Source organism: Vibrio sp. dhg, from assembly GCF_003443775.1.
In the GTDB taxonomy this organism is placed as follows: domain Bacteria; phylum Pseudomonadota; class Gammaproteobacteria; order Enterobacterales; family Vibrionaceae; genus Vibrio; species Vibrio natriegens.
On sequence record NZ_CP028943.1, the window covers coordinates 1,441,534 to 1,499,204 of the forward strand.

51 protein-coding genes (2 of these 51 only partly in view) are annotated in these 57,671 nt (G+C 44.7%); 16 read left to right on the forward strand and 35 right to left on the reverse strand.

What is annotated here, in order from left to right:
* Positions 1-304, reverse strand: partial view of a LysR family transcriptional regulator gene (locus DBX26_RS06690; RefSeq protein ID WP_118118385.1) — the 5' end (the start) only. It extends 674 nt beyond the left edge of the window; the window shows 304 of its 978 coding nt (coding positions 1-304); it begins with the start codon at positions 302-304; its stop codon lies off the left edge, out of view.
* A gap of 84 nt (positions 305-388) precedes the next feature.
* Between DBX26_RS06690 and DBX26_RS06695 the strand changes: the two genes are divergently transcribed.
* Positions 389-1,312 carry a carbon-nitrogen hydrolase family protein gene (locus tag DBX26_RS06695; RefSeq protein WP_118118387.1) on the forward strand — a complete coding sequence of 308 codons (924 nt, stop codon included), beginning with the start codon at positions 389-391 and terminating at the stop codon, positions 1,310-1,312.
* A gap of 107 nt (positions 1,313-1,419) precedes the next feature.
* Here DBX26_RS06695 and panF read toward each other — a convergent pair whose 3' ends face one another.
* Both panF and DBX26_RS06705 read right to left on the reverse strand, forming a co-directional pair.
* Positions 1,420-2,883, reverse strand: coding sequence for a sodium/pantothenate symporter (gene panF / locus DBX26_RS06700; RefSeq protein WP_118118389.1), 1,464 nt, complete (start codon positions 2,881-2,883; stop codon positions 1,420-1,422).
* On the reverse strand, positions 2,876-3,157 hold the full coding sequence (locus DBX26_RS06705; RefSeq protein ID WP_014231677.1) for a YhdT family protein: 282 nt from the start codon (positions 3,155-3,157) through the stop codon (positions 2,876-2,878). Before DBX26_RS06705 ends, panF begins: the two co-directional genes overlap by 8 nt.
* Positions 3,158-3,442: 285 nt before the next feature.
* Between DBX26_RS06705 and DBX26_RS06710 the strand changes: the two genes are divergently transcribed.
* On the forward strand, positions 3,443-3,826 hold the full coding sequence (locus DBX26_RS06710) for an energy transducer TonB (protein ID WP_065299587.1): 384 nt from the start codon (positions 3,443-3,445) through the stop codon (positions 3,824-3,826).
* Positions 3,827-4,016: 190 nt separating this feature from the next.
* On the opposite strand, the gene DBX26_RS06715 is transcribed toward DBX26_RS06710, so the two are convergent.
* On the reverse strand, positions 4,017-4,994 hold the full coding sequence (locus DBX26_RS06715; protein WP_118118391.1) for a GlxA family transcriptional regulator: 978 nt from the start codon (positions 4,992-4,994) through the stop codon (positions 4,017-4,019).
* A 114-nt stretch (positions 4,995-5,108) separates the two neighbouring features.
* Between DBX26_RS06715 and DBX26_RS06720 the strand changes: the two genes are divergently transcribed.
* Positions 5,109-5,726 (forward strand): LysE family translocator, encoded by a 618-nt coding sequence (locus DBX26_RS06720; RefSeq protein WP_065296755.1) that lies wholly within the window; start codon positions 5,109-5,111, stop codon positions 5,724-5,726.
* A gap of 86 nt (positions 5,727-5,812) precedes the next feature.
* Here the strand turns inward: DBX26_RS06720 and DBX26_RS06725 are convergent, their stop codons facing one another.
* From DBX26_RS06725 to DBX26_RS06740, 4 genes are all read right to left on the reverse strand, one after another.
* Positions 5,813-6,238: a septal ring lytic transglycosylase RlpA family protein gene (locus DBX26_RS06725; protein WP_049794662.1), complete on the reverse strand. Its 426-nt coding sequence runs from the start codon at positions 6,236-6,238 to the stop codon at positions 5,813-5,815.
* A gap of 367 nt (positions 6,239-6,605) precedes the next feature.
* Positions 6,606-8,405, reverse strand: coding sequence for an amidohydrolase (locus DBX26_RS06730; RefSeq protein ID WP_118118393.1), 1,800 nt, complete (start codon positions 8,403-8,405; stop codon positions 6,606-6,608).
* A 274-nt stretch (positions 8,406-8,679) separates the two neighbouring features.
* Positions 8,680-9,450, reverse strand: coding sequence for a DeoR/GlpR family DNA-binding transcription regulator (locus tag DBX26_RS06735; RefSeq protein WP_118118395.1), 771 nt, complete (start codon positions 9,448-9,450; stop codon positions 8,680-8,682).
* 123 nt (positions 9,451-9,573) lie between these two features.
* On the reverse strand, positions 9,574-10,380 hold the full coding sequence (locus DBX26_RS06740) for an HAD family hydrolase (RefSeq protein ID WP_118118397.1): 807 nt from the start codon (positions 10,378-10,380) through the stop codon (positions 9,574-9,576).
* Positions 10,381-10,755: 375 nt separating this feature from the next.
* Here DBX26_RS06740 and nlpI point away from each other — a divergent pair, with 375 nt between their 5' ends.
* Entirely contained in the window at positions 10,756-11,697 is a 942-nt protein-coding gene (gene nlpI / locus DBX26_RS06745) for a lipoprotein NlpI (protein WP_065296758.1), read from the forward strand.
* Between the two features lie 85 nt (positions 11,698-11,782).
* Here the strand turns inward: nlpI and DBX26_RS06750 are convergent, their stop codons facing one another.
* The 8 genes from DBX26_RS06750 to hcaE form a co-directional block, all read right to left on the reverse strand.
* Positions 11,783-12,124 carry a DUF3316 domain-containing protein gene (locus DBX26_RS06750; RefSeq protein WP_014231685.1) on the reverse strand — a complete coding sequence of 114 codons (342 nt, stop codon included), beginning with the start codon at positions 12,122-12,124 and terminating at the stop codon, positions 11,783-11,785.
* 508 nt (positions 12,125-12,632) lie between these two features.
* Entirely contained in the window at positions 12,633-14,234 is a 1,602-nt protein-coding gene (gene mqo / locus DBX26_RS06755; protein ID WP_118118399.1) for a malate dehydrogenase (quinone), read from the reverse strand.
* A gap of 460 nt (positions 14,235-14,694) precedes the next feature.
* Positions 14,695-15,651, reverse strand: a complete 957-nt coding sequence (locus DBX26_RS06760; protein ID WP_118118401.1) for a homocysteine S-methyltransferase family protein — start codon at positions 15,649-15,651, stop codon at positions 14,695-14,697.
* A 193-nt stretch (positions 15,652-15,844) separates the two neighbouring features.
* Positions 15,845-17,050 (reverse strand): 3-phenylpropionate/cinnamic acid dioxygenase ferredoxin--NAD(+) reductase subunit, encoded by a 1,206-nt coding sequence (hcaD, locus tag DBX26_RS06765; RefSeq protein ID WP_118118403.1) that lies wholly within the window; start codon positions 17,048-17,050, stop codon positions 15,845-15,847.
* Positions 17,051-17,059: 9 nt separating this feature from the next.
* Positions 17,060-17,872: a 3-phenylpropionate-dihydrodiol/cinnamic acid-dihydrodiol dehydrogenase gene (hcaB, locus tag DBX26_RS06770; RefSeq protein ID WP_065299597.1), complete on the reverse strand. Its 813-nt coding sequence runs from the start codon at positions 17,870-17,872 to the stop codon at positions 17,060-17,062.
* Complete coding sequence (gene hcaC / locus DBX26_RS06775) at positions 17,869-18,186, reverse strand: 3-phenylpropionate/cinnamic acid dioxygenase ferredoxin subunit (protein ID WP_020333182.1); 318 nt, start codon at positions 18,184-18,186, stop codon at positions 17,869-17,871. Before hcaC ends, hcaB begins: the two co-directional genes overlap by 4 nt.
* Complete coding sequence (gene hcaF / locus DBX26_RS06780) at positions 18,186-18,704, reverse strand: 3-phenylpropionate/cinnamic acid dioxygenase subunit beta (protein ID WP_020333183.1); 519 nt, start codon at positions 18,702-18,704, stop codon at positions 18,186-18,188. Before hcaF ends, hcaC begins: the two co-directional genes overlap by 1 nt.
* On the reverse strand, positions 18,701-20,059 hold the full coding sequence (gene hcaE, locus DBX26_RS06785) for a 3-phenylpropionate/cinnamic acid dioxygenase subunit alpha (protein ID WP_118118405.1): 1,359 nt from the start codon (positions 20,057-20,059) through the stop codon (positions 18,701-18,703). The genes hcaF and hcaE overlap by 4 nt, the downstream gene beginning before the upstream one ends.
* A 136-nt stretch (positions 20,060-20,195) precedes the next feature.
* Between hcaE and hcaR the strand changes: the two genes are divergently transcribed.
* The 4 genes from hcaR (at position 20,196) to DBX26_RS06805 (ending at position 23,951) form a co-directional block, all read left to right on the forward strand.
* The gene (hcaR, locus tag DBX26_RS06790) at positions 20,196-21,089 is read left to right on the forward strand and encodes a DNA-binding transcriptional regulator HcaR (protein WP_118118407.1); all 894 of its coding nucleotides are present in this window, start codon (positions 20,196-20,198) and stop codon (positions 21,087-21,089) included.
* Between the two features lie 276 nt (positions 21,090-21,365).
* Complete coding sequence (locus DBX26_RS06795) at positions 21,366-22,748, forward strand: ATP-binding protein (protein ID WP_014231694.1); 1,383 nt, start codon at positions 21,366-21,368, stop codon at positions 22,746-22,748.
* An 82-nt stretch (positions 22,749-22,830) separates the two neighbouring features.
* Entirely contained in the window at positions 22,831-23,268 is a 438-nt protein-coding gene (locus tag DBX26_RS06800; protein WP_065296761.1) for a DUF4157 domain-containing protein, read from the forward strand.
* A gap of 170 nt (positions 23,269-23,438) precedes the next feature.
* A complete protein-coding gene (locus DBX26_RS06805; protein WP_118118409.1) occupies positions 23,439-23,951 on the forward strand; it encodes a hypothetical protein in 513 nt (170 codons plus the stop codon).
* A 205-nt stretch (positions 23,952-24,156) separates the two neighbouring features.
* On the opposite strand, the gene DBX26_RS06810 is transcribed toward DBX26_RS06805, so the two are convergent.
* The 16 genes from DBX26_RS06810 to DBX26_RS06885 all read right to left on the reverse strand — a co-directional run bounded on the left by DBX26_RS06810 (position 24,157) and on the right by DBX26_RS06885 (position 46,161).
* Positions 24,157-26,916 (reverse strand): hypothetical protein, encoded by a 2,760-nt coding sequence (locus tag DBX26_RS06810; RefSeq protein ID WP_118118411.1) that lies wholly within the window; start codon positions 26,914-26,916, stop codon positions 24,157-24,159.
* 12 nt (positions 26,917-26,928) lie between these two features.
* Entirely contained in the window at positions 26,929-30,732 is a 3,804-nt protein-coding gene (locus DBX26_RS06815; RefSeq protein WP_118118413.1) for a contractile injection system tape measure protein, read from the reverse strand.
* A complete protein-coding gene (locus tag DBX26_RS06820) occupies positions 30,729-33,098 on the reverse strand; it encodes a hypothetical protein (RefSeq protein WP_118118415.1) in 2,370 nt (789 codons plus the stop codon). Before DBX26_RS06820 ends, DBX26_RS06815 begins: the two co-directional genes overlap by 4 nt.
* A 2-nt stretch (positions 33,099-33,100) precedes the next feature.
* Positions 33,101-33,928, reverse strand: a complete 828-nt coding sequence (locus DBX26_RS06825; RefSeq protein WP_118118417.1) for a hypothetical protein — start codon at positions 33,926-33,928, stop codon at positions 33,101-33,103.
* Between the two features lie 2 nt (positions 33,929-33,930).
* Entirely contained in the window at positions 33,931-37,965 is a 4,035-nt protein-coding gene (locus DBX26_RS06830) for a hypothetical protein (protein WP_118118419.1), read from the reverse strand.
* Positions 37,962-38,411 (reverse strand): GPW/gp25 family protein, encoded by a 450-nt coding sequence (locus DBX26_RS06835; protein ID WP_020333193.1) that lies wholly within the window; start codon positions 38,409-38,411, stop codon positions 37,962-37,964. The genes DBX26_RS06830 and DBX26_RS06835 overlap by 4 nt, the downstream gene beginning before the upstream one ends.
* 24 nt (positions 38,412-38,435) lie before the next feature.
* Positions 38,436-38,735, reverse strand: a complete 300-nt coding sequence (locus tag DBX26_RS06840) for a PAAR domain-containing protein (RefSeq protein ID WP_014231703.1) — start codon at positions 38,733-38,735, stop codon at positions 38,436-38,438.
* Between the two features lie 25 nt (positions 38,736-38,760).
* Positions 38,761-40,554 carry a type VI secretion system tip protein VgrG gene (vgrG, locus tag DBX26_RS06845; RefSeq protein WP_118118420.1) on the reverse strand — a complete coding sequence of 598 codons (1,794 nt, stop codon included), beginning with the start codon at positions 40,552-40,554 and terminating at the stop codon, positions 38,761-38,763.
* A 12-nt stretch (positions 40,555-40,566) separates the two neighbouring features.
* Positions 40,567-41,232 carry a peptidoglycan-binding protein gene (locus tag DBX26_RS06850; protein WP_065296770.1) on the reverse strand — a complete coding sequence of 222 codons (666 nt, stop codon included), beginning with the start codon at positions 41,230-41,232 and terminating at the stop codon, positions 40,567-40,569.
* A 2-nt stretch (positions 41,233-41,234) separates the two neighbouring features.
* The gene (locus DBX26_RS06855; protein WP_065296771.1) at positions 41,235-41,441 is read right to left on the reverse strand and encodes a hypothetical protein; all 207 of its coding nucleotides are present in this window, start codon (positions 41,439-41,441) and stop codon (positions 41,235-41,237) included.
* Positions 41,442-41,463: 22 nt separating this feature from the next.
* Positions 41,464-41,907 carry a phage tail protein gene (locus DBX26_RS06860; protein WP_014231706.1) on the reverse strand — a complete coding sequence of 148 codons (444 nt, stop codon included), beginning with the start codon at positions 41,905-41,907 and terminating at the stop codon, positions 41,464-41,466.
* 85 nt (positions 41,908-41,992) lie between these two features.
* Positions 41,993-42,472: a phage tail protein gene (locus DBX26_RS06865; RefSeq protein ID WP_118118422.1), complete on the reverse strand. Its 480-nt coding sequence runs from the start codon at positions 42,470-42,472 to the stop codon at positions 41,993-41,995.
* An 82-nt stretch (positions 42,473-42,554) separates the two neighbouring features.
* Entirely contained in the window at positions 42,555-44,108 is a 1,554-nt protein-coding gene (locus tag DBX26_RS06870; protein ID WP_014231708.1) for a phage tail sheath C-terminal domain-containing protein, read from the reverse strand.
* Between the two features lie 226 nt (positions 44,109-44,334).
* Entirely contained in the window at positions 44,335-45,141 is an 807-nt protein-coding gene (locus DBX26_RS06875; RefSeq protein ID WP_118118424.1) for a hypothetical protein, read from the reverse strand.
* The gene (locus DBX26_RS06880; protein WP_118118426.1) at positions 45,141-45,725 is read right to left on the reverse strand and encodes a DUF4255 domain-containing protein; all 585 of its coding nucleotides are present in this window, start codon (positions 45,723-45,725) and stop codon (positions 45,141-45,143) included. The genes DBX26_RS06875 and DBX26_RS06880 overlap by 1 nt, the downstream gene beginning before the upstream one ends.
* Before the next feature lie 205 nt (positions 45,726-45,930).
* Positions 45,931-46,161 carry a PAS factor family protein gene (locus DBX26_RS06885; protein WP_020333201.1) on the reverse strand — a complete coding sequence of 77 codons (231 nt, stop codon included), beginning with the start codon at positions 46,159-46,161 and terminating at the stop codon, positions 45,931-45,933.
* Between the two features lie 277 nt (positions 46,162-46,438).
* Between DBX26_RS06885 and DBX26_RS06890 the strand changes: the two genes are divergently transcribed.
* A complete protein-coding gene (locus tag DBX26_RS06890; RefSeq protein WP_118118428.1) occupies positions 46,439-46,798 on the forward strand; it encodes a hypothetical protein in 360 nt (119 codons plus the stop codon).
* A gap of 135 nt (positions 46,799-46,933) precedes the next feature.
* On the opposite strand, the gene puuE is transcribed toward DBX26_RS06890, so the two are convergent.
* The 3 genes from puuE to DBX26_RS06905 are packed head-to-tail and all read right to left on the reverse strand — an operon-like array spanning position 46,934 to position 49,330.
* A complete protein-coding gene (gene puuE / locus DBX26_RS06895; RefSeq protein ID WP_118118430.1) occupies positions 46,934-47,863 on the reverse strand; it encodes an allantoinase PuuE in 930 nt (309 codons plus the stop codon).
* A gap of 57 nt (positions 47,864-47,920) precedes the next feature.
* On the reverse strand, positions 47,921-48,652 hold the full coding sequence (locus DBX26_RS06900; RefSeq protein ID WP_014231714.1) for an aspartate/glutamate racemase family protein: 732 nt from the start codon (positions 48,650-48,652) through the stop codon (positions 47,921-47,923).
* A gap of 6 nt (positions 48,653-48,658) precedes the next feature.
* Positions 48,659-49,330 carry a GntR family transcriptional regulator gene (locus DBX26_RS06905; RefSeq protein WP_014231715.1) on the reverse strand — a complete coding sequence of 224 codons (672 nt, stop codon included), beginning with the start codon at positions 49,328-49,330 and terminating at the stop codon, positions 48,659-48,661.
* 338 nt (positions 49,331-49,668) lie between these two features.
* On the opposite strand from DBX26_RS06905, the gene DBX26_RS06910 reads away from it, so the two are divergent.
* From DBX26_RS06910 to DBX26_RS06940, 7 genes are all read left to right on the forward strand, one after another.
* Positions 49,669-51,108, forward strand: a complete 1,440-nt coding sequence (locus DBX26_RS06910; RefSeq protein WP_020333204.1) for an NCS1 family nucleobase:cation symporter-1 — start codon at positions 49,669-49,671, stop codon at positions 51,106-51,108.
* A gap of 110 nt (positions 51,109-51,218) precedes the next feature.
* Entirely contained in the window at positions 51,219-52,400 is a 1,182-nt protein-coding gene (locus tag DBX26_RS06915; protein WP_118118432.1) for an amidase, read from the forward strand.
* Positions 52,401-52,402: 2 nt separating this feature from the next.
* Positions 52,403-53,968, forward strand: coding sequence for a gamma-glutamyltransferase family protein (locus tag DBX26_RS06920; RefSeq protein ID WP_174234196.1), 1,566 nt, complete (start codon positions 52,403-52,405; stop codon positions 53,966-53,968).
* A complete protein-coding gene (locus DBX26_RS06925; protein WP_118118436.1) occupies positions 53,968-55,197 on the forward strand; it encodes an alanine--glyoxylate aminotransferase family protein in 1,230 nt (409 codons plus the stop codon). The genes DBX26_RS06920 and DBX26_RS06925 overlap by 1 nt, the downstream gene beginning before the upstream one ends.
* Positions 55,198-55,221: 24 nt before the next feature.
* Positions 55,222-56,475: an allantoate amidohydrolase gene (locus DBX26_RS06930; RefSeq protein WP_118118438.1), complete on the forward strand. Its 1,254-nt coding sequence runs from the start codon at positions 55,222-55,224 to the stop codon at positions 56,473-56,475.
* Positions 56,465-57,334, forward strand: coding sequence for a DUF5718 family protein (locus tag DBX26_RS06935; RefSeq protein ID WP_118118440.1), 870 nt, complete (start codon positions 56,465-56,467; stop codon positions 57,332-57,334). Before DBX26_RS06930 ends, DBX26_RS06935 begins: the two co-directional genes overlap by 11 nt.
* Before the next feature lie 21 nt (positions 57,335-57,355).
* On the forward strand, positions 57,356-57,671 hold the 5' portion of the coding sequence (locus DBX26_RS06940; RefSeq protein ID WP_118118442.1) for a chromate transporter. 269 nt of this gene lie beyond the right edge of the window; the window shows 316 of its 585 coding nt (coding positions 1-316); the start codon lies at positions 57,356-57,358; its stop codon lies beyond the right edge, outside the window.

Genomic DNA, 57,671 nt, shown 5'->3' on the forward strand with positions numbered 1-57,671 from the left:
TCGACTGGTTCGCATAATTTAGCTCACTTTCGGAGAGATGGTTTAGCGTCGAAAGAAAGTTATCTAATGAGTCAGCGATAATCGGTTTAATCGCATGTGCTTTGCTGGTTGGTAGCAGTCCCTGACTATTCCGGATAAATAATTGGTCATCATAAATTAATCTCAGTCTCTTCAGCGCAGCACTCACCGCTGATTGAGTGACGGAGAGTCTTACCGCAGCTCGACTGGCACTGCCTTCGTCGTATAAGGCAAGAAAAACTCTAAGCAGATTTAGGTCGAACAGACCATTATTATTTTTATTCATACACGATAGAAATCAGTTGTTATTCCCTAACCAGCATGTATCGCTGAGACTAATAAGTAGATGTCAACTATCTGGAGAGCCATCATGACCAAACATATTGTTTCAGCACTGCAAATTGGATCAAAGGAGTCTGGTAAGAAAGACACTTTGCAGTCAATCCTATCTTACGAAAATGAAATTATCCAATCTAAAACAGAGCTCGTAGTCATGCCGGAAGCTTTGTTGGGTGGATATCCTAAGGGAGAAACGTTTGGAACGTATTTAGGATATCGTCTTGATTCCGGACGCGAGGCTTATGAGCGTTATTACGACAATGCGATTACTGTTCCGGGAGAGGAAACTGATGAGTTAGTAGCTCTCTCAAAAAGAACGCAATCTTCAATTGTTATTGGGGTTATTGAGCGAGATGGGTCTACATTATATTGCACTTCCCTTTATATCACACCCGAAAGTGGGCTAGTTGCCAAACATCGAAAACTCATGCCTACAGGTACGGAACGCCTAATCTGGGGGCAAGGAGATGGCTCAACTCTGGCTACGGCGGATACTGGGTTTGCTAAGATTGGTGGCGCAATCTGTTGGGAAAACCATATGCCGTTACTTCGTATGGCTATGTACGCTCAAGGAATAGATATCTGGTGTGCACCGACTGTTGATGAGCGTGAAATTTGGCAATGTAGTATGCGTCATATCGCTCACGAAGGGCGTTGTTTTGTTGTTAGTGCTGTACAGGTGCAAGGTTCGCCAGAGCAAACAGGTAGAACTGCGGAAGGATGGGATTCAAATCGCCCCTTTATTAAAGGTGGCAGTATTATTGTTGATCCACTAGGTAACATATTAGCAGGCCCGATGTATGGAGAAGAGGGATTACTGACGGCGGAGATCGATATGTCACAAATAACCAAATCTCGCTATGATTTTGATGTGGTAGGGCATTATGCGCGACCTGATGTCTTCTCTTTACAAGTGGATGTAAGTGAAAAAAAGAGTGTAACAACTAAATCATAATCGACCTTTACGTAGTTCAGTTTTGGTCTTGAGTGTAAAAAAGAGAGAGCGATATATGTCGCTTATATCAACTATCGCTCTTTCTGTGTGAAATATGTTTAGCTCTTTTAATTGACTGATACTAACTGTTCGTTATTAGCTGCATTCGGTTTCAATAAGCTGCCGATAACAAAAGCAAGCATGCCAGTAATCATCGTCGGAACGATGGGGTGGACACCAGCCATATCGGGTTTGAGCCAAACTAAGCTGATGTATACACCGAGCCCAATGACCATGGAGCTAAACGCGCCGGTAGCCGAGGCTTTTGACCAGTACAAACCAAATACCAGCGGCCATAAAAATACCGCCTGAAGACCACCCAATGCCACAAGGTTCAGCCAGATGATCATATCCGGGGGATTCGTCGCAGCAACAAAAACCAGACTGGCGAAGATAGCTGTCGTCCACAGTGAAATGCGGTTCAGTTTACTGTCTGCACGCTTGTCTTCAACGATCTGGGGATTGATATAGTTTATATAAAGGTCTTTCAGCAGCGTTGATGATGCTTGAATCAGCTGTGAATCGATAGTCGACATAATGGCCGCCATTGGCCCTGCGAGAAAAATTCCGGCAAACATCGGAGGCAGAACCGTCATCATCAGTGTTGGCATGATTTGATCCGGGCTGGCAACCTCTGGCACGAGTGCTCTGCCTAAGGCTCCGGTCAGGTGAGTTCCAAACATCAGTAATGCAATCATAATTGTACTGATCACCATACCTTTATGCAGAGAAGGGCTGTCTTTGTATGACATGCATCGTACAGCAGCCTGAGGTAACCCGATCACGCCAAAACAGACCAGAACCCAAAAGCTCAGGATGAACGGCTGACTCAGGAAATGATCCGGACCATATGGTGTCACCAGATCGGGGTCAATGGAGTGAAGTTTGGTGACCAGGTTTTCCAGACTCCCACCAGCATGAATAACACCAGCCAGCAGAACGATGGTGCCGATGACCATCATCACTCCCTGAACGGTGTCGGTCAAAACGACGGCCCGGAAACCACCAATTGTCGTGTATATTCCGACTGTACAGGCGAATAACAGTAGCCCATTCTGATAGCTGATACCAAGCACTGTCTGCAACAGGCGGGCTCCCCCAACAAATTGCACTACCATTGTTCCGAAAAAGGCCAGAAGCAGAGCAAGTGAAGAGAAGATCACGACTTTTCGGCTCTTAAAACGGGTATATAACATATCGTTGATCGTCACCGCGTTATGGCGTCTTGCTTCTATCGCAAATTTTTTCCCCAGAACGCCCAGAGTCAGCCAGGTAGCCGGAAGCTGGATCATTGCCAGTAACACCCAGCCCAGTCCCATTTTGTAAGCCGCTCCCGGTCCGCCGATAAAGCTACTGGCACTCGCATAGGTTGCGGCAAGTGTCATGGCGAGGACAAATCCTCCCATACTGCGGCTTCCCACGAAGTATTCGGTAAGAAAGTTCCCCGGCTTGTGATAACGGCGAGTCAGGAATGCCAGAGCGAAAACCGCAAAAAGGTAAATACATAAAGGAATAATAAGCTGGCTATTCATAATGTTCGTCGTCGTATTTGTCGAGAGGGATATCCTTATAAAGGTATTTAACCATTAGCGCGCATAGCACGGTAAAAAGGATGGGACCAAGTACACATGACAATACAAACCACAGTGGCATGCCCCAGTATAATTGAGGGAGTTGCAGTTCGTCTTTTGGCGCAGAGAAAACATAGGCACCACAGTACCACCAGGCAAAGTAGCCCAGAGCAAGAAGTATCGCCCAACATGCTTCGCGATTGGCCTGATGGATAAGATCAGAGTTTTTTTGCATAAATTCACTGTTTAGTTAAATCGACTACCGTAGGAGGCATACTCTAAAACAATTGGACTAGAACATTAACAGGTGAGGCCTAATTTTCCATTTTTCAGTGGCTTTAGCTAGCAATACTCATCGTCAGCCTTCAATCAGGTCAACCTAGAGCGAATGCTCGATTTTGTGAACCAACCTTCTTTTATCCATTCAACCTGTTGATTATAAATTATAAGGTGGCTTAATAAGCTTCAGCATTATGCTACTCACCCCATAACGAGGTGTTATATTTTACAAGGAGAGTAAATGAGAATTTTGAGTTTATTATCGATAAGTCTTTTAGCTTTAAGTGGTTGTGCATCAAAGCAGGAAGTTTATCTGACACAATCACCAATTAAAGTTGAGCTACAGGACTTACAAGATTATTGGGTTCAGACATCTGAAGATTTTAGGTTCAGTTTAAAACCTCATATTGATGTGCCAAAAATAGGTGGTTATGTACAAATCAACTATTTAATAGACTCGAATGGAGAGATATTTAACCCTACAATTATAGAGTCATCTCCCGAGGGGGAGTGGGATCTCATCGCGTTAAAGGCTTTAAGTAAACTAGAATATGTTCCGTCTGAATCTAATACATTAAAAATACCTGTTTACGTGACAAGTGAAATCAGTTTTCAAAGTAGATAAACTTGCCTAAAACTTATAAGCCTTCTTTCATTAGATAATAGTATCGTTTTGGCTGTGTCAGCAGCCAATTTATCTCGAACAACAAAGTTATCTACTTCACTTATTCATTCTGATCATTAAGCAATGCCGAGACAGACAGATTCAAAAATAAATTAGCCTCGAAAAGAGTTTAAATAAAAACAGCTCATAGTTAAATTATTGGATCGCGACGGCATTGCCCTGGTGTGATGCCAAATCTTTTTTTGAAAATCTTGCATAGATAGCTGATATCTCTAACACCAACTTCATCTGCAAGTTGCACAAGGTCATGGCTAGAATGCGTCAATCGCCAGTACACATGTTGTAAACGCAACTCTTGCCAATAGTGACGCGCGGAAACGCCAAGCTTTTGCTGAAATAAACGGTCCAATTGTCGTCGACTGATGCCAATGAGCGTAGCAACCTGGTCAACGGTTATTGTCTGCTCTAAGTTTTCTTGCATTAAAGAAACCGCTCTATCCATATGACGATTCTGGTACAGTCCCTGATGTGACGACTTTAGGCGGTGCTGCATACTGCGGTTTTCATCAACTAGCATATCCGCTAAGCCTTTTTCTGCTTTTATCTGGCCAACATGTTTTTGCAAAATTGCCACTGCAAGATCGATAGCGGCACTTCCCCCGGTACAACTGATCAGCTTGTGATCAAAATGATAAAGCTGTTCATCTCGTACGACGACTTTAGGGTAGGTCGCTTTGAATTCACTATGATGTCGCCAATGAACCACGATTTGGTGACGGTTCAGTAACCCTAGCTCAGCAAGGGTAAAACAAGCGTTATCGATGCTTACTATTGATATTCCATTTGCGATAACAGTTCGAATAAAAGAGCGGTAATAAGCTGATTGTTGCTGTGATTCAATCGCAGTACGGCTACCAAACAGAACCACATAGTCAAAATCCGCAAGCTGAACTTCGCTAGGGTCGAGATCAACTTTAATTGGGATCCCGCTACTGGAGACAACTAATCCTTTGGTGTGAGATAAAATTTTCCATGAACAATACCGTTGTTGACTGTTATCGGCTTCATCTGCTGAAAAACGGAGTTTATCCAAGAAGCCGCCAAACGGAAGCATGTTAAAATTATTCAGAGGTATCAATAGAAACCGGACACCATTTTCTGCGTTCATTTGTCTTGCGCCCTTTGTCTAAATAGTCATGTTTTACATCCAGAATATACCATAAACAATTTTGGAACTGAGAGATACTAAACCCAATTCAGTTTCTCAATTAATCGGTTATTTATGACGTTTGAAATTTGGTGTGTCTTTGCTTTGTCTGCTCTAGGTCTTGCTTGTGTGCCGGGCCCAAACTCACTTTTGGCACTAAGTCATGGTGCTCGATATGGTTATAAAAAGACAATTTGGACGATATGTGGGGGGATTAGTGGCTTTTTCATATTGATCACGGTAGCAATGCTAGGATTGGGCACGCTACTAGAAGCAAAACCTGAGTTGATGATTGGTCTTCAATGGTTGGGCGCATTATATCTTGCATGGTTAGGATTCAAGCTATTCTTCGTATCAGCTGTGAGCATAGAACAAACAAAAAATGTGGTTTCTGTGTTGCCTAAGGAGCTGTTTAAGCAAGGGTATTTTGCTGCACTGTCCAACCCGAAAGTATTGTTATTTTTTACGGCTTTTTTAGCTCAGTTTATCAACCCAGAAGAAGCATTTATTCCACAGTTCCTGGTGATAACATTCAGCTTTCTTTGCATCGAGTTCGCTGTAGAGTTTAGCGTGGCAAGACTCGCTGATAAGGTTAAAACGCTACTTTTAGCCAATGGGCGAATCTTCAATCAGTGTTGCGGTGCGATTTTCTTGCTGTTAGCAGCAGTGGCTGTTGTTAAAAGCCTATCATAAGGGAATGGCAAAGCTGTTATTTCACGGCTATCACGAAAGGTTTTAGTCGAGCCTTGTTTACTATCAAGCTGAACTCGAGCAGGGGTTTAGTTTTTATACCTAAAGGTATTACTATCATCAATAATCTCAATTTTGATCGGCACGACGCCTTTTTTGATGCTGCCTATTTGCTCAAATGCTTCTTGTGAAAGATCAATGACTCTGCCTTTTACAAAAGGACCTCGATCATTGATTTTGACATCTACCTTTTTGGCGTTTGCTGTATTGGTGACTCTCACGATTGTTCCAAAAGGTAAGCTTTTATGAGCCGCTGTGTAAGCTCCTTTGTTATATCGCTCACCACTTGCTGTACGTTTTCCGTGAAACTTTTGACTATACCATGAAGCTTTACCTGTAAGCTGATGTGATCTGGAATAACTTGTTGTTTTATCTTGGCTTATGGCCGAAGCGGAGGAACACCCAACTAACAAGTTAAGGATCAAAGCGACAAAAATGAGATTAAGTTTTTTCATGCGTTTTAGCTTGTTATACAACATGGTCAGGCTTGCCACTATTACATTAAGTCAGTAGAAAATTGAATGAGACAAGCGCTATCATTCAATACGATTGCTGATTGTTTCATAGACTGCATTTAGTTTGGTCATGGGTAAGAAAATTTTTGGATCTGAAATTACTAACGTTAGGCCCTTTTTGACGATTGAACGAGATGATTAATGTCCTCTAATAGTCTGTAAGAACAAACTGTATGCCAGTGAATCGCGGCGATTCATTGTTGTTTTTCAAATATATCCATATTTTAGAGATAGAGTTGGTTAAACAAATAGGAAGCACAACTGGCTTCCTAATTGTTTGTTAAAAGTAAGAGACTGAAAAAAGAGATCAGTGGGAGTGATGCAATAGCCCGGCAGAAATCATCGTGGCAGTTGCGATTTCCTGACATCGCTTAGTGTTTATGCAACTACCTGCGGCGACTTGTTGAGCACTTGAATATACCGTTAGCCCTTCTTTTATCGTTTCTAATACTTTGATATCGGCCAGTGTTTCAGGTTTTGCCGTGAGCGGGTTATCAGACAAGATAACCAAGTCAGCGAGTTTTCCTACTTCCAGAGAACCTTTGCTTTTCTCTTCTTTGTATTGAGTAGCCGCCCATAATGTTTGCGATTTTAATCCGTCCAGCGCCGACACGCGTTGTTTAGGCCCCAAAACATGACCAGTACGACTTACGCGGTTAACTGTCGCGGAATAAACACGCATTGAGTTAGGCAGAGCCACAGGAGAATCATGGTGAGAGGTATAAATGATGCCTAAATCTCGAGCCCAGCCGGTTGGCGAGATATTCTCTGCTCGATCTTTGCCTAAAACGGAATTCATGTGCCAATCACCCCAATAGAAAGTGTGCATTGGGAAAAACGACGGAAAAACGCCCAAGCGCTTAAATCGCTCTACTTGATCTTTACGAGCGGTCTGCGCATGTATTGCGATAAAACCTCGGTCAGGTACACCGTGTTTTTTCTCACTCGCTTCAATACCATTAAGCAATTGATCAATTGCAGCATCACCGTTGACATGGGTTAACAATTGCCACCCATTACGGTGTGCTAACTCTATAAGCTCAGCGGCTTGTTCATCACTCATACTCGGGTAACCTTTGTAGCCTTTCTCTTGACCAACAGGTGGAACAAGATAAGGTTCCGTTAGCCAAGCGGTTTTGCCTTGAGGAGAACCATCCAGATTAAGCTTAGCTCCCGCGACGCGAAATCCATTAGAATACTCGCTTGAGTAATACGGAGGAGAGATAACCTCTTGAGCCACTTGAATATCAGGATACGCGGCCACATCGATAGGGAGTTTTCCCGATTGAGCTAAGTCGTACATAGTTTTCACCGCCGACGTTGAAGCGCGGCCTTCCTGAGCGGTGGTATAACCAAAACTTGCGTAAAGCTCCATACCCGCTTTAAAAATGACTTCATTCTCTTTGGCGTTGAGTTTGGCAAATAGCGGTAGCAAGGTCCCAAAGAAAGCAGTTTCTTCCAGCACACCATTAGGTGTTTTTCCATCACTCTCACGACGAATCTTACCGCCATCAGGATCGGTGCTCTCAGCCGTCAAACCTGCCAACTCCAATGCTTTAGTGTTCAACGTTGCTAAGTGACCTGACTGATGAATAATAAGTACCGGAAGGTCTTTAGATACTTCATCCAATTCTTGGCGAGTAGGATGCCTTTGCTCTTTTAACTGTGAGTCATCATAACCAAACCCCAGGATGATTCCATGCTTGCCGTTTTCTGGCTTCGCCACCCAAGATCTTAGTTCTTCTTGCAGCGACGCAATACTATTTACATTACCATCAGGATCGGCAAGTAAGTTCGCAGATAACGCTTGAATGCCCGTGTTAAAAACATGTCCATGACCATCGATAAAGCCTGGGATCATCGTTTTACCATCTAAATCGACAATTTTCGTATGATCATCTCGTAACTTCATCAATTCTGATTCTTTACCGACCGCTAAAATGCGACCATTTTTAATCGCTAAAGCTTCAGTGGTAAGGTCGGAGTCATTAACCGGAATAATCTCGCCGCCAACATATATCGTATCTGCAAAAGGTTTTGCTGGACTTGCTGCCAAAGTGGTCCAACTGACAGAAAATAAAGCGAATACCAAAGGTGAAATTCTCATGATGTTTCCCTCAAAGAAACGTCGAAAAATGACTTGGTAGGAAGTAGAAAGTGTAGATTAATCAGGTAGATTTTTCCCAACTTATATCAAAAAGGTTTCATTTAAGGAGAAGAGTTTAGTCGAACGCTAAAATGGTAGGCGGTATTAAAAATACGTAAACAGACGATTGACGAATGAGGCTTACCAACTTTGTGTTAGGTAGAGTTGATAGGCCTAATTCAAGTTGTCTGAACGGTAGTCGGCATATCAACTTTAGAAGCCTTAGAATTTTTCGTTAAAGAGGATTAGTGGTAATCACAGTGCAATCTAATTGGCTGAAATAATCTTTTGCTACCGTATTGCTTGGAGAACAGATTAGGTAATCAACGTCCTTAGATTCCATAAATGGGTAGGGGCCTAATGCTTCAATTTTGTCCTCAGTACATAACGCAACAATTGCGCCAGCTTTTGATGCTGCATGGCGTTTGAACTCACCATCCTGATAGTGAATCGCGCTGAATCCTGCTTCAGACGACCATCCACAAATCCCCATAAAACAAAGATCAAATCGAAATTTGCTTAGTGCTTCTACGGCTGTAATGTCGATGGCTCCACCAACGGCATAATTCAATTCACCACCAATAAGAATGGTTCTGATATGCTGTCTTTCCAGTAGTCGGGTGGCGATAGCTGGGCTGTTAGTCACGACCGTTAAACCGATATCATTAGGTAACAGGCTTGCGAGCAACATATGGGTACTGCTGGCATCTAGGAAAATAACTTGTTCTGCTTTGATAATGGTTAGTGCCGCAAGTGCTAAAGCCTGTTTTTCGCTATTTCTGTTCTCCAGGCGTTGCTCTTGCGTTCCTGTCGGTGGCACGAGAGACAGCGCACCGCCATGAATTCGTTTACATAATCCTTCATTGGCAAGAAAACGTAAGTCTCGACGAATCGTGGCTTCGGTGGTCCCAAGTTGTACGGCTAGGTCAGTTGCCATCACTTTACTATGAGATTTCAGTAAATTCAGGATTAACTGATGGCGTTCTTCTGGTGAAAATTTTTCCATTATCATTTTCTATTCATGAACTAGTGCAACCATTATAAACAAACACGCTTTGTGTTCATATCTGTTCGTTTATGCTTGTCGAGTTTCCATCTTTAAAGTGGCCAGCCCAACTTAAGGAACAGGTTATGATTTTGTTTGCAGGGCTAGAAACTGTAAAATCGTGTGCATTACACCATCCTCATCATTCGAACGGGTAATATAGTTTGCAGCCGCCTTCGTCTCTTCAAAAGCATTACGCATGGCAAAGCTAAAGTGAGCACGTTCCATTAGCTCGATATCATTGAGTCCGTCTCCAAATACCATGGTTTCAGCTTCTGTCGCTCCGACGATGGATTGCAGTTTTTCAACGGTGGTTCCTTTGTGAACGCCAGCATTCGCAATATCGATCCATGCAGCTTCTGATACAACGATATAGGCTTGTTCGTCAAAATGAGAGAGTTGAGGACGAATTAGTGGACACTGTTTGTTCTCATCATAAACAGTGATCTTCACGAAATCAGAATCAATATCTGGATATGAATCGACCAATTTTACCTCAGCATAAGAACGTCTCACTAAGGTGCGTAAATGCTCGGGTGTATCTCGTTTGATAGCTGCAAATTCGGGGGTACACGCAATGACGATATGCGAACCTTCGATAGACTCTAATTGCTGAATGATGTTAAGACCTAACGCATTATTGAGAAGAGATTGATAAATAATCTGTCCCTGATGTTTGATACGAGTAGCGCTGTCTCCGAGTATCCAGAAATCTTTGCTTTGTTCACCGAATAGTTCTTCAACCCGTTCAACTTGCTTGCCAGTACAAGGGGCGAACTTCACACCATGCTCTTGCATGCTGGTGACTACCTGCTGGAATAATTCGCGGTTGTAATCCCCATGACGGTTTAGAAACGTCCCATCCATATCCGTGATAATCAGTTTAATCATTATTGCATTCCTCATTTTTTAATCGGTCACTGAAATAATAAGAACACAAGTGGACACAATGATCAACAAATGAACATCATTTTGATTGTCTTTGTTCATTGGTGTTTGTTTTTGTTTATGCTCCCTTGCGAGTAGCACTTGATGGCTTGACGAAATAATGATTAGCCAATTTGTGTGGAGAGCTATGCATTTCGATAACACGCAAATAGACAGCAAGGAAAAGACATTTAAGTAAAGTGATCACTAACTAGATCAGTAACAATGAGATCCTTATTGAGTATTTGGTTAATAGTTGGCAATTTGATTATTTTTTGTGCTATAAAGGTGCTCGAATGACTCCCAAGCTGATTCAGGGAGTAGAATTGGAGTAAAGATATGGTTAAATGGTATAAGTTTTATAGTTTAGGTGCGCTGATTGTTTTGACAGGATGTAACCTTGTTGAGCAAGACATTTCACAAGAGAGCTCAACCCGAAATGAAAAACAATTAGTTTATCCAGCTATGGCTGTACCGTTGCAACCGAATGCAATGGCAGAGGCTAATATTGCAAAACTAAATCATCTTCTGACAGATAAAGAACTCGACGATGAGACTCGTGCAGAAATCTATTTAAAACGAGGTCTCTATTATGATGAGATTGGGTTAAGAGATTTGGCGAGTACAGACTATGCCAAGTCGCTGGAGATCAACCCTCAACAACCTGATATCTACAATCTGCTTGGGATGTACTACACCCAACTGAGTCAGTTTGATGCTGCCTATGACGCATTTTATTCATCTCTTGAATTGGATCCGAGTAATAAGCAGGCTATCTACAACCGTGCAATTGCACTTTATTATGGTGGAAGACCAGAACTTGCACTGGAAGATATGAAAACTTTCCATGAGGACAACCCGAATGATCCTTTCCGTGCTATCTGGTTATACATTATAGAATCGGACGTTGATAAAACTGCAGCAACGGCAAAGTTACAAGAGAGTTATAAAAACCGCACCGATGAGTGGGGTTGGGTGTTAGCGGGTATACTGCTAAACGAAATAACTGAAGAAAATGCTGTTAAACTGGTTACTAATAGCACAACAGATAATAAAGTGATGGCACAGCGACTTACCGAAGCTTATTTTTATTTAGGTAAGTATTATATGGAACATGGAGATATGAGCCGAGCGCTATCAGTGTACAAGTTAGCCATATCTTTGAACGTATGCAGTTATAATGAGCATAGCTATGCATATTTAGAGTTAGAACGTATTTCCAAAGATTTTAAAGCTGCGAAAGAAGCGGGTAATACAGAAAAATTTGTTAGTTTAAACTAAATACCATCTGCATATACCTAAATAGAAAAGGCGAACAACTCAATGAGTCGTTCGCCTTTTATTAATTCATTTCAAAACCTGTCGTTTAGCGACCGTCTTCATTAACTCTGTAGTTGAAATCAACGTCAACAATGGCACGATACTCAACAGTACCTCTAGATACTGGGACTTCCTCAACCCTCACTTGAGCACTTTCTACATTCATACTATGTCCGACAACGCTTTGACCAGTAGGATTCAGTTTCCAACGTAACTGGTTGTCATTTGCGCTCGCTAGTGAATCGTACATATTGAAACCAGCATTGATCGCTTCTTCTTTACTAGCAAATGTATCTGAGTATAGCTTTTTGTTGTTTTGAACCATCCGTTCACCAGCGGTAGCGGTAAACGCAAAAAACATACATAAGATTGTAATTAACGCTTTCATAACAGTACCTTATAATGAACAGGATATTAGGCACACACAAAGACTAAGTTCCAATTCATTTGTTCTTGATATCATCCCGATAGTCATCTTTGTCACAATCTTGCAAGCTTTCTGCTATCTGAAAATGAAAAAATGCCTATCTGAAAATGAAAAATCAGCTTCGACTTGTATGGGTGTACTCTCAAAAACAGAGAACCCATACATAAAAAGTAGCACTAATTTGACCTCGATCAAGTTTTGAAAGTTATTAGTTGAGTGTATTGTCATTAATAAATATGGCGACAGGTGGCCATATTTATTCTTATGTTCTTAGTGATTGCTTTTTAGGCGTTCAATGAGCCCACAAGAGCATTTGGGTTTAGACTGAGAAGTGCAGGAGTTTATGTCAGGCTCAGGTTTTTCCTTACATTTCATATATTTGAAGAAAAAATGCCGCCCTTGACGGGCGGTATTTTAGTTATGGAAGTTGAGTAGAATAGGGGAATAAAACGTTGAAAACCGCAGGAGATTAAGCCCTGCAGGCATAAACTGGTTCGTTTTGCTCCACTATACTTTCTTTACTCGAGCGAACCTCAAGTAAGTCCTGCTCTAAGTGCAGTATTTCGCTCGTTGTACGTAAAATTTCCTGATTCAATTGAGGGTGTTCGATTAATGGCAACCCATATGATGGAATCATTTCTTTAATTTTATGCTTCCACTTATCTGAAGCCATCTCGTTACTGAAACAACGTTCAAGTAATTGAAGCATTATCGAAGTCGAAACAGATGCACCGGGTGATGCGCCTAATAAGGCGGTGAGGCTACCATCTTCAGCGTGAACAAGTTCGGATCCGAGGTGTAATTCACCACCTTTACCTGGCACATGCTTTATGATTTGGACGCGCTGACCTGCTTGTACCAAAGACCAATCCTTGATGTCTGCCGACGGGAAGAATTCGCGCAGTGCATTCATTCGGTCTTCATTGCTCTGTGTTAGCTGGCCGATAAGGTATTTGAGAAGATCAAAGCTCTTCATCCCTACTTGTGTCATTGGCAGTAAGTTTGATGGGCGTACGGAATTAAACAAGTCTAATAGAGAACCATTTTTCAGGAACTTACTTGAGAAGGTTGCAAATGGGCCGAATAGAACCACTTCTTTTCCATCTATGACTCGGGTATCCATATGTGGCACCGACATGGGTGGGGCACCGACGGGGGCTTTGCCATATACTTTGGCTTTGTGGGCTTTAATGATGTCAGGTTTTTCGGTCACTAGGAACTGACCACCAACAGGAAAACCACCATAGCTTTTGGCTGCTTTTATTGCTGATTTTTGCAGGAGCGTAAGGGATGCTCCTCCTGCGCCTATAAATACATATTTGGTATGAACAGTACGCGTTTTGTTGCTACTAAAATCCTTCACTTTTAATTTCCAGGTACCATCAGGCTGGTGTTTCAGTGAACGGACTTCGTGTTGCAAGTTGAGTTTGAAGTTGTGATTTGTTCCCAGGGCGTCAACCATGTGATGTGTCAAAGCGCCAAAGTTCACATCAGTACCAAAACGAGAACGGGTGGCCGCAACAGGCTGGCTTGGATCGCGGTTTTCCATCAGTAATGGAGCCCAAGAGCGGATCTGTTGTTCATCTTCTGAATAAACCATGCCATCAAAAAGAGGAATAGTTCGAAGCAATTTGAAGCGTTTACGCAGAAACTCGACATTGTTTTCGCCAGTGACGAAGCTCATATGAGGAGCACTTTTGATAAAGCTACCTGGGTTACTAATTGTGCCTTCCTTTACCAGATAGGACCAAAACTGACGAGACAATTGAAATTGTTCATAAATATCAACAGCTTTACCTATCGTGACCTGGCCATTCGGCATCTCTGGCGTATAATTAGATTCCGCAAGAGAGGCATGCCCCGTTCCGGCATTATTCCATGCGTTGGAACTTTCTTGAGCGACATCATCAAGGCGCTCAAACATTTCTATTGTCCAGTTGGGCTCTAGTTGTTGGATGAATGTACCGAGCGTCCCGCTCATGATACCTCCTCCGATTAAGACAATATCAACCATTTTTTCTCTGTCAGAACTGAGCTGGTTTAATTCATTTATACCAGTTGCGTTGTTCATTGGGGTGTAATCTCTCTCTAAAATAACAAGTAGTCGAAAGCGAGGGATACGTTATTGTCTTCAAAAGTATTATTTTTTATTTTTTATTTTTTATTTTTTATTTTTTATAGTTATTTACGATTGTTAAAATCGCTTGGGTCGATCAGTTTGTTAAGTGCCTCCTGATTGAGCTCTCTTTATACGTTTACGGATAAATACAGCCCATAGATAAGTGATCGAGAATAATAGGGGCACCGACTGTACCACGTCGGGTGATGAGATCGCCACCGTTGTGATGCTTGGGAAATGAAAAATTTTGTGAACTAGCGGCAATGTTACGGGGGCGCTATCTATAGGCTTGATTGATCACTTCTGGAGTCACGTGGTTGTCTTTGGTTAGCATTATCGCTTTTCTCTTAGTAAACAAAAACAAAGCCCATTTGTTAGAGAGCTTTGTTGTAAGTTCAAACCGAAAAGTAAGCTAATCTTCTTTGGTTTTAGCCGCGATGACCTGTTTGGCTATCTCGTCCAAGTGGTTATCCCAGGTTCCGCAACAGCCACCCCAAATGTCCATGTGCGGGTATCGTTTAGCCAGGTCGCCACATTGCTCGCCCAGTTCTACGGGATCGCCATCCTCGAGATGTCCAAGCTTACACAGCGCGAGTTTTTCCATCTTGGATGCGTTTGGTCGAACGCCTCTGATTCGATGTATCCAGTCACTATTCTCAATCGCAGGTTCATATTCCACTGGGTGAGAGCAGTTGATCAAATAAAATTCGACTGCGTTGTCTGTTTCTCTATCAATCGTTTTTATTGCCTCGGCTAAGCTGGGGCCTGAATTGAGTTTCGAACTACTATCTAATGTCAGTGAAATGGCGAGAGGCACACCGATTTTCTGAGCTGCTCGGACAACACCGATTGATTCAGGGATGTTATTGAAGGTGATGGCCAACGCTAAATCGACATCCGCTTTTTTCAAGGTCTCTAACTGAACAGAGTGATAGTCTTCGGCTTCATTCTCCGTGATCTTGTGATTGGTGGAATAGGCGTCGCCTCGTGGTCCGATTAAACCTTGGAACAGAACTTCCGGAATATCTGTGGCGTACTCTTTCGCGACCTCGCGCAGAAACTCAATACATTGAATATTGGCGTCAGCGAGACTTTGTGCAGAGTAGCCCAATAGCGCTCCCCAGTCAGGACTGGCGCGGTAGTCGAGCCCACCCATAAGTGCACAGACCTTATGTTTCGCCGCGACGTCCAGATAACTTCGGAACATTTCTCTCATCTTTTCAACCGCAGCGGGGTTATCGAGTAGGGGGTACATGGCAAACTGGGGTAAATCAAAACCGTACTTATACATCAGTTCCGTTTCAGTCCCTCCCTCGGTTAGATAAAGTCGTCCATCTTGTTGACTAGGAAAAGATTTTTGCAAGGCCATGATAAACCTCCATCTTGTTTAGATGAGAAATGTTCTTTGAAGTTTAGAAACAGTTCGTCATTAATGGCAATTATAATGATGGAATTGTTAATAGGTTTCTTAATGAGGTGTTGTCAGTGGTCTGACTCGTTTGGTTAGGAACACAAAAAGTAGCCGAGAGTGGCTCGGCTACTTTGTCTTGGCAGAGGAGAGGTCATTTTAACAGGCTTTTTAGTGCCACAGTCTCATCAGTTATGGACGGTATCTCGACAACTGTACCTGAATCGATCAACTTTCTTAGTACACGGATTTCGCGACCTTGATTTAAAGTGATGGCGCCTTTTACCTGATTGTCTACTACGTTAAACCAGATTGCTTTGTGAGTTGATACATCACCACGGATTATCCAGTGCTCACCGTGAATATCACCCACAAACTGCAGATTAAGATCGTATTGATCGGTCCAGAACCAGACCGCACCAGGTTGACTAAAAGGTTGCTCCAGCATTGCCGAGGTTGCGATATCGGCTTGTTGGTTGGCATTTTCCCAAGTTTCTTTGCGTACCAGTTGACCTTGCGCATTTTTACACAGGGTGACGTCTCCAGCGGCAAAGATATTTGGGTTGGATGTCTGACATTGGTTATTCACGATAATGCCGTTGTGTGTTTCCAGACCAGCCTGTTGAGCGAGCTGATCGTTTGGTTCAATACCTATGCCGTATACTACTCGATCGCCTTTGATTTGCTGGCCGTCCTGCAGCGTAAGGGTGACGTCACTAGCGGATTCGACTAACTCAATTTGGGCATTGAAGTAAAACTTTACGCCACGATTTTGGTGATAATCTAGCAGAAATTCTTGTACCGGCTTAGGTGTGTTGCGTCCCATCAATACCGGAGCGGCTTCAATTACGGTCACTTCACATCCGCTTTGGCGCGCGCTGGCGGCAACTTCCAGACCAATAGTTCCGGCACCGACAACGATGATACGCTCCTGTTTTTGCAGATGAGGCCTCAAGGCTTGAGCATTTAGACGATGACGTAAAGTCAACGCTCTCTCTCCGAGTTCATCTAATAACGGAAAACGGCGTGCACGAGCTCCGGTAGTGATTAGCAACTTATCAAAGTCTATAAACGTACCATTCTCTAGGCACAGTCGTTGCTGTTGCGGTTCAATGGCTTTTACCGTGTATTGCTGCGTTATGTTGACTTTATTTTGCTGCCACCAGTCGCTTGGCAGGATAAATTGCAACTGGGGATCGTCATCTAATAGTGCCGCTTTTGACAAAGGTGGACGCTCATAGGGCATAACGGTTTCATCACAAATTAGTGTGAGACGTCCATCAAAGCCTTTTTGGCGTAAATAGGCGGCAGCCATCGCTCCCGCCTGACCGCCACCTATGATTACAAAGTGTTTTTCCATGGATTCTCCTTACAGATCGAGACCTGCTGCAACGTGACGGATACCACGAATACCAAGACCGGCATCGGCATTGATCATCACACCTGTCAGCGTTCGGTTATTGCGTCGCGACGCTAGCATCACGTATGGTCCGGTAAAATCTTGGGTTTCTGGCATAGACTGCAGCGGCAGAATTGCTGCTACTTTTTCGGGGGTTAGTGAATCCATAATCGCGCAGTCTTGCTGATTGAGTGATTTAGGACCACGAAGATCCGTCGCCATACCACAAGGTCCAACGCCGTTAACACGCACTTTTGGTGCTAGCTCGTAAGCCAGTTGACGGATTAGACCGACCGCAGCATGTTTACTGGCCGTGTAAAGTGGACCTCCACCACCCGGATACCAGGCGGCGTTGGACAGGGTAAAAATCATGCTGCCCTGGCTTTCAATCAAAGCTGGTGCGGCGGCCTTGGCTCCAAGAATGTAGCCAAGCACGTTCACACCGAGCAATTCGCTGAACCCTTGCTTTAAATTCTCAGCCGGAGTTTTAACCAGCGATGCATTGTGATCCCAGATACCAGCATTACCAATAAAGCAGTCCAATTTACCAAACTTAGTTAGGGCTGCGTCTACAACACGCTGGTTATCTTCCACTGATGTTACGTCACCCTGAACGGCGACAATTCGGTCGCCAAACTGGTGCTTAAGAGAGGCTATTTTGTCTGCAGAGATGTCGAGCGTGGCAATGTTTGCACCTTCTTCAATAAAGCGCTCTATTAGTGCCAGCCCAAGCCCGGATCCACCTCCGGTAATTAAGACGACATTGTCTTGTAAATCACTCATGACGCCTCCGGTAAATCAATGTAGACGGTGCCGTCCTCAACACTGACCGGGTAGGTGGCAATGGCATCGGTGGCGGGAAGGCAAAGTGCTTTCCCCGTTTTTAGACAAAAACTGGCGGCATGTAGCGGGCATTCCACTGTCGCATCATCTTCCAAGTAGCCTTCAGACATAGAGGCGTTACCATGACTGCAACGATCATTCATCGCATAAAATTCGTCGCCAACATGAAACAGTGCGATAACTGGGTCGGCATCAATCCGGAGAGCCTCACCTTCCGGTAACTCTTCAACGAGGCAAGCTTTAATTCGGTTCATCAGAAAAGCACACTAAGGTTATGAGAATTGATAGTCGCTTGGTCGAGAACAATCTCTCGTTTTAACAAGCTCCAGTTGTTGTCGGTATTGGTTTGTTTCACCAAGTCAAAACGAGTGCCGACATAGAAGGTTTCATCGCGTTCTTTTTGTGCGCGATACAGTATGTAATTGACTCTCGCGGCAAAAACACCCGGTAGTTCAGTTTCTTCCACCTGACAGTTGGTAATTAAGTGGCGAGTTCTTGAAGGTGGTTCTTCCGCCCATGCCATACCGGTTTCCAGACGGGCAATGCGTCGTTCAAGCTGTGACTTGGTATCATTAAAAATCCATGTCGTCGGTGGCTGCTTGCCTTTGCGACGATCACGGGTTTGAGCATTCACAGTAGTGCGCATCGTATAAGCCAGCTCGTCGTCCAGCAGTTCTAGCCAATCGCGGAACTTCCAGTCATCGAGTAATGTGGCTTCATGAAATAAGAACTGACTGATTTCGTGATGAATTTGAAGAGATACTGGTTTCATTTCAAAACCTCCTGTTGAAAAGCATCAGTCTTGGTTTGAATTTCATCCCAGCTTTCACTCGTTAGCAGGTCTGCCCAGCGCTGATACATGCCGCGTGCCGCTGTTTCTGAGAAGATATAGTTGGTGATACCTGGAACACCATCTTCACGCTGTTTTTCTTGACCAAGTCCCATTTCAAGACACAAAGTGCTATTTCGAGCTCGGTGACCTTTAAGTAATTTCTGAATTTCGCACCAGTTTTCTGAATCATCCTGTTCAAGGAAACCAGCAGGACCAAATGCGCGAGTGGCACTGTTTTCGAATGCGGCTTTTACTTCATCAGAGGCCGTTTTGTCAGTGATACAAAATGCCCATACTTCTACCTGATCAGGACCTTTTGGATGCCAGACACGCAGCGTAGCTGTACCATTTAGCCATGATAAAGTCGGGAAGATGTTGTTGTGACCAGCCAAGCGTAATGCACGGACTTCTCCAAGACGTTGTTTAGCTTCTTCGTAGGTATCTCGGTAATAACGGGCTACTTCGCCATCTACCCATACGTTTGCATCCGGATTTTCTGTAAAGAAGAAGCCGCTGCCATGCCCATCTTGTCCAAACTGAACAGCATCTTTGGCTGATTCCCAGACTGGTCGGGCAGTCTGATCTGCACCAAGTTTTCTGTCGGAGTCATCGTTGGCACCTAACACCTGCACCGCAGAGGCGTGCGAGAAGAGTGCATGATATTGATCACTGGCAAATTGCTCAGCTGGGAATTTCCAATTACAGTTGATCACCCATTTCTGGACACCACCTACGATTTCGGTTCCACCCTCGCGGCGATCTAATACACCATCCAAATACCAGGCGATATCACCTAAATATTCTTTAAGATCCGGAGCACTGGTATCCCAGTTAGCAAAAATCAATCCCTTGTAACTTTCGACACAAGGTACTTCATTCAGGCCCCACTGTGATTTACACAGACCTTGGGGATAAGCACGTGGTTCTAGCGGTACATCGATCAGGTTACCGTCGATACCGTATGACCAGCCATGATAAGGGCAGGTGAAAGCGCGAGTATTTCCGCAGTCACCATTGCTGACGCGCATAGCGCGGTGACGACACTGATTAAGGAAAGCTTTGATGCTGCCATCTTTTTGGCGTACAACAACTACAGCGTCTTCCCCCATGTAAGTGTTAAAAAAATCACCGGGTTTAGGAATTTGGCTTTCGTGGGCTAAAAATAGCCAGCATCGACCAAAAATTCTTTCTAATTCAAGTTGATATATATCAGGATCTGTATAAATACTTGGGGTGACACGGCCATTTGTGCTATCGATCAGACTGTAGATGTCCAGTTTTGAGTGTGTGGTCATATTATTGATATCCTCGGGTTACAGAGTTATTGACCTTATTTGTAGAGTCCCTAATCATGTTGCAGATTGGTAGGGAAAGTGTGAAATAGTTAATTTGTATTAAGTAATCGTTTTCACCTATAAATAGGATAAAACCATGGAATTAAGGCACTTACGTTATTTTGTTGCTGTTGCGAAAGAGTTAAATTTTACTCGGGCTGCGGCGAAGTTACATACATCACAGCCATCGTTGAGTAGTCAGATAAAGGATTTGGAAGAATGCGTGGGCGTGCCATTGCTAACGCGTAATCGAAGAAAAGTGACGATCACTGCAGCGGGGGAGTTATTTCTTAAGGAAGCTATTTCGATATTGGAGATGGCTGAAAACGCCAAGATTAAAGCAAGACAGGCAATGTTAAACGATAAATCAATAACGATTGGTTTTGTGCCTTCAGCAGAAGTTAACGTATTACCTGAAGTGCTCCCGTTACTACGACTTGAAAATCCGGATATGCAAATAGAGTTGAGTAGTGTCATCACCACGGAGCAGGAATCCCAAATACTCGACGGTCAGCTTGATGTAGGCTTCATGCGTAACCCTGTTATTAGCCCATTTGTAGAAAGTATGGTTGTGTTTAGTGAGCCGCTAATCGTGATGTTGCCCGTATCGCACCCTCTGGTTTCGCACTCTGAGATTAGTCCGTCGATGCTCAATGGGCAGGATTTTATTGCCACAGATCCGCTTTATTCAGGGGCCTTGTCGCCAATGGTTAAGGATTATCTTAATTCCACAGAATGCCAACCAAATATTGTACAGACGTCGACTAATATCTTGGTTACGATGAATTTGGTTGGGATGGGATTAGGGCTTACTATATGCCCGGGTTATATGGAAAAATTTAATCCAGGTAATGTGGTTTTTCGCCCATTACAAGGAGAAGCACCACGTTTTGATCTTATTATGGCGTGGAACAAAGATAATCAAAATCCAGCTTTGCAGGAACTGGTTTCCATTGTGAAGTCAAAATTTAATGAGCCGAGAATTAATTAATTCCTTTTATTGAAATAAATATCTCTTGTTTTAATTTAATAACGGATAGCCAAATCGAAGATTTTTTTTTGCCATAACCGATTTTTCTAGTGGGATATGTTTTCCCATGTCTAGCTTTAAGCGATCTTTTTTGGGCAATAACTTGACCATTTAATTATCCAAATTGGTATGAGTCGAGCAAGTCCGCGTATCATACGTTACCAATACCCCAGCTTTGCCTATACTTTTACAGACTGGTTGAATGAGCAATGAGTTGTGTATGGTGGAGATGGCTAAATGGCGTTAATCGATAGCGATTACTATGGTGATAACCCAAACAATACAACGGCTAATATGGTAGCACTGTATCGGGAAGTGGACTGGCTAACCAATGTTATTAGCCAAGTTATCTGTAGCTATCTAAAACAAGACGGACATGAGCAGCATTGGATTGATATTCCTCCACCAGATACAGCACCCGGTAGCAGTTTGTATGCTGACATGCTCATTGACTGGGAGTTAAACGTTTTTGAACGACTCGCATTAGCCTTGGCAATGGCGCCTTCAATCCGTCCCGATGCACTGGATTTCTTTTTTGGTCTTAACGGGATGATTGATCGTCCATTCACCGAGTTTGGTGGCGTCGCTGATCGAACATTCAGCGGTTTTGTACCTACGGGCCAAACGCTCAATTTTTTAATCAGTGCCAATAACCCTGAATGGCGTGTCCATACGATGTCTATTCTCTCTTCCCAACATAAGCTGATGGCAGAGCAAGTCACAGAGCTGCTCTCTGTTGAGTCAGGAATCCCAAGTTTAGCAGGTGTCTACCGTTTGAATGACCACTGGCTAAATTATTTCATTACGGGTGAGCAGCATCGGCCAGAGTTAAGTACGAGCTTTCCCGCACATCCGTTAGATACGCCGCTAGAATGGTCGGAATTGGTGTTGGAGCATAACGTAATGAGCCAGATTGACGAGATCCGCGCCTGGCTCGCCCACGGCAATACTCTGATGCAAGACTGGCAACTGGCGAAAAAAGTAAAACCCGGCTATCGAGCTGTGTTTTCTGGGCCACCCGGTACAGGGAAAACACTGACGGCTGCATTGCTTGGTAAGTCAACTGGCAGAGACGTGTATCGGGTCGATTTGTCGATGGTGGTTTCAAAGTACATAGGGGAAACCGAGAAAAATTTGTCGCGCGTATTCGACGCTGCCAGTTACAAAGAGTGGATACTGTTTTTTGATGAAGGCGATGCTCTGTTTGGCAAACGGACTGAAGCCAGTTCTTCAAATGATCGCCATGCTAACCAGCTTACGGGATACTTATTACAAAAGATTGAGGACTTTCCCGGAACGGTGATTGTTGCGACCAATTTGAAAAGCAATATGGACGAGGCTTTTACTCGTCGATTCCAAAATATGGTGCATTTCACCATCCCCGGCCCAGAGGAGCGCTTGCAGCTGTGGAAAAATGCCTTCCACAATGTATGTGATCTTGCTGATGACGTTGACTTAAACAGCATAGCTAGTGATTACCAGATGGCTGGTGGGCAAATTATTAATGTCCTTCGGCAATGCGCTCTAACAGCAATACGTCGAAACGAACGAATTGTATATCAACAAGATATTATCTCGGGCATTCGGAATGAGTTCAAAAAAGACAACAAACTGGTCTAAATTGGTGTTTGCGCTTTATTGCATAATGCACGTTCGATCCTAGACTCAATGTAAGCTAGAGCAACGTTTGAGGATAACCAAAGTGTTTTCTGAGCTTAAAAAACAGTCTACTTCACAGTCCAAAGAATCTGTCCAACGTAAATCCGGTCAAGCAAGCGCGCAAGTCTTGGAAGATAACCGTGAATCTAATGCTATTCAGCGTCAACCGAACCGCACAGGCCTACCGGACAACTTAAAGTCTGGTATGGAACGCCTTAGCGGCCAGAGTCTTGACCATGTCAAAGTGCACTATAACTCCAGCAAGCCGGCAGCCGTTCAGGCTCACGCGTATGCGCAGGGCAGCGATATCCACCTTGCATCCGGACAGGAAAAACACTTACCTCACGAGTTGGGACACGTCGTTCAGCAAATGGAAGGTCGCGTTAAGCCAACGACTTCTGTCGGAGGAATGGCAGTAAACGATAACCCATCTTTGGAAAATGAAGCGACAGAGATGGGGAATAGGGCGTTGAAAATGTAATTCGTAAGAAAGTAGTTAGTGGTAATCAATTAGTATTATTTTTTGTAATATTAAATAACACTTGAAAAGATAGGTTATAAATAAAAATATTTTTAAGTGAAATCATGCTGTTTGAGGGTTGCTAATTACATAATGTGAAGAAATAATATCAAGACTAAAGGGTGTGTAGAATGTATGCAAAATTAGATATACCAAAAGAAAGCCAATATAACTCAGTAAGAAGACATGTTTCCCAATATAAAAGGGAAAAAACACATGGTACTGTTTTTATTGATAATCGTCCAAATACTGCAGTCCAACAAAACCGACTAGATGTATCCTATAGTCGTACTAAAGATCGTAGGACGAGTTCTCTACATGCTCCCTCATTGCAAGTAAAAGAAAGAGTGGCGCAACGTGCAAATGGTAGCGGTAATGCCAGTAGTAACACTAACCAATCCAACACGCAGCAGGGACCCGCCAGGCACATATTACGTATAGCAGGCTTATGGATGGCAACCAATAGAGCTCTTATTTCTCAGTCTTTTACACCGTATATGTATTATGCCATGGGACAGGCACATGAAGCCGGTGCTTGGTTTACGATGGGGAGGAATGCGCGTCTTTTAGCATTAAGAAACCCACTCGCGTTTGGACCACTAGCGTTGGGGCTTTTTGGTATGACAATGAGGTATCGTCAATAAAATTGACTAATACTTGAACTAAATCTTTGTATACTACCAGGTAGTTATAGTTAATTTATCAACATTGAATTTAGGTGAAATATTTAGTGTCACCTAAATTTAATGTTATCACTCAATAAGTTAAAATTTAACTTTTACATATTAACTGGTTGGAATTAAAATGACGAAGATTATTTAGTTGTAGTTCTTACAGTTAATATTTTTCTTACGGCTTATCCCCCTCCATTGTCAGCCATCTGACCACCAACAATATCCATATAATTAATGCCATAAATCCAAGTAGTATCGGAACCTGATAGGCTTTAAAGTATGGGTCTGCGACAAACACCAACATTAATGCAGCCAGAGAGCCGATACATAGCAGGACGAATGGCAGTTGAACGAGATATTTTCTGAGTTCGTAATACCAGTTGCTGATAATGAGTACGGCGGCAATACCAATAAAGACAACAAACAGTATCGTGCGTAATAACCATCGGTTTGGACAGATCCAGTCCATCACAACCAGAATCTGCTCTTGTAATGCAGCGAACATGGATGGTAGTGACGAAGTTTTTGGATAAAAGGTGTCATCCACCAATTGCTGGCTTAGGTCATTCAGTGGGATTGGCTGGTAAGCCGCACCGATAAAGCTCCAGCTTGAAAGGCGAAGTAGCTGTGTTAGCTCGATTTCTGAGTTACGGTTAAATTCAGTAATGAGCATAGGAACAATCTGTTTAAACAGTTTTTCGACCGCGAGCTGATCGCTTTGGTTGCTCAACCAGTGATGGAATTCCTGTATTTGAGTCAGTTCTTGTTGTGCGATGGCCTCTTGAGATGAATCGCTTTGACCACTTGTTCCAGTTGTGTCAGCGGTATCAACCTGAGGGCGTATGATCATTAAATTTGTAACTTGGCCAAGAGCATTGAGGTTATCAAATTGATAGAAACTGGAAGAGTCTTCACTAAGAACCTGATTGGCAGGTATAACAACGTTGAGAAAATAGCGATCGTGTGGACTTGCTACAACATCGCTACTGCTGGCAATGTCGGATCCTTCCTGCTTGAGTAAAGCAAATTTGAGTTCGCGTACAAAGGTAATAAATATTTGCTGACTTTGTGACGTTTTCAGTACCGATAAGTCGATATCCAATGTAATACCATCGCCAATGCTAGGGACTGGTTCGATACCTAAGGTCATGATTGGCTTCATTCTATTAATGAAGCTGCTGTCGAGGGGTTGATCAATGGCGTCTACCAATTGATCGATTAACGGCTTATCCAAAAGCTCGATTAGGGACACTAAAGTTAAGTCTCTTGGGGTTGTCACAACAAGGTCGACCTCGCTGCGATAGCGATGAGCCAATCGAATAAACTGAGTATTATCTGGTTCTGGCTTCCAATTCGGCGGTAAGACTAACAAACTACCACTGTTGCTTGGTTTTGCCACTGCGCCAAAAAAGCCGATGCGGTCAAGCTGACTAAAATTGATGACTTGCTGTTCTTCGGATTGATACCAGTATGGAAAAAAGCCATAGAAAGTTGCATCGTTAAAAATGGAGTCGCGACTGTCCTGACAACCACAACCCTCAGGTGCTTCCCAGACCACTGGTATACTCGTATCAGGAGCAAGCCCGGATTTATAGGCTACTTTGAGTACATTCTCGGCGTCGCTCGACGAAGTATCTATACCTTCAAGCGTCATTGCCGCTTGCATCAAATACTCGCTGGCGAAAACCTGATTAGCAATAGGCTCAAGTAGTTTTTGCAGACTTGCAGGTACGACGTAGATGTTCTGCTTTTGTAGTGCGGTTGCAAGGGCATCGCTGTCTAGCTGCCAGGTTATCAAAGGCGCGGTGGTTTTCGTTGTCGCAGTGGTGCTGCTTTCTGTTACACTCTTTCCATCATCAGCCGTTTGTGGGCTGGTGTCACTGTTGCTTTCATCGTCAGATGTCGTTGCGCTTGTCGTAGAGCTGCTACTTGAATCTGAGGCAGAAGAAGCCGTTGAATCAGTATTGGAGCTTGAACTAGGCGCAGAACTGGACGTTGAGCTTGTACTAGAACTAGAACTAGAACTAGAACTAGAACTAGAACTAGAACTAGAACCGGAGCCTGTCGTTGTATCGGAACTTGATCCAGAGTCTGTAGCGTCACTATTTTTGCTGGTTTGGGATGTGGTGGTACTTTCGGTTTCACTATTACTTTGTGTCGCTTGGTCAATACTCTGAGATTGAATAAAGCTGTTAAGGTCCAATGCTGGATTGAACGTGACATCAAGCTGATCAATAAGCGTCACTAACTGGTTATAGAGTTCGTTTCTTTGTGAGAACTGTTGCTTTCCTAAGGCGGTGAGTGCAGTGAGCGTCGCTTGTCTGTTGAGGTCATTATCAGTCAGTTGGTAGTAATAGCTTGGTATATTGGCTTGAGAGCCTGATGATGAAGAACCAGTAGAGCCGGGAATCAGATCTGGCGCTAAGAGCTCAGCCAGTTGTGATGAACTCAAAGTTAGCAGTTCTCCTGAGTCGACACTGTCTCTCCAGTTCGGGAATACGGCACTAATTTCTGCCGCACGTGCCAGATCTTTCAGCGTTGTGTCAACAAAATCTGAACTGCTGCCGGAGGTTTCACTTACAGTATCCGAAACGTTGAAATCATTACAAAAATTAATTAGCCACTGGCGAGTTACTGGGCCGAAAATGCCGTCGGTTAACAGCCTTCCATTGGATTTAAATGCCGCCTGATAAGCCGCGTCAGGCTGGTAAATCACCTTCAATTGCTGCTGAATGACGCGCCCGTTATAACGGGAATCTTTGGTTGGCAATTGGCCGCTGCAACTGTAGGCGGAAGTCGATGCCGATGGAGCTTGTGCCGACACCGATAAAAAGGACACCCAGATTATTGTGGCGACTAGTAGCCAGCGCAGTACAGTGCGGCCGTGGTTGATTAGATGATGACTATGAATCAGGTTCAGGAAGAAATCATTCATGATAAGTTATCCTCACCGCCACGTGACAAACAGAGGTTTGTCCATCCATGGGAATTTGATGGTTTGGAAGCTCCAGGGAATTTGGTCTAACAGCATGTCAAATGCACCGGGAATTACGCTAAGTTGCCACTGTTTTTCTTCTTCTAATAGTTGGCCTTCACGTTGTATAAATGTTGTTCTCAAGCCTTCTATCGAAGTTGAACCAAGCGAGTTCCAGTGACTAATAATTGCATTGAGCAGACCATCAATTATCGAAATAGCCTCACTTGGTAAATCCACTTGGCTGGGGATAGGAGTACTTATCGGTATGCCACATAAAATCTTATTTAGTGGCAGCAAGTACTCAGGCGCATCGCTTCGACCCTCAACCAAATACTGCAGGCAAAACAGGGCTTGGTATCTAGCTTTCTCACTGGCGAAGACTTTTCCGTCCGTGAGGTTGAGTCGTTGAAACAAGGTCGGGATATAAGTGGACGCGAGCACTAAGCCTGCATTATTGATGCTTATGGGCTCTGAGTTTTTGTTCTCTTTTTCATTTGGATCTTTCCACAATAACGGCTTGCTTTTCATCTCTGAACGGCTTGGTTCTATTTTGTTTTCTATTGAGCTATAGAGACGTTGAACTTGCGGTTGTGAACGGTCGAGACCGGCTGGTGGAGCTGGGGTTGTTAACTTTAAAATTGAGGTGTTGCGACTTATCTCTTCTAACAGCGGGAAGAGTGTTGATTGGCGGGATAAGTTTAGTTTCTCTGCTAACTGTTTTGTCTTGTCACTTTTATCATCGTCTTCGAGTTTATCCATAATGACTGGATAATCAGTGAGGTCGTTGAGCACTACATGCAGCAATTGAACCGCACTTGCTGTTATTCCCTGAAGTAATAAACGGTGATAGACGACACGCCAAAATACCTGTTTCCATTTTTGTGTATTTCCCATCAACACAGAAAACGCCTGATATAGGCTAACCATGACGGGCACGAAATTTGTGTATTGTTTTACGAACACTTGAAAGTGATAGTGGTCGGTCAGTCCGTCTATCCAACTCGCGAGCTTTTCTGGATTGAGTAGCTCCGCAGATAGATGCGTCCATAATGCGTGATGATCGAGATTCAGTGCCAGTTCTAACTTGGTTTCATCAATTTGACTCGATTGCAGAAAATCCCAATTCGTAATGTGCGTGATTGTGTTGTTTTGTGTGCTCGATGCAGAATGCCCACGGAAATGTTGAGACGAAGAAACATCGGTTCCAGATGTTCGTGCCATTAACACCTGTTCAAGCACAGCTTGAATGCTGCCGTTCGTTATTCTCGAGCCATTGAGTAGCTTAGAATCGCGTTTACTTTTGCTTAGCATTGTATGGGCAAGTTGGGCGACTTCTGTTTGAAAGTGATTGCTCAGTGTTCGAAGAATGGAACGCAGTGCCGTTTCTGCTGAGAAGGATCGCCCAGTCTGAGTTAGCGAAGCATCCCATATCCACGCCCAAATCAGTCTATCAATCGATGACCTGATGCTGGTTTTTGGATGATGAGTCAATTCATGAATCGAATCGGCTATCCATGAGCGGATAGAGAGAACATCAAACGCAACGGTTGATAAGTCTTTATTCACCAGAGTGAGCAGCTTTAAGAGCGTTTTCTCGTCAAAGTGCTGGAGCCAGCGTTTTTGTATCGTGCCTGATTGGCTTAACTTAATAATCACGGCCGCAAGTGATTTAGCATCGAGAGAAGAACGCGCAGTTTTCAATAGCCGTTGCCACTGTTCGGGCTTCGCGTCTGCCAGTGCCTGAATCACTTCAACAGGAACATTTATGTGGCTCGAAATAACGCTGTTTAACCAGTGTTGGTAAGCGTGAAGAGGAGTATCTGCTTCTTGTGGAGTCTCTAAAGACAAATTGTGATTGGTACTCTTTAATGCGGGTAAAAGAGAACGTAACGGCTGCACGAGCCGGTAGCTAGTTTGAGTATTTAACGAAGACAGCAGCGATTGAACCAAGTCGAGATGGTGTATATTTCGGTGCGAAGCGATTTGATGAGTGAGGGACAACAAGTAACTGTGTTTATTAAACTCACTGCCACGCTCAACCAGCAAATAGCTGAGGGTAAATTGCCACAAGCTGCTGCGTAGAGCATGGTCTTCTACTGGCTTTGACTCAGTTTCAGTTATGATCGTCCTCTCTATATGATGACGGTTGGAAATGATGTCGTGAACCACGTCGTTTGCTCGTGGTTCAATAATGTCGATGAATCGAAATAGAGTGGCATCGGAATAGTGTTCGCTCCAATGCTGGCGTACGGCGGCGAGTTGGCCAATCCAAAGCAATAATCCTTTGATAAAGCGACGTTCGTCAGGTAATGCGCGGAGCAGGCTTTTTTCATCGCCATGTTGGAGTATCAGTAAGAGGGCATTTAGCGAGTCTGATTTACTTGTGTTGGTTGAAACTCGCGTGTGGTCTTGAGCAAGTGTATACCATGAGATATGGGTTTCGTATGCCGCTTTATCTGTATCGCTAGGTGATGTTTTGTCTGAGTTAACGCGGAAAATGTCGGGCTCTATAGCATCCAATAATTTCATCATTTGCTGTCTTAGCGCACTATCGATACCAGTCATCTGGAGCCTGTTACGAAGATCAGCAAGCAACGTCGATGCGTTGAGGTTATACATGGCGGCCATTTTTACGATCACGCTTTTCATATACTGCTGTTTATTGAAGTGGCTGCCACGCTCGACCAGCACGTAATGGAAAGTGAAGTGCCACAGTTGCAGCGTCACTTGTTGGTTTGATACCGCAGAATAAACGGCTTTTGAAGTGGTTGCAGGGGCTGAATTTTTCGCAAGCAGCCATAGCTGAGGGCGAGATAAGAGTTGGGCTAAAAATGGATAATGCAATGGCTCTAAACGTTCTAGTAAAGAGAAACGTCTATTTTCGTCGAGTGAATGGATCAAAAGTAGGGGTAAACGTGGGTCTTTGCTGTGTTTACTCAACGCAAAAAGAATACTCGATGCGTATCGTTCTATGAGTCGATTCCAATGCGGTAGCAATGCAGACAAGTTACGGTTCGAAATCGCGGTATCAATATAATGGTTCCAGTTATGAGATAGCTGGGTTTTCAGGCCTGAATCATGGTGAATGCCACCGGTTTCCAGTAACGCAATCATTACCGCGAGACGGTTTTTATCGCTCAACAGCGGAAAGAGCTTCGTTAGTGATTCCTCAGGAAGTTGCATTGCCAATCTTAGACAGAGGGTTTCAGAGTTATCCGAGCACTCGAGAGCATTGTTTATGCGGTCTGGAGCGTTGAGCAGAGCCTCTATTACCCCGGTTTCGGACAGTTGCTGTTGATATTTAAACGGCCAGGAGAGTTGTCCTGTTTCGATAAAATGCCACGCTTGTTGCCAGCGATAGTCATCAAGTTCATGTTGGTTAGCGCCGTTCTCGATACTTTCACTGACTTGGTTCTGCGACATGTGAATGTTCGATTTTCGCATCCTGGACGAAGCATCCACGCTCGTCTCTCGGTAAAGCTCTTGGTACAGCTGCCTTAAGATCTGCGTTTTCAGGGCAGGGCGTAGGTTTGTACTCGAAATATCGCCTGTATCGAGCTCAATTTTATCAATGCAAATAACGATATCCGGAGAGCAAATCTGGTTAAGAAGTGCATCCATAGAAGGCAAAAGATCGTTTATTAGCCATTGATACGCCTCCGCTTCAAACTGTTCTGCATCGACCGCGTTATCAAACTCGATATCAAGCTCTACTTGTTTGAACAAGTGGGTTTGAGTTTCAGGTTTCGACGCTATTTTGTCTGCTTTGATCATAAGATTAGCGCCTCCTGCGCGGCATCTGGTTTTTGCAGGAACGTTAACAGGTTCTTCGCCATCTCATCGCATTGTTGCTTATCCTCATTACTATTTAGTTGGATGGTTAAGGCTTTTTGTTTTCTCCATGCGTGATACAGATTTTCAAACTCACAAAAGGCATTGAAATTTAGCCACATTAAGTGAACACAGAGATGAGCCGGAGTATTCGTTCTGATCAGTTGCGCCACTTGTTGTCGGAACAAAGGACTGCGGTGACGGGCGGTGAATCCCGGCATAACCACGCAGACCTGATTGGCCAGCGAGTCAATGTCGCTCTCGGGATGGCGGAGTGTGATTGGCTCCACTACGTGCAGCGTTTCTGTCTGCTGATTGATTTCGACCAGCCACGCTTGCAACCAATGGCAAAAACGTATCAGCTTTTGTTTGTGGTTGTAACGCCCTATGTATAGCCAACGTTTCTCTTCGTTTGTTCCGATGTCAAAGAAGAGTCGGTAGTCTCCCGTTCTTGCGCGTTTGAGTATCCGGTAGCGTTGATTGTCGATGCCAAATTGCAACAGCGATTCAGGTAGCGTTTGAGCATCTAATGCGTAGACCGAAGCGCGAATTTGACGTTTTTGCTGAGTAGAAAGTGATATTTTCTCTTGGCTTTCCGGTAGCGTTTCAAGGTTGGGTAAGACGGTTTCTTTGAGTTCGAAAACTGATTTTTGTCCTATGTCGCTGCTTAGATAGTCTTCGTCAGTGACGATATTCAAAAGGTAGCGACTGATATTGAGGTTTGCTCCCTCATCTTCATTGTTCAAGGCATTCATGCCGAGCAGAATCGATAACCTTTTTTGATATCCGCCGGTGTGACTCGGGTTAAGCAAGTTATTGCCCAAACCGCGCTGATTACTAATGGTTGCGATGTTGCGAATAAATCGCTGTTTGTGTTCTAGCAACAGCCAATCAATATCTTGCTCTCTACAATATGGGGTAAACGCACGATGAAGCGTATCGGGGTACTGTTCGCCATAAAGTGCGATCAGGTAATCGTAGATTCGACCTTTACGCTCCGGAAAATTATCTAACTCGGATTGCAGCGCTTGCAGTTTCGACTTTGCGTCGGCAGGGTAATGGCTGTTGATATCGTTGAATTCTTGAGCCGTCAGCGTGTGTACATGGTAGCTGGTTGGTTGACTCAATGAAGTAGAAAACAGCTCGGGCAGCTTTGTCAGATCCTCACAAAAATTGGCCATCAATTGATCAAACAGCAACAGGTAACTGCGCAATTGATGACGCTGTGCCTGAGATTTTGGATCATAGCCAGTATTGGTTTTTGTGGCTAATTGATAGTTTCGCGGGAATAAGGTTTGGATGGAGTCGTAGCCACTGAGATCGCGATGATGACCGGATGGGAGTGGCATTGCTGTCGTTAAATGCTGACGCTGTATGGTTTGCTGCTGCAATTGTTGCTCAATTTGAATGACCACATCGGCAACGTCAAGAGCGATGAGATGTTGGTTTTGTACAATCTCAAGGCGAATATCTGAATCGGCTTCTGGCATGATTAAACTGGCATACTCAGGAATCTCTGATATTGCCACGATGGGTTCATCTGGGTGTGTTTCAGCTTCGAACCTGATACCACTCACTTGTTGAATGTTAGCACTGCTTAGAATCAGATCTTCAAGCTCACTTAAGTCTCCGTTGGTTCTATGCCTCAACCAATGCGCGCACTGATAATAGATGTTAGCGGCTATCTGATTTGCATCGACTCCATCATTACTTATCTCGATAGTGGCTGCCAGATGAATGCAAGTTTCTCCAATAACATTTACTTCTTCGATATCTTCACCTAATCCTCTTATCTGATGGTAGGTTTGAAGAATACTCTGTATGGTAGGGTCGTTTTTTTCCGGATTGGAATCCTCGTCCTTGGTTTGCAAAGCGTGTTGCTGGCGTCGAAAGAAACGTTGTAATAGCCCGGAAATCTGATAAAGGCCCAAGTGTGGGTATTGTTCTGAGCTTTGAAACCAAACTTGCTCCAGTTGCGGCGTTGTTCTAACAATAAAGTCCTGATACTCGCTCGGTATTTGAGGCGGGGCAGACAAAACCTCATCGGGGCGAGCCAACCCGTAATACGGATAATCAATGCGACCGTAATCGTCCGCCAAGAGATCGCACACGGCAAAATCACTGCGATAGATAATATCGGTAAGCGCAAAACAGACCTGTTCCAGAATGGTGACGCCAGGGTCGTGGGTGTTGTAGTCTGTCCATACTTTGCCACCTAATTGTTGGATATAGGTAATACCAAGCTGGAACAAGCGTTCAAACTTATCCGGGTCGTTTTGATGTTCTTGCTTCGATATGGTCACTGACATAATCAGGCCTGTTTATCCTCTTGGACAATCTCGCAATTGGTCATGTAGTCGTCATCCCATAATTTCGTGATGTGATAGCGGATATATCGGTTATCTCCATAACTGGTGTTGGTTCGAATTTGCAGTCGATAAGGTCGCTTCGTGCCTTTTTCAGTTTCATGCAGCCACCTCAGTTTTAACTTGTCTGCAGGAGAGCGAAAGAATGCGTGTTGCGCCTTTATTGGATTTTTTCTGCGCCATTGCCACCACCAGTGATTCGGCGCGCATGTATTAATGGCGACCGCGTGGAGCATCGCATATCGGCCAGTGTGTCGGATGCCGATGCCCGCGACCACTTCAAGCATTTGGCAACCCTCTAATGTTTCCGTGATGTCGTGCCATTTTCCGTCAGCAGGAATCAGAGCGTCGACCGTTTCTGTTCCGCGTCGGCCTTGTGAAGAAACGGTGCCTTTTACATCGAGCTCGTGTTCTGGCGTTTCGGTTTTTATCCCGACATTACCACTCGGAGTGAGCGTCAAATTGGTTTCGGGAGCGTCATCCTCATCTGAATCCGTAACATTGGCGAGTGGGTTAGCCTTAAAATGCAAGTTGGTGGTCTTCGCGGCTAAACCTACGTGCCAAAGAGCAGTATTGCGATCACTTTGCTGATAAAAACTCAGCAAGTGCTCCTGATCTAAAGCGGTTAATTGCAAGCCAGTTGCAGGCGGTTTCTCAAATCCATCCTCAACCTGATTGACGCAGGAGTCGATCAAGTCCGCGAAATGCTCCGCAGAGGGCATATTGCCGGGTTGGAAAAAGTTTTTGAGTGTACTTCTATTGCGTTTTGGCATAGTTAATCCGTCCCCTTATGATACTGAACAGGAGTCTCTTCACCGTTATGTGATGATTGGGGCTGAGTGTTGATGATGAACTCTTCGCCGATAACAAGGTCTCCTACACCGGCAGGAACCGGTGCCGCTTGCTGATGCTTGGGCGCAATGGTGATGAAATGGTGCTGAGATGGCACCAGTAAATACCATGGAAGTTCTGCGCCAATGGGTTCTTCAGTTCGTGCGCTGTCTTGTAAGTGATACTTGTTGGTTGAGTGATGGCTTATTTTAAGTACCGACAGACCACTGACGCTGGTCACCTGCTTTTGTTTACCGATGAATGCGGCTAATTTTGACAGCGATAACTGCCATCCCAAACCCATGTTCATACCTTCGCTGTTCCAGGGGCAAAGCGTCTGCATGATGGCGTACTCCAACTGACGTAACGCTAATCCATGGTGGGTACCTTCAGTGAACGTTACAGAACAGCGAACTTGTAGCGTTTCATATCCGGGGTTGCGGACATCAATTTGAGTGTGGGCGCGGGCAATAGTACTGAGGTAATCACGTATTGCGATAAGCGTGGTTGAGTCAATGTAACGCTGCTGACACGGGGTGTGATTGCAGTCGTTGTGAACCGGAATAACCGTGAGCAAAATATGCCCGGGTTGGTGCGAGTTAGAGTCAAATTGCTTAGCTGCGAAACAGTTTACGGCGTCGATATCCGGAAACTGTTCCAACACCAGACGCTCATAGTCCCATGGGGTTATTGCTTTTCCTTTATGTCGTAAATGCTCACTGGTTCTCGTGACCCAATGATCAAAGTTCTCATCTGGTTTTAATTGTTGTATCGGAGTGAGTTGCGTAATGGCACCCAGATTCGCAGGCTTATTCAGACACTGCCAGGACGCAAAGGGTGGTGTTTGCGGTTCTGCATTTCGTCCGCCTTCCACTTGAATGACGTGCGTTGCAATTTGGTAACATTTTGGATATTGATCAATGCCTTGGTTTGTACTGACTCTAAGCCAATATAAATCCGACGGCATAATATTGTGCTCGGTATTGATGGCATCCGGAATATCCAACGTGATGATGCCGGACGTCAAAAATCGGTGCGTTGTGTCATGAATAATGTGTTTTGCCGGAAGCTCGACCCATTGTTCGCCCACAAGGTAATACCACTGATATTCCGTAGACGGATAAGGCGTCAGCATCTTTGCTTTATCACCAAGCAGAAAATAAAGATTGAGGTAGCCGGAGAGCTCTGACGCCGTTAAGCCGATAAACAAGTGACTGTCTTCTTTGTAGTGCGCCAGGATGCGAGGATAAGCGAACTTGTGTTTTTCGTTTCGTGGATAGATTTCCACTTCACCAAATGGGTGGAGGTGGATCATTCGACACTGGGTTTTAGTCGTCATATCACCCAGCTCGACTTTGTGTCTGGCTACGTAGTTAATCGACAGACGGTTTAACATCGGGGTGTATGGCGCTTTTGGCAAAGATTGCTGTTTTTTCGATTTCGCATTCGCTGTCAGTGTCTTACTCAAAAGCAATCCATATTGATCGTGCCCAAAAGCATCCATAGGTGTCACCAGGGTGATCTTAAACAGACCATTACGAATATTTGACTGAGGGCTGTATGGTGTCTGGGGCCACGTTTGAGTCGTTGGCGTATAGCTGTTACTAATATTGCCAAACGTTAAAATATTCTCGCGATCCAATGCGCCTTCTTGCGGTGAAAACAAACTTTGTGGGCCATCATCTGTCGTATCCCAGCGCCCGTTATTCAGTACTTCAGTTACCACTTTGAAACTATGGTTTCGATAAGGGAAAGGATACTCATTGTAGTGGTCACGGAACCCATCACTTCCCTGTGGTAATCCAGACCAGTCGAGGTGATAACTGAGCTGCTTGAGATGCTTGATGGCGAATTCTTTGCTTGCGACAACCAAATAGGAGCCATCTTTGGGTTGGGCTCCCAGTGGCAAGAAGGGCCGGCTTGGATCGGCCTGACCATCCTGATTAAACAGCTGTACTTGTGTTGCTCCTTTTACACGGCATTCCATCAAAAGCTGGGCGAATTCAAAATCGCGGAAGATAGTGTAGGGGAAGCAATTACTCTGCGCTTTTAAGCACAGCTTTAATGCTGGCGCAGTAAAATTCCATTTCGAGTTGTGAATGGCTGAGGTAGGCACTTTTGTCGCGGGGAAACCCGGTTCAAGCCGGATATTCAGACCAAACCCCATGGTAAAGTCGCTGTTATTTTCAATCGGAATGATCTGAGCACAATCGACGAGCTGCCATCCTTCTTCAGTGGAAATGGCGACATCAAATATATCTTCAAATAACTGGTAAAAGGTTTGAATACGGGAGTAGCCAAGCAGGAGGTTGACGGTGCCTTTTTCCGCGTCGTCCAGCACATTTTCTTTTTTCAGGTAGTCAGTGAGGGAACTGATCTTGTTAATGTCTTCTTCTGATAGCCACTCAACGTGATTTAATGCGTAACGTGAGACTAACTGTCCAAGCACGCGGAAAAATCGCTCTTTTTGCTCCATGGCGTGGAGATTTTGGGTGGGTTTTGACGCGACTTCCTCTAGCAGCGCGAGTAATACACCACGATACACCGCGCGAAGTTGCTGAGTCGGCTCTCTGTCGGCCAACTGCAAAATCCTATCATCGTCAACTTTGTCGACAAGCGCTTTGCTTTGTATTTCGTACAGCCAATTTCCAATCACAGGCACTTGCAATAAAACGATTTCATTAACAACGGCTTCAAGCGCATCTCTCAACTTACTGGACTCTTGCGAGTGTTCCTGATCATGTTCGATATAGAGCTGAGATAATCTTTGATACACAATGCCATTGCCCACTTCTTGAAGTTGAAATTGCAAAGTGAGCTCTCGATGACCTTCAGCCAAAGAGAGTATTGGATCTGAAATCACCAGTCCAAGATGCTTCTCAAGGCTGTCATCATCAATCTGGTGGCTACCAAACATCTTGAAAGCTTGGGTATTGTCACTTTGAGCACCTGTCTGCATCGGATCGAGCTCAACTTTCTGACGACTAATACCAGAATTAAAGCCGAGCTCTTTCTCTGGAGAAATCAGAGGATCACGGCGAAGTGTAAAACCGAACGCCTTTTTCACTTCCGCATCGGTCACTGACATAGCGTAGTTGGTGCGAAATTCTATCGGCTCAAACGTTGCTGTATTGCCGGGAGTGAAGGCTTGCCCTTTGTTGATGATCACGGGCGTCTTGCTCGCCTTACCTTGAGATAATTTGAGAAAGACAGGCGCTTCCTCTGCACTTTGCGGATACTGGTTCAAAACGTCTTGGTAGTAGAACAACAGATGTTTATGAGTAAACTGATTGATCTTGTTTTGAGCGCGCTTAAACAGTTTTAAAAAGCTGAGAAACAGAGCAAGCTGTGGAGGGTGCTCACCATGATGCAGAGATTGTTCGAACGTATCATGACAGTCTTGCTTTAAGGACTCAATCAACACCAGAATCTTAGACAGACAATGTTGTGCTTCCTCTTTGATGTTGGTTAATTGAGCCGCTTGTTTTTCGCTCTGGGATGAATCAGATAGTTTCCACAAAGGGTCGAGATGCTCGTATTTATTGATGAGGTTTTTGGGCGTGCAATTAAATAGTTGTTGTAATGGAGCATTAAGTTGAGCCTGATAGCGGTTGAGCAGGCGAAGTTTTAACTCATAGCTTATTTCTGGTGTGCTCGGTAAGTGTCGGTACCAGCTGTTTAACACAGTAAAAAGGTGAAGAATAAATTCTAGCGTATGCTCTTCATCCAGACATTGTGATTGTTTGAACTGACGTTTTAATGCTGCTTCATCCATGCTTAGTATTGCAGCGCAAACCACCAATTCATTTTGTTCAAACATCGCACTCCAATTCCCTTTTACCTGCGTGTTCTCATCCATATAAGGGACAAGCTCGGCAAACTTTTTCGCCCATAGGATTAGCTGTTCGAAGCTGAGCTCGTAGGGCTGAAAGAAGTGAGGGCTAAGTGCAACGTTACCTCGTTCGTTTTGTTGCGTCATAAAGCATCTCCCGAACCGAGATCAGGCAGAAGATCAGGGCTAACCAGGGTGCCTTCTTGCAGATAAAACGGATACACCATGTTGTCTCGCGTGTTGGTAGTGACTATCTGATAATCAAGCTCAATCATTATTTTCCCGTTTAGCGGAACGGGCGTCAGCGTTAACGAATCCAGGTCAATACGTGATTCAAACAGCAATATCGACTGCCTAATCTCGTATTCCATTTCAGTCAATGTTGTTTTTGTTAGTTCAGCAAAAACAAAACGGTTAATTCGGCACCCAAACTCAGGGTGCATTAAGCGTTCGCCGGGTGAGGTAGAGAGGAGGATCGCAAGGCTCTGTTTGATGTCTTTTTCGTTACTGCACAGTTCGACCGAGCAGTTGTCGGAGGTAAAGGTTGGAGGAAACGCCCAACCAGTCCCCAAGAATCCATTGTCTCTGTCCATAATCCAGTCCCTTTACATTGAAAACTAACCGCCAATGATCACTGTGAAGCAACCCATCGCAACATTGCCACCGTGGTTTGTGCTGTCACCAATTCGTGCTGCTGGTTTTCCGCCAATCATCACGGTCGCCGAACCCTTTATTATGGTGGATGGGGGGCCGACACATGTGCATGAATCACCAACGACCGAGGCGGGTATTTTCCCGATCAACACCGTGGGTACGCCAGGCCCAATCACCGGACCTCCGACATGGGGAACGGGAGGAACGCCTGGCGTGGCCATTGGACATACGTGCATATCGGTAATTCTTGCTGCTGGTGGCATGTTGATGTCCTCTTTAAATCAGTCGTTAATTGATATTGACGATTGCGCCTTTAATGGTTGTATTCCCTGAAGCAGACAGTTCTGCACTGGCAGAGCCTTTGGCGGTTAACGAAGTGGTGGCGTCTGCTGAAACGTTCATTCCCTTTATATTGGTGTCTCCCGTCGCTTCGATACTGGTATCACCGGTTGATTTCAGCGAAATGTTTCCGCCCGCCGATATGGTTATGTCTTTAGGGGAATCCAACGTGATTCCACTGTCGTCTAAAGTGACGGTGTTGCTGTTTTGATCGGCGAGCGTAATGGACTTTTCATCGTCACTAATGGTGATCGAATTTTCACCGGGCGTAGTGATGGTGATGACCTTTTTGTCATCGTCGAACTCTATTTTGAGTTTGTTTTTAGTCACTATCGCTTTGGTGTAGTTCTCTTGGGTGAGCTCATAGGGCATCGCTTTTTTACTGCTGTACAAACTGCCGAGAATGATTGGCTGGCCGGGATCTTGGTTGAGGTAACCGAGCACGACCTCATCGTCGATTTCTGGAATAAAAAAGCTGCCACTTTCGTTAGTCGCGTAGTAACTGGAAAGCCTTGCCCAAACCTCGTTATTGGTATCACCTAATGCGGGTACTTTTACTTTGATTCGATATTGGGTTTCTGGGTCTTCATTGAGCTGAGTTACTACGCCGATCTGTAAACCGTCCACGGGAGGAAGCCATCCCGAGGCGGGTGGGGCACCGAGGTCACGATGCTCTGCAGACCATACCGGAGCAAGCCCCAAGTCAACGGTCGTTAGCCACTGACCTTGCTCGATTCTGTGATGTGCCGCGCCGATATAATGAGAGCCGTTGAATCGATCGCCAACGCCTGCTAACTCGATAAGACTATTAATTTGCGCCTTTGCATTACCTTGAAACGTGACAGTGCCACGTACTTTGGCAAGCATCGACTTCGCACGTTGTCCTTTTGCCCAGTTGGTCAGGCTGTCCTGGGTGTAACAGGCTGAGGTTTGTATTCGATATTCACTAATACCTAGCACGTTTGCCAGTTCGCTGGCTGATAAATTCCCCTGATTACTAATCTCGGTCGCTGCAGATTGTTGTGATAGCATTGCCTGTGTACTTGGGTCCCAGGCGGTACTGGTTACACTACTAAATTGATAACGTGCGTCGACTTCCGCACAGAAATTGATCAGGTCAGTTCCGTAGGTAACGACAAGTGCCGCAGGATCACTGACGGAAGGAGCCTCTACCGAAAGTTTGTTTTGCTGGTTTGCTACCACCAAGCCATTTGCTTCAGCACGAGTCAGCATAAAGTCCCAGTCACTGCAGTTAAACTGAACCAGTTCATCGTGTTCAACAGACGTACTGTCTACGCTGTCAGCCGTGATACTTGAGTAGTTGCTAATAAGAGAATTTATGATGTCGCTGTCTTTTTGCTTCAAATAGCATTGGCTTTTTCTCGCTATCGTCATGGCGACCGCTTGATCTTTGCAAGTCACATTGAGTGTGGTTTGGTTGTTTTCGCTGATGCGAATAGCATGATTGGTCACCACGCCTTCGAAGATGGTTTCGTCTTCCGTACCGTAGCCGGCATCGATAGTGATCGTTGACCCTGGCTTAAATGTGTTTCCTGAGCTGACTTCAAAAGTTTGATCAGCGATGTCTCCGTCACGGATCTCAAGCTCTGCATAGGCAATATGGTTTACCTGATAAAAAACATTGACCGAGATAATGCCAATTGAACTCTCAATGACATTGCCATTTGATTTGATGCTTAACGTGACAATGTCACTATTGGTCTCGGTGGGAGATGCTGCCATGTCGCCTCACTTTTAGCTCAGAGGTGGAAAGTAGAGCTTGGTCCCAGGGGCAATGTTTCGCACACTGGGTAATTGGTTGTATGCCGCCACTTTGGAATAGTAGGAGCTGTCTTTGTAAATTTGATGGCAAAGTCCCGGTAAGGTGTCACCCGCTTTAAAAACGACATGATGTGTCAGATCGGGGGAGGACTTTTTGGCAAGTGCTTCTTTCTCTTGCTCAGTGAGAAATTGAGTAAAGTCTAGGGTAGCGGTTGCGCGTAAAGGAACACCACTTGAATCAAAAAGTACGTAAGAGACAGACATGGACGTGAGGCGTCCGCGAAAGCTAAGCGCCGTACCCCAACTGATTTTGACAGGGTTCGGTTCGTGCTGCTTTCCATTATAGTCGTAGATCACTTTCCGAAGCAGAGTCAACTGGTCTTGAACGGACTTTCCTTTTTTATACTCAACCACACCCGTCGCATCGATCATTATTTCAAAACTGAGTTTCTCACTTTGGTATCCCTGAAACTGCACTGTCGGCGCTATATCGCCCTGAGATTGTCGGTGTTTGCAAGGGTCATCGGTATAGCCAATGCCGTAATCCTGCTTGATGGAATTTGGATTAAGCATGGCATTAAAGGTGGTTGCGGTATTACCGGAAGCTGCAATCGACTCAATTTTTAGCTTATCGACCATGCTTAGCGCTCTCTGTTTTCTTGCTGGAGTTTACGGTGCATCCATTTTATGGTTTGGAATTGCGCCGTGTGTTGAGAAGAAACTTCGGAGAGAGCTCCTGTGCCTTTATCCGCGCCGTCACATTGGTGCTCCTTTTTTTGTTTCGATGATTCTTTTTCTTCAGTCGTGACATTGGAACGAATCGACATTTGTTTGATTTCTATGGGCATACGTTAGTCACCTCTTGAACGGCTATTTTGTGCGGCTTGCTCTGCTGTAACAGATTTCAACTTCTTCAATCGCAACGTCATTTTTCGTCGAGTTGAACCCTTCAACTCGCCATTTAACGGGGTAGGCGTTATAGAGCACCCATACCCGGCATGGAGAGCCTTTTTCATCAAGCAATCGGACCGAGACCGTTTTTGGGACGATTGCTTTGGAAAGTTGTGCTTCAAGCGTGTCCTGACACCATTTCACCAATGCCGAACTGGAATCAGCGATACCTCGCTTTAGCGTCAGGTTAGAGTGTTTGATCACTTTAGGTAGGTGATAGACCAGATTATTGCCGCCTTCCTGATAGTCTTCAGTATCTATTTGAGCTTCTAAACCAGAGATTTCCTGAAAAGCAGAATCATCTTGGTTGTTACCGATCACTACGCTGAAGTAAAACGCGGGTAGGGGCCATTCATCTGCCATAAGCTCTGATCTCCAATAACGCTTTGTATGCCACAAACTGGCTTGGTTAACGCATCAAGCACGATAACCAAGCCAATGAGTTGCACTATGAGGTTGTGATTTCTAACCCTTCATGTGCCAGTTCTATGGTTTCTACGGCAACCTCATTACCGTCGGATTTCAAGTCGGTGCCTGTTACTTTTGTTGGCCACGCATTTTTAAGCTTCCAGCTCATCACCACACCACTATCTTGATCAAGTAAGTTTATGGTGACGGCGGTTCGAGCAATGGTGTTCATTTGGATCTTACTAAACCAGTCATAGAACTTGTTATCACTCTTAAAAATGCCTTTTTTCAAAGTGACGTTACTGGTTTTCACTAGCCCCGGCATCTTGATCGTCGAGAACACTTTGCTGTTGCCTGAGCGGTATTCAATTGGTTGGGCTTCGGTATCCAGACCCGATACTTCCTGGAATGCGGCGACCATACTTGCGTCGGCACCAGCACCACCATCCCATTTGACTTCAAAATGGAATTTGGGCATCGGCCATACGGTTTCTGATTGAGCTGAACCATCATCTGCCATGGTAGTCTCCTTTCTACAATTCGTTCATAAAGTTACGAAGGACTACGGCTAAAAGCCTTCTGCGCTTTTGAGTACTAAGTAATTATGATTCTTGCATTTTTTGCTGGAAGGTAATCTCAATGAATTCAGCCGGACGACTAATGGCTACCAACACTGTAATTCTCAAAATACCTTCTAGAATATCGTCGCCGGTCATTGTTTTACCCAGCCCGACGCTAACGCTGTATGCCTCGCCAGGGGATGCCCCCGCCAGACCGCCACGTTTCCAAATGCCGTATAGGAAGTTACCAATCATGCTTTCCATCGATACCCAGGTGCTAGAGACGTTCGGCTCAAAAACATAAGCCTTTGAGGCAAGTTTGATAGATTCTTCAAGCATAATCATGGTTCGACGAACGTTAATGTATCGCCAGTCAAGGCTGTTACCATCAAGTGTGCGTCCACCCCAAACTAAGGTGCCTTCACCAACAAATGGTCGAATCGCGTTAATGGATTTACCTTGAGTAGTAACGTTGAGATCTTCTTGTTCGTCATCGCTGATATTAACCGTTGGAGAGACAACGGCGTTTAGGCTGACGTTAGCAGGTGCTTTCCAGACCCCTCTTGAATTATCGACCATGGTATAGATACCAGCCATTGCCGCCGCTGGAGGAAGTATGTTCTGTTGGTGCTTCACTTCCTTCATGATGGTTTGGTAAAGCGGGCTGATGGTTTGTAGTACCTTATTAAGCAGTACCTGTTCTTGATCAGGTAAGTCTGTCGCGAGCTTGGCAATTTCATCAAGCATTTGCTGTTTACGAGTAACACGAAGTTTATTACTGCCGCTGTTTAGCTCATCATCGGAAAGGCCATCAAGATCTTTGAATGCCTCGTTGACTTCATTGGTGAGTAATTCAGAAAGCTTATCTAAGTTGCTAATGTTATGGAAGTTAACATCACTGTCTTGAACGATGGAAGTATTGAGCCAAGGGTAGTAAGCCGAGGAATAATCCAGATAATTAATACCAAGTTTAGAACGGAAGTTTTCTATACAGTCACCACTTGGATCCTGACGATCTTTAAATCCTTCCCAGATATCGAGTATCGCGACTCTATTTTTCATCTTACCACCACAATGACCAAGCATGGCTTGCTGGACATTAATGCACGCATCTTCTGCCAGTTGCACACTTTCAGGGATCACGAGCATGGTAGCCTCAGGCTCTTTAATCAGCGGGTCAATTCCCCCTTTTAAAACGCCTGGGTCGAGGTCATCACTATAGCCTCCAACTGACACGATATAGCAAGGCCCACCGCCATTTTGAAAGAAAAATAGCATATTGTGATAGAGCGTATAGCGTGTATTCGATTGCTTTATCTGATAAGCCGTACCTTGTTGGCTGAAAGCGACCGCGGCACTCGCATCATCACCAGCTTCACTGATCTCAAAGGTTGGTAACGGCGCGCCACCGAAGTACTGGCGAAACTCTGACATCGAAGTGATGCGCCAGGGTACTTTACTCAGCGATTTTCCGCCATTTTCAGCTTTCTCTGTATAGCCAATAAACGCTGGCACAGCAGTAGCGACCTCGACAACAGAATTGGGGAAGGCATTTTTCTCAACTATGTAAACGCCCGGTGTTTTCATTACAACCATAGTTAAATCCTTTAAGTGAGAATTGAATGGTTACCAAATGCTCGCGATTAGCAGAGTAATACTTCACCCAGTACTGCTGTCATAGCGAGGCAGTTACTAATAAATAATGTAGTAAACAAAATGCACTGCATTTAAATTAATATTAGATGTGCAAACTGATTTTTGTATCATTAAGATTTATTTGGAATGTAAATCACTGTTTTCAATTTAAAAACAGTTTTTATCGCTAGGCCAAAAAAATATGGCACAGTCGTTGAGGTTGATTATCGACTGTTTCAATTTCAATGTGAGCGGGGCTGGCGGAGGCGAGACGACGGTAAATGATTTTATGGTTGGCTTTGAGTTGAAGTGTCAAATCAGAACGGTGCAAAACGGGCAGCGAGGTATTGGAGCGGAATACTAGGCAAGGCTTATGATTGAGATGCTGTATCCCGATACTTTTAAATGTAAGTTCGCCGTTGGAGTCGATAATTTGATATTCCTTCGACTCATTGTTGGTAAAAAAATAATACTGCCAATAAGCGTAAGTGTGGCTGTAATTTAATATTACTTGTCTGTTTTCATTATAAAAATAGTCGTCATTAATTGTCAGATTTATTATTCCGACAAGGTTTTGACTTAATTCAAATTCTGAAATAGCAGCGTATTGATCACCGCTGATAATATCTTCAGCGGTCAACCATTGTTTGGGAGACACCGAAAGAGGCGACTCACTACCTAAATGCATCTCGAATAGTGCAACCGACATCGGTGTGGACAATGGAATATCGGTATAATTACGAAATAGAGGGTCTTTACTGAATACTTTAAATTGCAATAACGCAGGAGAGTCAGGTGGAGAGATCTCTTTCAGCATGTCTATGTCTGCAACAACATATACCCCACCAATTGTAGGCTTTAAAAACATGTAGTGATGCTTTAGCCATTGAATCGTATCGTTTGTCGGAACCACATCAACAGGTACGCTCATACGGCTGTTAGAAAAGTACTCATGATTGACCGAAAGTGCGATATAGGGAACGTAATTCGACATTATTGCTCCCGTTTTTTTAAGTTAGATTTGACGAAATTTAACGGCCCAGATTGTAGCAATATCGCTTCGCTGTTCGGGATCGCAACACGTACCTGATAGACGCATGAAGGCAGGTAATGGGAACCAAGCATGCTCCACATGTGGCTCAAGTTTGCTTCTGTGAGAGTCGCCATTTCCATCGCGATTTGTTCGACAAACTCAGGCATGTCGGGGGAGTTCTGTCGATTGAATAACGGGTTTCGATTAAAAAAGGCCAGCAAATGAGACAATATTTTTAAGCCATCGGTGTAATTGGATGCAGAGAAGTTTGCAGCTACCACCACGGAAACCGCTAAAAATAGAGGCTTGTTCGATATTGCGGATCGAGAAGTGGGCTGGAAAGCGGCGATATTTCCTCCCTTGGAAAAGGGATCTTTTTCCAGACCGCTAATAAAAATAAGCACTTTATTTTCATTAGAGCCATTACTTTGCTTATTAATATCAGAAGGGGAAGCCACAATGACTAGGTTGTCTGACAGATCAAAAGCAGAGTTTATTGACTGATTCATGCGTTCGCACAGGTACTCAAGACAGCTATCTAACATAGGTTTCTCACTCTCGGTTAAAACTTAGTTTAGCTAGATTTAATTGGATTGCTGTGCAAGTTAAACAAATTCTTTGTGGGGCTTAGATGTATTGGGCTAAACAAAAGGGGTGATGACGGGTTGGCTGTTGAGCGGTTTTACATTGAAAAAGCAGAATTCAAAAAAGGCCCGGTTGAGATGCGGACCTTAAACAAGACAACGAAAATTACCGTTCAGGAGTTTCCAGTAATTTGATGACGCTCTCTACCGTGTTGTTAAGCGCCTCGCTGTTGTCGAGTTTACCAGAGCTTGCCGGACCAAGTGCACACGTATACAAAATCAGCTGCTTATCGAATGGCAGATCGAGCTGCTCGTATAAGTCTTGACGGATTTTGGCGTGTTGTTCTGGTTCCTGGTTTGCAAGGCTAACTAGTGTGTCATAAATAAGATTTTTCATTGTAATTACGTTTCTTATTGTTGGGGGTGCATATAGTTTAGTGGTTTGCAAGACGAAAATCCGACGCTTAGGTCACATATCAACGGGTTTAACAGGTATTGGTGTAATTAGCTGGATGAATAATTTGGTGTGATTTTTATTACTAGCAGTTTTCACTGCACAAATTGGTTCGTTTGCACTAAAGCTTAAGGGATCATTAAAGTTTTGAGCAAAATCCACCTTGAGAAGCTTCTTATGAGCTTTAATGTACTGAGGTGAGCGAAACAAAGGTGGCAATATGTTAAGTAAACTAAACAATCGTCTTTCTACCGTGGCAGAGCACATGGCAAACCTTGAATATCAGCTTGGCACTTATCTTCAACCGGGGCAGTATTCTTGTGTCGTGCAAGGTGAAGAGGTATTTCTCGAGTATCAGCACGATCTAGAATTTGAGAACGCCTCGGGCCAAGCGGAATCGCTATTGAGATTGTTCAATATCCCGTTGAGCGGTGACGAGAGAAAGTTGTTGGTTGAGGTGACAGGTAAGGGCAACACAACCAAACTGCACTTGAATCTATCCTGCGAGAATGAAACTGACCTCTTGCTCAAGTATGTCTGCTCCGAGCTTTTGTCTGCGTTTCGTTCATTAGCAACGTGATAAAGGGAATGCTCAAAAATAAGTGAAGGCAGTGCAACAGAAAGAGTCATCGAGAGTGATGTAAAGCTCTCGATGAACTGAGTGGCTAGCGAAATAATTCTCGCTCTTTTTGATACTTATTTGGTCAAAAGTCAATTACGCTGGTGGATGGTTTTCAATCCAGTGTCTTGCTATGTCTTCACGGGTTGCTACCCAAACTGCATCATGAGACTGAACGTAGTCCAAGAAACGTTTTAACGCTTTGAAGCGACCTGGCTTACCAACCACGCGACAGTGCAGACCGACCGACATCATTTTAGGGGTTTCAGCCCCTTCTTCGTACAAGCAATCAAAGTGATCTTTCAGATATTCGAAAAACTCGTCACCGTGGCTAAAACCGTAAGGGGAGGAGAAACGCATGTCGTTGGTGTCTAATGTATACGGAACCACAAGGTGTGGTCGGGTGCTGCCTGCGTTATTTTTGTCTGATACTTGTGTCCAGAAAGGCAGATCATCGCCGTAATAGTCCGAATCGTAAAGCAGGCCGTCTTGCTCTGCGACAAGTTCACGTGTATTCGGTGAATCACGTCCGGTATACCAACCAACTGGGCGAGTGCCTGTCAGTTCTTCGATGATATCCAGTGCTTGAATCATATGCTCGCGTTCAACGTCAATTGGTGTGTTCTGATAGTGCAGCCATTTGAGACCGTGACAGGCAATTTCATGACCTTCTTCAATGATCGCTTTGGTGACTTCTGGGTTACGCTGCAGTGCAGTGGCAACGCCAAACACGGTTAGCGGAAGTTCACGACGTTTAAACTCGTTTAAGATACGCCACACACCAACACGGGACCCGTATTCATACAGTGACTCCATGCTCATGTGTCGGTCTTTATACGCTTCCGCACCCGCGATTTCAGATAGGAATGTTTCTGAATGCTCGTCACCGTGAAGCACGCAATTTTCCCCGCCTTCTTCATAGTTCAGGACAAATTGCACGGCAATCTTAGCGTTATTAGGCCAGTTAGCGTGAGGGATGTTATCTCTTCCGTAACCGATATAATCGCGAGGGTTATTTTCTTCCATAAAGTAAACCTTGATATAAATATTCTTCTAAAAAGCAGGATGGGTATGTGGTGACTTTTACTGTGACCAGTGCTTGAAAATTCCGTGGATTGGCTTCACCAACGGTGCCCCGTATTGGCCACTTTTCGATGTCACTAAGTTGAGTTGGTGCAGTGACTCAGCAAGTTTCACTGCCGCAGCAACACCATCGATCACAGGTACATTCAGTTCTTCTGAAAGCTCGTTGGCTAAGTCAGACATGCCAGCACAACCGAGTACGATGGCTTCGGCACCGTCTTCTTTGATTGCTTTACGGCATTCTTCAGCAAGTAGCTGATAAGTGTCCATACTTAGAGATTCAAGTTCCAATACCGGAATATCTGTCGCTCGAACACCGCTGCACAAGTGGTGGTAACCGTATCTTTGAAGAAGGTGTTCACTTGCTGGTAGTGTTCTGGTCATTGTAGTGACGACGCCAAAGCGGTAAGACACCAAGCTTGCGAGTTGGAACGCTGCACCTGCGATACCAATCACTGGCTTGGTTGCAATCTCACGTGCTGCGTCAAGAGCAGGATCACCGAAGCAGGCGATAATGTGTGCATCGACACCTTGCTCTTCGCCAGTGCGAATCACATCAAGGAGCGCTGCAGCAGCGAGCGTTTCGTCAAATGCACATTCAATGCTTTCCGGACCGTTAACTGGTGAAGACGCGATGATTTCCGTGCCAGGTAAGGCAACGGTTTGTGCGCTGATCGCAATTTTGTCTGTCATTCCCTGACAAGTATTAGGGTTGATCAAATTGATTTTCATTTTGTATTAGTCCGTTTCGCAAAAAAGTTTATGAAAATTAACCGGCTCTTTAGATTTCGATTCCAACTCCAATGACGATTTGATCACGACCAAGTGATGCTTCATCCATTGCTGAGCTTTTTCATCCTGAAAGTTGTCGAGCAGATCGATAAGTTCTGAGTGAGAGCCACAATCGCAGCTTACGCTATGTTTTGAGCCGTACGCGGCGATGACCAGTGAAGAGCGGTAACAAAGCTGTTCAACAAATTCGGCCAATACGGAATTTCCCGACTGTTTGGCCAGTTCATAGTGAAACTTAGCTGTCAGCTGGATAGATTCGGCTAAATCACCATGTTGGGTCGCTTTATCTTCCTGAGTAACAATGGATCGCAAATAATTAGACTGCTTTTCGTCCCAGTTACGAAGAATGTCGGTAATCAGCAGTGGCTCAAGTAAAATTCGGCTGTTCAGCACCTCTTCAGCTTCCTGTTTGCTAGGGCTGTTCACGTGGGCGCCTTTATTCGGTTGAATAACCACAAATCGTTCAAGCGCTAATCGTTGCAACACTTTACGAATGCCAGTTCGGCTCACGCCAAAAGCTTCTGAGAGTTTGTCTTCTGGAAGACGCTCTCCGGGCTCAAGTTTGTGTTCAACAATCGCCTTCAATATTTGTTGATAGATCTTTTCATCGTTTGACATAGGTAATCGATCCAAATTTTTTATCCAACCCAATAAAGCAATATGTATACCACTAAACAATCTCGCATGCATCATTGTATACAATCTTAATTTAAATCTTTGCCAATTCTAGTGTCTATAGTGATTGCCTATTCAAATTACTTGACCAAAAGGACAGGTGAGTTGAGTATATACGGACTGCTTGTGGCACCAAATATGTGCACTATGGTCAAATCTGGTGCGCTATAAGGGCGATTTCATAGGGCAAGTTTCACCAATTCGTTGTATGGCGGGGGTTTTCAGAATTGGCACGCTAATTGTATTTGAGATTGTATACAATTAGTAATAGAGATAAGCACATGAAAAAGGAATTACCTGTTAGCCCAAGGCTAAGCAACGAGGATCTAGCACCCGAGAAGGAACAGAAGTGGGGCTGGTATAGCATCTTCGCTTTTTGGATGTCAGACGTGCACAGTGTAGGGGGATATGTATTTGCAGCGAGTTTGTTTGCGCTTGGATTGAATGGTATCCAAGTCTTCATCAGCTTGTTAGCGGGGATATCAATTGTATTAGTATTTGCCAACTTGATGGGTAAGCCAGGACAAAAAGCGGGCGTACCGTTCCCTGTCGTCGCTCGTATGTCGTTTGGTGTGTTTGGTGCGAATATTCCAGCTGTAATTCGAGGCATTATTGCTGTCGTTTGGTACGGTATTCAAACTTACTTAGCATCAAGTTCGTTCATTATCTTGCTGCTGTACTTCTTCCCATCGATGGAGAGTTTAGCAAATGACTCGTTCCTAGGTTTATCTTACTTAGGTTGGGTTGGCTTTAGCTCAATGTGGGTACTGCAAGCAATCGTATTTATGTTCGGTATGGACATGATTCGTAAAGTGATTGATTGGTCTGGCCCTGCGATTTACATTGCTATGTTTGCTCTTTGTGCATACATGATCAATCTGGCAGGTTGGGAGAACATCAGCTTTAACCTAGGTAAAGAAACACTGGTTGGTTCTGAAGCAATCATTCAGATGATCATCGCTACAGCACTGGTTGCAGGTTACTTTGCGGGTCCAACACTTAACTTTAGTGACTTCTCTCGTTACTGTACAAGCTACAAAGACTTGAAACTTGGTAACTTGTTAGGTCTGCCACTGAACTTTATTGTGTTCTCTTTGTTCAGTGTGGTTATTGTGTCAGCATCGATTCCAGTTTTCGGAGAGATGATTGTTGACCCGGTTGAAACAGTTAAACGCCTTGATTCTGGCTTAATCACTGTTCTTGGTGCATTGACCTTTATTTTCGCGACAGTCGGCATCAACATCGTGGCTAACTTTGTTGCACCAGCGTTTGACTTCTCGAATGTGTCACCACAGAAAATCAGCTTTAAAATGGGTGGTTTCATCGCAGCGTTTGGTTCAATCCTACTGACTCCTTGGAACCTGTTTAACAACCCAGAAGTGATTCACTACACGGTTGACGTTTTAGCCGCGATGATTGGTCCACTATACGGCATCATCATTGTTGACTACTTCATTGTGAAGAAAGGACAAATCGATGTCCCATCGCTTTACACTGAATCGCCACAAGGTCAGTACTGGTACAAAAACGGCGTTAACATGAACAGTGTTTATGCGCTAGTAATCGCAAGTGTCGCTGCCATTATTGCAACCTTCTTTGTCACGGAATTAGCGAACTACGCGTTGTTTATCGGTGGTTTCGTTTCAGCAATCGTGTACAAACAGTTGATGCAAAAGAAATTGTTTTGGGTATCAAAGGCAGCTTTAGCAAAGCAACAATAAACAACTTTATGCGTGGCTTTAAATTGAATTAAATCGCCAACTTAAAGATAAAGTAAACAAGTAACTCAACTAGTGGTTGCTTGTTTACTTCAAAGGAATGAGAAGAAAGAATGGAAATCGATCAACGTATTTATTGTACCCAAGGACCTGATTACCTACCGGCTTTAAAGCAAGGCTCACTGAATGGATTGAGTTTTGTCTTTAAAGATCTCTTTGACGTAGAGGGATATGTCACCGGAGCAGGAAACCCTAAGTGGCTAGAGACTCACAGCAAAGCAGAAAGTACTTCGCCACTCATCATCTCGCTTTTAAATGCAGGAGCAGAGTGCAAAGGCCGAGTTCAAACGGATGAGCTAGCTTACAGCCTGAATGGTATTAATGTTCACTATGGTACTCCGGTTAATCCGCTCGCGCCTGATTGTTTACCCGGTGGTTCTTCAAGTGGCAGTGCTGTCGCGGTAGCAAAAGGTGACGTTGATTTTTCTATCGGAACAGATACTGGTGGTTCGGTTCGTGTACCCGCGAGTTACTGCGGCCTTTTCGGCTTACGCCCAACATTGGGTCAGTTGTCACTAGAAAGCAGTTTCACACTGGCTGAAAGCTTCGATACCGCAGGTGTATTCAGCAGAGACCTATCAACGCTGGAAAACGTGTATGCATGTCTTGGCCCCGAAACTCAGGCTCAAACTGTCGCGAAAACCCTGATTTTGGATCAAAGCTTGTCAAAAACTCTGGGAAGTGAGCGCCTAGAGGAACTGAAGCAGTGGGCTGACAGTGCAAATATTCAGCTTGAATACAGCAATGCTCTGCAAGACGCAGGCTATGACCTTGGCGAATTAAGCGCATTATTCCGAACCATCCAAGGTTACGAAATTATTGACCGCCACAATTCATGGCTTGATGAGTGGCAACATACGCTGGCACCAGCAATACAAGAACGAGTTGTATGGGCGCGTACCATTTCGGCTCAAGATTATCGTAAAGGGAAAGAACAACAAGCGAAGTTTACCAGCTGGCTAGCTGAGCAACTTGCGGACAAGGATACGTTGTGGGTATTACCGACCACCCCAGGAAAATCACCTAAGCTCACGACTCCAGATGCAGACTTAGCGGAATATCGCTCTGATCTTATGGGGCTAACCAGTCTCGCGGGTTTAAGTGGATTCCCTCAACTTCATATCCCAATGAATAACGTAACAAATGGACCTTGTGGTGTGTCGTTACTTGGGTCTGCTAACAGCGAATACGATCTGATTGCGACAGCGTCGTCTTTAATCAAAGGAGAGTCTTAATGGTGTTTCAAACCGCATTTACCGCCCCGCATCACAAAGCAACGGAAGTGGGAAAACAAATCTTAGAACAAGGCGGAACGGCTGCTGAAGCGATGGTCGCGGCTGCGTCAATGATTGCGGTGCAATACCCTCATATGAACAGCATTGGCGGTGACGGATTTTGGTTAATCAGTAAGCCGGGAGAAGCACCAGTTGCCATAGATGCATGCGGAGCAGCGGCATTATCCATCGACCCAGATTACTACCGCGCATTGGGCACCGAGCTGCCTGAAAAAGGTGGCGAAGCGTCTATTACCATGGCTGGCACAGTAGCAGGTTGGCAAAAAGCGCTGGAAATTGACGGTGGCAAACTGCCTTTAAGCACTCTGTTACAACCTTCTATTGACGCTGCACGAAACGGCATTGAAGTCACTCAAAGCCTTGTCGATGCGAGTGTAAAAACCTTTGAGCGCTTAAAAGATGAAGCCGAATTCAGCCGTTTGTTCTTTGATAACGGTGAAACGTTAAAACTTGGCGAAACGGTGTCAAACCCGGCGCTGGCAAAAACGCTGGAAAGATTGGCCGAGGTAGGGTTGGATGACTTTTACCGAGGTGAGATCGCAGAACTGGCAGCAAAAGAGCTTCAAGAGGTGGGAAGTCCGCTAACGATTGAAGATTTTCATCAGCATCAGGCATTGGTTACGACTCCACTAAACGTTGAGACCTCAAAAGGTCAGCTTTATAACCTAGGTGCACCGACGCAGGGATTGGCATCGTTATTAATTTTAGCGATATACGATCGCTTAGCATCGCAAGCAAACTCAGAGCTAGATCATATTCATTTACTCGTCGAAGCGACGAAGCAAGCATTTATTATTCGCGACAAAGTCGTTACCGATGAACGCTTTTTAAACAAGCCACTGCAAGAGTACTTAGATGAAAGTGTGGTGGCAGAGTGCGCAGAGCGTATCTCATTAACCCAAGCTCAGCCATGGCCTTATCAGGCAAAACCGGGCGACACCATCTGGATGGGCGCAACTGACCAATACGGCACAATGGTGAGTTTTATTCAGAGTGTTTACTGGGAGTTTGGCTCAGGCGTTGTACTTCCATCGACCGGAATTATGTGGAACGTCAGAGGCAAAAGCTTCTCGCTAGATAGCGAACATCACAATGCTTTAGTACCTGGCAAAAAGCCGTTCCACACACTGAACCCAGCTTATGCTGAGCTTAAAGATGGCCGACGCATCGTGTACGGAACGATGGGCGGAGAAGGGCAACCGCAAACTCAGGCTTGTTTATTCAGCCGACACATTTATCAAAACATGTCTCTGCAACAAGCCGTGTCGATGCCTCGATGGCTGTTGGGCAGAACATGGGGTGATGCGACAAACAATTTACGACTTGAAGAAGACTTGTACAGCGAATACGGGCAAACATTAACGCAGATGGGCCACCAAGTGACTCAGGTTGAAAACCTGAGTGAGCTGATGGGACACGCGGGAGCAATAACCCTGGATCAGCAAGGACAGGCAGACGCAACGAGTGACCCTCGCAGCGATGGCGATATATTTTTAGGAGAGAGATAATGACAACTCAAACGCTATTTGAAACTTTGAACCCACCACAACGTTTGTTGATGGGTCCTGGCCCAATTAATGCCTATCCACGTGTGCACCAAGCCATTTCACAGGCTTTAATCGGTCAATATGATCCGGTTATGACGGGCTACATGACGCAAGTTCAGTCGCTGTATCGTGGTGTATTCGAAACGCAAAACCAACAAACCATGCTGGTTGACGGTACGGCACGTTCAGGTATCGAAGCAGTACTTGTCTCAGTGATTAAGCCGGGTGATAAAGTACTTATCCCAATTATTGGCCGTTTTGGCCACCTGTTGAGTGAAATCGCGAATCGTGTTGGCGCAAAAGTCAAAACCATTGACGTTGAGTGGGGCGAAGTGTGTCCACCGGAACTGGTTGAAAAAGCGATCAAAGAATTCCAGCCAAAGCTACTGGCGACGGTACAAGGTGACACTTCAACAACCATGAACCAGCCACTGGCAGAGTTCGGTGAAATCTGTAAACGTCATGGCGTGTTGTTCTACTGTGATGCAACAGCATCGATTGCAGGTAATGCACTTAAAGTCGACGAATGGAATCTTGATGCCGTTTCAGCCGGTTTACAAAAATGTCTTGGCGGTCCTTCTGGTAGTTCTCCAATTACGTTAAGCGATCAATGTGCCGAACTGATCAATCGTCGTAAACACGTTGAAGCAGGTATTCGCGCTGATCACCACACGGCGGGTGAAGAAGAGATCATTCGTTCGAACTACTTCGATTTGTCGATGATCATGGATTACTGGGGACCAGAGCGTCTTAACCACCACACCGAAGCAACCAGTATGCTTTACGCGGCGCGTGAATGTGCACGCATCTACCTTGAAGAAGGCGCGGATAACGTGATTGCTCGCCACAAGCAAGCGGGTGATGCAATGGCGTGTGGTCTGCAAGCGATGGGATTAGAGCTGTTTGGTAACCAGAAGTACAAAATGAACAACGTTGTGGGTGTCTACATTCCTAAAGAAGTGGACGGCAATAAAGTACGTCAGGAGCTGCTTAATAGCTTTGGTATTGAGATTGGCACGTCATTTGGTCCATTGGACGGCAAAATCTGGCGCATCGGCACTATGGGCTACAACGCACGTCAAGAAGCGGTATTAACCACGCTTGCTGCGCTGGAAGCCATCCTTATCCGTAATAAAGCCAAAATCATTCCGGGACAAGCAGTCATTGCTGCGATGGAAAAATATGTTTAATGCCATTAAGAGGGTGAATCAAGGATGAGTAAATTGGATGCCCAACGCATTATGGAACGTGCTGACCACTTGGCTACGTTTACCTCGATGCAAGATGGATTAAAACGTACCTACTTATCGCCGGAACATAAGCAGGCGCACCATCAACTCGGCGAATGGATGCTACAAGCCGGGCTTGAAACATGGCCGGACAGTGTTGGGAACCAATGGGGAAGGAAGGTATCTTCCAACCCTACCATGCCAACGCTAATTATCGGCTCTCACAGTGATACTGTTGCGGATGCGGGTAAATATGACGGAAACCTGGGGATACTTGTTGGTATTTCCTCGTTGGAGCAGCTCAAAGATGTTGAGTTTCCATTTCATGTCGATGTTGTCGCGTTTGCCGATGAAGAGGGCACCCGCTTCAACAGTACATTGATTGGTTCGAGCGCAGTTGCGGGTGTATTTGACCAAAACTGGCTGGCCCTGAAAGACAACGATGGCGTGACAATGTCACAGGCTATGGTTGAATTTGGCCTGTCTCCGGAAGAGGTAGGGAAAGATAGCCGTTCGTCAGATGACGTGATGGCTTATCTGGAAGTGCACATTGAACAAGGTCCCGTGCTTGAAGCTCAAAATCAGCCAGTTGGTGTGGTGACGGGTATTGCCGGCGCAAAACGTTTTCAGTTTCAGGTGAAAGGCTTAGCTGGACACGCTGGTACGGTACCAATGGGCATGCGCATGGATGCGTTGTGCGCTGTAGCTGAGATGATTTCGACGATAGAAAACTATGCGACCGAACAGAGCAAAACTGAAAACAAAGTTGTAGCGACAGTCGGTAAGTGTGAGGTTTCGCCAGGTTCAGTCAACGTTATTCCCGGTGAGGTTAACTTTACTGTGGATATCCGCAGCTTGAATCAGGAGCAACTGGAGCGCTCGTGTGACGACTTGCTAACGGCACTTAACGCGATTGCAAAGCGTCGTGAAGTCAGTTTCTCCAATCGATTGCTCTATCAGGCGAGCGCGGTACCTTGTAATGACGCTTTGCAAAGTCAGTGGGGCGAGATTGTTTCTCGAGTAACCGAATCTGAACCGGTATTCCTACCAAGTGGCGCTGGGCATGATGCGCTTGCGATGATCCATCTAACTGAAGTTGCAATGCTATTTGTTCGCTGTGATAAAGGCATTAGTCATAATCCGTTGGAAAGTGTTCAAGAGGATGACGTGGCAGTTGCTTTGCAGTGTTTAACACAAATGATTCTAGCCCAGCAGGAGCGCAAAACGGATGGAAACTAAACAACCACTGACGCATTCCGTTGTGCTGGGAATCGCAGGAAACTCGCCGGGTTATCTGGCACAGACCGGAGAGATCTCTGCGTTCAGCGAGCAACAAAAAAAGGAACATCAGGAAGCACAGCGCCCACGAGCGCTGTTTCCTATGTTTGTTCGTGAGCTTAGCGACTCTTATCTCGGGCAGATGCCTTTCAGCTCATCTAAATTGGTGCTGCCTGAAGAGCAAGATGCCAAGGTTCAGATGGAGCCTGAGGTTGCGATTAAATGCAGCGTTACCTATACAGAGCAAGGCAAGATTGCCGCGCTTACTCCTTTTGCGCTGACGTTAATCAATGATGCAACCTACCGCAATAAAACGGTATCTAAGCTAGCTGAGAAGAAAAACTGGGGCGCATTTAGTAAGGGTATTGCCGAACTTGATCTTCCTGTCGACTCATTTTCTGAGCAGACACCGCTTGATCATCTCAGATTGTGCGGTTTTCATAGCCGGAATGGGCAATGGCACTTGTGTAGCCAAGACGTGTCGGTAACAGAATACAATGTCTTCTATCAATCGTTAACCGACTGGTTAGTAGAGACAATTAACCACCAAGCCGATGACGGTGCTATGCATAATACGCACAGCTTGTTCATTGAGGCGAATCAACCAAGTGAAATTACTATTGCGATTGGCGCACCGTGTTACACATCTTATGGAGAAGACCATCAGTTGCTTGATGGTGACCGGGTATTTGTTTGTGTATACGATGACAGAGAGCACCAGTTAAGTGATATTGAGGCCATGATAGACTGTCCACAAGATCAGTGGGTAACCGCTTCGAGTATGATGTGGTTAGAGCAAACGGTTTATAAAATAAAATAATCAGCAAGGTAACAAAGAACGATGAAAACACAACGAGATCTGGCCAGTGCATTCTTCCGCATAGGCTTGTTTGGATTTGGTGGCGGCCCCACGATGATCCCTTTGGTTCATAAAGAAGTGGTCGACAACTATAAATGGATGAGTGACGACGAGTTTGCCAACGTACTTGCAATCGGCAACACGCTACCTGGCCCAATTGCGACTAAAATGGCGGGTTATATTGGCTATAAAGTAGGTGGGAAGATCGGATGTATCAATGCAGTGATCATGACAATTATTCCGCTGATTATCGTCATGATTGCGGGATTAGGCTTATTGAATGAATACCGTGATAAGC

Coding starts and splice junctions, on each gene's coding strand:
- DBX26_RS06705 (WP_014231677.1), bottom strand. CDS start 3,157: ATGCAAAAAAACTCTGATCTTATCCATCAGGCCAATCGCGAAGCATGT.
- DBX26_RS06875 (WP_118118424.1), bottom strand. CDS start 45,141: ATGTCGAATTACGTTCCCTATATCGCACTTTCGGTCAATCATGAGTAC.
- DBX26_RS06830 (WP_118118419.1), bottom strand. CDS start 37,965: ATGACGCAACAAAACGAACGAGGTAACGTTGCACTTAGCCCTCACTTC.
- DBX26_RS06720 (WP_065296755.1), top strand. CDS start 5,109: ATGACGTTTGAAATTTGGTGTGTCTTTGCTTTGTCTGCTCTAGGTCTT.
- DBX26_RS06870 (WP_014231708.1), bottom strand. CDS start 44,108: ATGGTTGTAATGAAAACACCGGGCGTTTACATAGTTGAGAAAAATGCC.
- DBX26_RS06725 (WP_049794662.1), bottom strand. CDS start 6,238: ATGAAAAAACTTAATCTCATTTTTGTCGCTTTGATCCTTAACTTGTTA.
- DBX26_RS06930 (WP_118118438.1), top strand. CDS start 55,222: ATGAGTAAATTGGATGCCCAACGCATTATGGAACGTGCTGACCACTTG.
- DBX26_RS06730 (WP_118118393.1), bottom strand. CDS start 8,405: ATGAGAATTTCACCTTTGGTATTCGCTTTATTTTCTGTCAGTTGGACC.
- panF (WP_118118389.1), bottom strand. CDS start 2,883: ATGAATAGCCAGCTTATTATTCCTTTATGTATTTACCTTTTTGCGGTT.
- DBX26_RS06695 (WP_118118387.1), top strand. CDS start 389: ATGACCAAACATATTGTTTCAGCACTGCAAATTGGATCAAAGGAGTCT.
- DBX26_RS06815 (WP_118118413.1), bottom strand. CDS start 30,732: ATGATCAAAGCAGACAAAATAGCGTCGAAACCTGAAACTCAAACCCAC.
- DBX26_RS06855 (WP_065296771.1), bottom strand. CDS start 41,441: ATGCCCATAGAAATCAAACAAATGTCGATTCGTTCCAATGTCACGACT.
- hcaB (WP_065299597.1), bottom strand. CDS start 17,872: ATGAGTGATTTACAAGACAATGTCGTCTTAATTACCGGAGGTGGATCC.
- DBX26_RS06900 (WP_014231714.1), bottom strand. CDS start 48,652: ATGAAAATCAATTTGATCAACCCTAATACTTGTCAGGGAATGACAGAC.
- DBX26_RS06820 (WP_118118415.1), bottom strand. CDS start 33,098: ATGTCAGTGACCATATCGAAGCAAGAACATCAAAACGACCCGGATAAG.
- DBX26_RS06880 (WP_118118426.1), bottom strand. CDS start 45,725: ATGTTAGATAGCTGTCTTGAGTACCTGTGCGAACGCATGAATCAGTCA.
- DBX26_RS06905 (WP_014231715.1), bottom strand. CDS start 49,330: ATGTCAAACGATGAAAAGATCTATCAACAAATATTGAAGGCGATTGTT.
- DBX26_RS06885 (WP_020333201.1), bottom strand. CDS start 46,161: ATGAAAAATCTTATTTATGACACACTAGTTAGCCTTGCAAACCAGGAA.
- DBX26_RS06805 (WP_118118409.1), top strand. CDS start 23,439: ATGTATGCAAAATTAGATATACCAAAAGAAAGCCAATATAACTCAGTA.
- DBX26_RS06860 (WP_014231706.1), bottom strand. CDS start 41,907: ATGGCAGATGAATGGCCCCTACCCGCGTTTTACTTCAGCGTAGTGATC.
- hcaC (WP_020333182.1), bottom strand. CDS start 18,186: ATGAACCGAATTAAAGCTTGCCTCGTTGAAGAGTTACCGGAAGGTGAG.
- nlpI (WP_065296758.1), top strand. CDS start 10,756: ATGGTTAAATGGTATAAGTTTTATAGTTTAGGTGCGCTGATTGTTTTG.
- hcaE (WP_118118405.1), bottom strand. CDS start 20,059: ATGACCACACACTCAAAACTGGACATCTACAGTCTGATCGATAGCACA.
- DBX26_RS06925 (WP_118118436.1), top strand. CDS start 53,968: ATGACAACTCAAACGCTATTTGAAACTTTGAACCCACCACAACGTTTG.
- DBX26_RS06760 (WP_118118401.1), bottom strand. CDS start 15,651: ATGGCCTTGCAAAAATCTTTTCCTAGTCAACAAGATGGACGACTTTAT.
- DBX26_RS06890 (WP_118118428.1), top strand. CDS start 46,439: ATGTTAAGTAAACTAAACAATCGTCTTTCTACCGTGGCAGAGCACATG.
- hcaF (WP_020333183.1), bottom strand. CDS start 18,704: ATGAAACCAGTATCTCTTCAAATTCATCACGAAATCAGTCAGTTCTTA.
- DBX26_RS06715 (WP_118118391.1), bottom strand. CDS start 4,994: ATGAACGCAGAAAATGGTGTCCGGTTTCTATTGATACCTCTGAATAAT.
- mqo (WP_118118399.1), bottom strand. CDS start 14,234: ATGAACAACGCAACTGGTATAAATGAATTAAACCAGCTCAGTTCTGAC.
- DBX26_RS06740 (WP_118118397.1), bottom strand. CDS start 10,380: ATGATTAAACTGATTATCACGGATATGGATGGGACGTTTCTAAACCGT.
- hcaD (WP_118118403.1), bottom strand. CDS start 17,050: ATGGAAAAACACTTTGTAATCATAGGTGGCGGTCAGGCGGGAGCGATG.
- vgrG (WP_118118420.1), bottom strand. CDS start 40,554: ATGGCAGCATCTCCCACCGAGACCAATAGTGACATTGTCACGTTAAGC.
- DBX26_RS06850 (WP_065296770.1), bottom strand. CDS start 41,232: ATGGTCGATAAGCTAAAAATTGAGTCGATTGCAGCTTCCGGTAATACC.
- DBX26_RS06750 (WP_014231685.1), bottom strand. CDS start 12,124: ATGAAAGCGTTAATTACAATCTTATGTATGTTTTTTGCGTTTACCGCT.
- DBX26_RS06840 (WP_014231703.1), bottom strand. CDS start 38,735: ATGCCACCAGCAGCAAGAATTACCGATATGCACGTATGTCCAATGGCC.
- DBX26_RS06710 (WP_065299587.1), top strand. CDS start 3,443: ATGAGAATTTTGAGTTTATTATCGATAAGTCTTTTAGCTTTAAGTGGT.
- DBX26_RS06915 (WP_118118432.1), top strand. CDS start 51,219: ATGGAAATCGATCAACGTATTTATTGTACCCAAGGACCTGATTACCTA.
- DBX26_RS06865 (WP_118118422.1), bottom strand. CDS start 42,472: ATGGCAGATGATGGTTCAGCTCAATCAGAAACCGTATGGCCGATGCCC.
- puuE (WP_118118430.1), bottom strand. CDS start 47,863: ATGGAAGAAAATAACCCTCGCGATTATATCGGTTACGGAAGAGATAAC.
- DBX26_RS06825 (WP_118118417.1), bottom strand. CDS start 33,928: ATGCCAAAACGCAATAGAAGTACACTCAAAAACTTTTTCCAACCCGGC.
- hcaR (WP_118118407.1), top strand. CDS start 20,196: ATGGAATTAAGGCACTTACGTTATTTTGTTGCTGTTGCGAAAGAGTTA.
- DBX26_RS06810 (WP_118118411.1), bottom strand. CDS start 26,916: ATGAATGATTTCTTCCTGAACCTGATTCATAGTCATCATCTAATCAAC.
- DBX26_RS06795 (WP_014231694.1), top strand. CDS start 21,366: ATGGCGTTAATCGATAGCGATTACTATGGTGATAACCCAAACAATACA.
- DBX26_RS06835 (WP_020333193.1), bottom strand. CDS start 38,411: ATGGACAGAGACAATGGATTCTTGGGGACTGGTTGGGCGTTTCCTCCA.
- DBX26_RS06910 (WP_020333204.1), top strand. CDS start 49,669: ATGAAAAAGGAATTACCTGTTAGCCCAAGGCTAAGCAACGAGGATCTA.
- DBX26_RS06935 (WP_118118440.1), top strand. CDS start 56,465: ATGGAAACTAAACAACCACTGACGCATTCCGTTGTGCTGGGAATCGCA.
- DBX26_RS06735 (WP_118118395.1), bottom strand. CDS start 9,450: ATGGAAAAATTTTCACCAGAAGAACGCCATCAGTTAATCCTGAATTTA.